Here is a 55,404-nt window from a genome sequence, read left to right on the forward strand (position 1 = left end):
ACGCCGCCGGCGTGGATGGGGCACCTGAATGCGCTGTTCACTCTGATCGCCTTTATTCTGCTGGCCGCGGCCTATGTGCCCGGCAACCGCATCCACGCCAAGCTCGGCCATCCGATGGTGGCCGGCACCAAGATCTGGGCCTTCGGCCATCTGCTGTCCATCGGCTTTCTGCGTGACGTGGTGCTGTTCGGCGCCTTTCTGGTGTGGGCCATCGTTGCCTTCGCGCGGCTGCGCCGCCGTGATCGGGCCCGGGGCGTGAGCCCGGCGCCGGGCACCCTCAAGGGGGACGTGCTGACCGTGGTGGTGGGGGTGGTGGCCTGGGCGCTGTTCGCGTTCTGGCTGCACGGTCCCTTGATCGGGGTGAGGCCGTTCGGCTAAGCGATGAACCGGACCTCCAAGCGCCGCCACGGCGGCAAGATGCCCTGGACCCAGCTTTACCTGCACGGGCTGGGCGTCTCGGTCAGCCACAACGCCCAGGCGTTCGGCTTTTCCATTCTGATCACGGTGAGCTACGGGGTGGTGTCCAGCGTCGCCGACCAGCCCACCCCGTTCCAGTTGATCGGCTTCGCCTTGTCGGCGGTGGCGTCCCTGTCGTTCCTGAACCTGATGGTGGCCTTCCTGAAACGGGACGAGCCCGACGACAGCGAACGCACGCCGGTGCTGCTGGTGGCCACCGCCACGGACTTTATTTCCGTGGGCGCCGGCCTGGCGGCGGCCTTCGGCGTGGCCAAGGCGTTCGAGAACTGGATGTGCTGGCTGGTGGCGCCGTTCGCCGCCGGTCTGATCTATTGCCTGGTGCAGGGGCTGCAGATCGCGGTGGCCCGGCGCGGCGCCGACATTCAGGAATAGCCTGCACGCCGGGGCGCGCTAAATTCGGTAAAAAATCGCCGCCGGGTTACCCGCTTCCTGCTTCGCTTCGCTGATTGATGTTTGATGTTAGCCCCCGGACATCAGGAGCGAGACAACCTTGGTATCGAGACCGCCGGCCCCGCCCCGCGGGCGCCGGCCTGCCCCCTTGCTGTGGCTGTCGTGGCTGCCGATCCTCCTGCTGGTCGGCTGCGCCGGCCTGCCGTCCCTGGAGGGACGCACACCCTCCCGGGCCCTGAGCGCCGAGGAAGCCGCCGATACGCCTCTGGGCGCGCTGACCGGCCCGCTGGTCCGTGCCCATCCGGGCCGGTCCGGCGTGCACCTGCTGGCCGATCCCCATGATGCCTTCGCGGCCCGCCTGCGTCTGGCGGACGCGGCCCGGCAAACCCTGGATGTGCAGTATTACATCTGGCGCCCGGACACCACCGGCAAGCTGCTGTTCGACGCCCTGCGCCGGGCGGCGGATCGCGGCGTGCGCGTGCGGCTGTTGCTGGACGACTACAACACCGCCGGCATGGACCCGGTACTGGCGGCGCTGAACGCCCATGACAATATCGAAGTGCGGCTGTTCAATCCGTTCGTGACGCGCGGGCCACGCTTCTGGGATCTGCTCACCGACCTGCCAAGGGTCAACCGGCGCATGCACAACAAAACCTTTATCGCCGACAACAGCCTGCTGGTGCTGGGCGGGCGCAATGTGGCCGACGAATACTTCGGCGCCACGGAGACCCTGTTTTCCGATCTGGATGTTCTGGTGATGGGCCCGGTGGTGGCGTCGGTGTCCGACGCGTTCGACCGCTACTGGCGCAGCGACTCGGCCTATCCGGCGGAGCGCATTCTGCGTGCCGACCAGAACGGCGAGCCGCCCCCGGAAGCGGAGGGCGATTCGCGGGCGGACTACCTGGAGGAACTGGGCGACCGGGATCCGGTGGTGGCACTGCGCGACGGGAAACTGGCGCTGTGCTGGGCCACCACCCGGCTGGTGGTGGACGACCCGGCCAAGGGCCTGGGCGAGGCGGAGGGCGCGGAGCTGTTTCTGACCCAGCTGGACCGGGCGGTGGGCGACCCGGAGCAACGGCTGGACATCATCGCCTCCTATTTCATTCCCACCCGGCAGGGTGTGGAGGACCTGACCGGTCTGGCCGCCCGGGGCGTTCAGGTGCGGGTGCTGACCAACTCCATGGCCGCCACCGACGTAGCGCTGGTGCATTCCGGCTACGCCAAATGGCGCCGCGACCTGCTGGAAGGCGGCGTGCAGCTCTATGAAATGAAACGGGGCGACGGCCCGCGCGATTCCCCTCATCTGCGCGCCGGCCCCTACGGCAGTGCCCGTTCCACTCTGCATGCCAAGGCGTTCGCGGTGGACGGCGAGCAGTTGGTGGTAGGCTCGTTCAACGCCGATCCACGCTCCGCCAATCTGAATACCGAGCTGGGCCTGGTGATCGACTGCCCCTGGCTGGCGGACAACATCCACGGGGCCTTCCCGGACAAGGTGATGAAGCACGCTTATCGAGTCCGTCTGGACGATAACGGCAAACTGTACTGGCTGAGCGTCAAGGACGGCGAAACGGTGCGTTTCGATCGGGAACCGGACACCACCCTGTGGCAGCGGCTTTCCCTGCCGGTCTTTTCCATCCTGCCCATCGACGGCCTGCTGTAGAACACCGGCCCTGGCCGCCGGCTTCGCCGGTCCGGACCGGCCTCACCCTGAGCGGCGTGAGGCGGTACTGGTGGACGACGGCGGCGAGTGGACGGTGCCGGGCTTTCTTTAAGCGCCGGGCGGGCTCGGCCGACCGTGGCCCCCACCGGACGATCCCTGCTAGCCTGCCCGGCAATGGACCTGCTGATGACGGAAAGGAGACCGCCCATGGACGCCGTGTTGTTCAATGGCTGGGGCCCGCTCGGCCGCACTCTGCTGGTGGGCGTGCTCGCCTACGCGGCGCTGATTTTTATTCTGCGTTTGTCCGGCAAACGGACCCTGGCGAAGATGAACGCCTTCGATCTGGTGGTCACGGTGGCCATCGGTTCCACCCTGGCCACCATCGTGCTCAACAAAAGCGTGGCGTTGGCGGAGGGCACGCTGGCGCTGGCGCTGCTGGTGGCCATGCAATACGGCGTGTCCTGGAGCAGCACCCGCTGGCCGGCGCTGCGTCGCCTGGTCACCGGCGAGCCCCGCTTGCTGCTGCGCCACGGCGTGATGCTTGACGACGCCCTGCGCGACACCCGCATCACCCGCGAGGAGGTACGCGCCGCCTTGCGCGCGGCCGGCGTGGCGCGGGTGGACGCGGCGGCGGCGGTGGTGCTGGAGACCGACGGCTCGTTCAGCGTGATCGCCGACGAGCCGGAGGGCGAAGCCTCCAGCCTGCACGGGCTGCGCTGAAGTTCGCGCGGGCCGAACCGGCACCGCCCGGCGCTGCCCCCCGACCGAAGACCTGCACTGAAGCAGGTATTGGCGGCGCGCTCAGGCCGGGTGACCGGCCCGCCGCTGATTGACCACGCACAGCCCGCCGACAATAGCGGCGGCGCCCAGCCAGAACAGGCCGTTCTGGTTTTCTCCCAGCAGCACCACCGCGAACACCACGCCGAACAGGGGCGCCAGGAAATTCATGGCGGACACCTGGGAGGTGTAGTGGCGGCGCAGCATGGCGAAGAACACCAGGTAACCCAGGAAGGCCACGCCCACGGTCTGGAACGCCAGGGAGGCGATCAGCGCCGGGCTCCAGTGCACGGTCCAGCCGCCGGCCGGCACCAGCGTGGCCAGGCCCAGCAGGGGCACCGAGCCGAACAACTGGTGGAACAGCACCACCGGGGCATCCAGGTCACGCAGGCCGGTGGCGCGGATCACCATCACCGTGGCCGCCCAGCACACCGCGCCGACGAAACACAGCAGGTCGCCGGCCAGGGTGGCCGCGCCGCCGCCGCCGGCGCCGGAAAAGGCGGTGAGTCCCACGCCCAGGAAGGCGAACAGAATGCCCAGTACCTTGAAGCGTCGTACCGGTTCATCGCGAATCAGGTACATGGCGCCCAGGGCGATCATCATCGGCGCGCTGTAATAGATCACCGCGGCGTGGGCGGCGCTGGTCAGCGCCAGGCCCACATAGAGAAAGCCGAAGTCCAGAGCGAACAGCAGGCCCAGGGCCATGGACGGGCCGGCGGGCGCGCGGAACGGATTGCGCCGCTGGTGGAGAAACCACAGAGCCAGCAGCGCGGTGCCGCCCAGCGAGCGCAGGAAGGTCTGGGTCAGCGGCGCCATGTCGTCGACCACCGCCTTGACGGCGGTTTGCTGGGCGCCGAAGGCGGCGAACACCAGCACCAGAATGACAACGGCGCGGGCGGTCAGGGGTTGTAGAGGCATGGTCGTCCCTCCGGAAAACGCCCGATGCTAACAGCCGGTGCCGGCGAAACAAGCCGGACCGGCAAGGACGCCTCCGGCCTCGCCAAGACGCCAGATTTTACGTCTATTTATCCGCCGCCGACGGGGTGCCGGTGCTTTTTCGGCTATGGTGAAACTCTCCGCGCCAAGAGACGCCCAGACCTTGCAAGCGGGCGGCGGCGCCCCCGGGTTCCGCCGCCCCGCCAGCCAACAGGATTGGTCCCATGTCCAAGTTCTCCCGATTCAGAATCACGCGCCGCGATCTGCTGATCGTGGGCGCCGTTGCCTCGGCGGCCCTGGGGCTGCCGAAGCTGGTCGCCGGACGTGCCGGCGGCAAGGCGGAAGCGGTCGCCTCGTCCGGTGGCGAGGCCGGCGTCAGCACCGCCGAAGTGGTGTTCAACGTCAACGGCCAGTCGCGTTCATTGAAGCTGGATACGCGGGTGACGCTGCTGGATGCCCTGCGCGAGCATCTTCACTTGACCGGCTCCAAGAAGGGCTGCGACCACGGCCAGTGCGGCGCGTGCACGGTGATGGTCAACGGGCGCCGCATCAATGCGTGCCTGTCGCTGGCGGTGATGCACGAGGGCGACGAGATCACCACCATCGAAGGGCTCGGCACGCCGGAGAAGCTGGACCCGATGCAGGCGGCGTTCATCGAGCACGACGGCTATCAGTGCGGCTACTGCACGCCGGGGCAGATCTGTTCCGCCAAGGCCACCCTGGAAGAAATCCGCGCCGGTATTCCCAGTCATGTGAGCGGCGACCTGACGGCGCCGATGCCGGTGTCCGACGAGGAAATCCGAGAGCGCATGAGCGGCAACATCTGCCGCTGCGGCGCCTACGCGAACATTCTGGATGCGGTGCGGGACGTGGCCAAGGAGACGACATGAGAGCCTTTACCTACGAACGCGCCGCGTCGCCCCGACAGGCGGCGCAAGCGGCGGCCTCCACGGACCATGCCCGCTTTATCGCCGGCGGCACCAACCTGCTGGATCTGATGAAAATCGAGGTGGAAACACCGACCCATCTGATCGACGTGAACGGGCTGGGTCTGGACACCATCGAGGCCACCGAGGAGGGCGGACTGCGCATCGGCGCCCTGGTGCGCAATACCGACCTGGCCGCCGATCAGCGGGTGCGGCGGGACTACGCGGTGCTCACCCGGGCGCTGGTGGCGGGCGCCTCCGGCCAGCTGCGCAACAAGGCCACCACCGGCGGCAACCTGCTGCAGCGCACCCGCTGCCCGTATTTCTACGACACCAACATGCCCTGCAACAAACGCCGGCCCGGCGCCGGTTGCGCCGCCCTGGACGGCGGCGCCAGCCGCCAGCTGGCGATCATCGGCGCCAGCGAACACTGCATCGCCACCCACCCCAGCGACATGGCGGTGGCCCTGCGGGTGCTGGACGCCCGGGTGGAAACGGTGGACGCCCGGGGCGGGGGCCGCTCGATTCCGCTGGCGGATTTCCACGCTCTGCCCGGCGATACGCCTCATATTGAGACGGTGCTCGAAAAAGGCGAATTCATTACCGCCGTGACCTTGCCCCGGCCGCCGGGCGGCAAGCACTTCTACCACAAGGTGCGCGACCGGGCGTCCTACGCGTTCGCGCTGGTGTCGGTGGCGGCGGTGGTGCAACCGGACGGCAGCGGCCGGGTGGCCCTGGGCGGCGTGGCGCCCAAGCCGTGGCGTGACGAGCAGGCCGAGGCCGCCCTGCCCCGGGGCGCCGGGGCGGTGGTGGCGAAGCTGCTGGACGGCGCCCGCCCCACCCCGGACAACCGGTTCAAGGTCACGCTGGCCGAACGCACCCTGGCCGCCGTGCTGGCGGAAGCGAAGGAGTAGCCCCATGCGATTCGATCAACCCGCCGACCCCAATGTGGCCGACCAGGGCAAGGTGCTCGGCCGCCCGCGCACGCGCATCGACGGCCCGCTGAAGACCACCGGCACCGCGCCCTACGCCTATGAGCGTCACGATGTGGCGCCGGGCCAGCTGGTGGGCTACCCGGTGGTGTCGGCCATCGCCAAGGGCCGCATCACCGCCATGGACACCCGGGCGGCGAAGAACGCCCCGGGAGTGGTGGCCGTCGTCACCACCCTGGACATGGAGCGCCTGCCCAAGGCCAAGATGAACGTGGTCTATCTGTTCGGCGGCCGCGAGATCCAGCACTACCACCAGGCCATCGCCGTGGTGGTGGCGGAGACCTTCGAACAGGCCCGCGCCGCCGCCGCCCTGGTGCGCACCGACTACGACGAAGACCGGGGCGCGTCCTACGACCTGGCGGAGCAGCGCCAGGCCCATCTGGACGACGAGGTGGAACCGGCGTCGCGGGTGGGCGACTTCGAGCGCGCCTTCGCCGATGCGCCGGTTAAGCTGGATGCCACCTATTCCACGCCGGGCCAGTGCCACGCGCAAATGGAGCCGCACGCCTCCATCGCCGAATGGAAGGACGGCACCCTGACCCTGTGGACCGCCAACCAGATGGTGGAATGGAGCCGCCAGGCGCTGGCCAAGGCCTTCGATCTGCCGCCGGAAAAGGTGCGCCTGGATTCGCCCTACATCGGCGGCGGCTTCGGCGTGAAACTGTTCCTGCGCGCCGATGCCATTCTGGCGGCGGTGGCGGCCCGGGAAACCGGCCGGCCGGTGAAGGTGGCGCTGCCGCGCCCGATGATCGCCAACAACGCCACCCACCGTGGCCTGACCATCCAGCGCATCCGCATCGGCACCGACCGGGACGGCCGCATCACCGCCATCGGCCACGACAACACCACCAACACGCCGCCGGGCGGCGGGGGTGAGGAAGCCACCATCCCCACCGAGCACTTTTACGCCGGCGCCAACCGGCTGCTGGTACACCGTCCCCTGGAGATGCACCTGCCGGAAAGCAACGCCATGCGCGCCCCCGGCGACACCGCCGGGCAGATGGCGCTGGAAATCGCCATGGACGAAATGGCGGAGCGCCTGGAGATGGACCCGGTGGCCTTCCGGGTGCTCAACGACACTCAGGTGGACCCGGGCAAACCGGAGCGCCGTTTCTCCGAACGCCACTTCGTGGAATGCCTGCGGCGGGGCGCCGATGAATTCGGCTGGTCCCACCGCAATCGCCGGCCCGGTGACCGCCGCGACGGCGTCTGGCTGATCGGGCACGGCATGGCCGGGGCCTATCGGGGCGCGCCGGCCCAGGCCTCCGGCGCCCGGGTGGCGCTCCGGCCGGACGGTCGCGTGCGCGTGGACACCGACATGACCGACATCGGCACCGGCTCCTACACCATCATCGCGCAGACCGCGGCGGAGATGCTCGGCGTCTCCGTGGACGCGGTGGAGGTGGGGCTGGGGGATTCCGATTCGCCGGTGTCCGCCGGCTCCGGCGGCCAGTGGGGCGCGGCCAGCGCCACCGCCGGCGTGTACGCCGCCTGCGTGGCCCTGCGCGAACGGATCGCGGAACGGCTCGGCGCCGACGCGGCCACCCTTGAACTGGTGGACGGCCAGGTGTGCCACGGCGGCGAGACCCGGCCGCTGGCCGGCCTGGCCGGCGACCGCGACCTGGTGGCCGAGGACAAGATCGAGTTCGGCGACTTCCGCGACAAGGACTATGTGCTGGCCACCTTCGGCGCGCACTTCGTGGAGGTGAGCGTGCACGCCTACACCGGCGAGATCCGCGTGCGCCGCCAGCTGGCGGTGTGCGACGCCGGCCGCATTCTCAACCCGATCACCGCCCGCAGCCAGGTGATCGGCGGCATGACCATGGGCGTGGGCGCGGCCTTGATGGAAGAGCTCAAGGTGGACACCCGCCGGGGCTTTTTCGCCACCCACGACCTGGCCAGCTACGAAGTGCCGGTGCACGCCGACATCCCCGAGCAGACCGTGATCTTCCTGGAAGGCGAGGACCCGTATTCCACACCGCTCAAGGCCAAGGGCGTGGGCGAGCTGGGCATCTGCGGCGTCAGCGCCGCCGTGGCCAACGCCGTCTACAACGCCACCGGCGTGCGCGTGCGGGACTATCCGATCACCCTGGACAAATTTCTCGACCAACTGCCACTGCCGGCTTGAGGCGCGGGCCGGCGTGGCTTGATTCGCGCGCCGGCTTTCGTACCCTTGATGGCTCCCTGATCGCCCTCCGGTCTTCGATGGATCAACCGCCGCTTTTTACCGCTTCCCTGTTCGACGATGACGACACCCTGCCACCGGTGGTGGGCGCCGCTGACCCGGATCCGGCCCTCGCGCCCCTGGCCGGCGCCCTGCCGCCTCGGCTGTGGCTGGGCACCTCGTCCTGGCATTACCCGGGCTGGGCGGGGCGGGTTTGGGACCGCACCTACACGGAAGAGCAGCTGTCCCGCCACGGCCTGCCGGCCTACGCCCGCCACCCGCTGTTTCGCGCCGTGGGGCTGGACCGGGGCTTCTACCGGCCGCTGACCGTGGAGCAGTACGCGGGCTACGCCGCCCAGGTGCCGGCGGAGTTCCGTTTTCTGGTGAAAGCGCCGGGGCAGGTCACCGATGCCCTGCGTCGCGGCCGTGGCGGCCAGGGGCTGCAACCCAACCCGGACTTCCTGGACATCGAACGGGCCTGGCGCGACCTGGCGGTGCCGGCCGGCGAGGGGCTGGGCGACAAGCTGGGTGCGCTGGTGCTGCAGATCAGCCCGCTGCCGGCGGTGTGGCTGAACGATATGGCGCCGGTGATCGCGCGCCTGCACGAGCTGCTGCGCGCCCTGCGGGTGCGCGCGCCGGCGGCCCTGGTGGCGGTGGAGGTGCGCGACCCGCACTGGCTGACGCCGGATTTCGTGGCCGCGCTCAAGGACACCGGCGCCACCTATTGCCTGGGCCTGCACGGCAAGATGCCGCCCATCGCCGAGCAACTGCCGATCCTGCGCGCGCTCTGGCCGGGCCCGCTGGTGTGCCGCTGGAACCTCAATCCCAAGCACGGCGCCTACGGCTACGAAAGCGCCCGAGACCAGTACGCACCCTACGACAAACTGGTGGATCCGGACCCGGACACCCGCGCCGCCCTGGCCCGGGTGATCGCCGGCACCACCGGCGCCGGCTGGCCGGCCTTCGTCACCCTCAGCAACAAGGCGGAGGGCAGCGCGCCGCTGTCCGTGGCCGCTCTGGCGGAAGCGGTGCTGGCCGCCGGCGGGTCGCGCTGATCGCCACCGGCCCACGTCAATCAGGGCGATCGGCTGACATTCCCGTTCTTTGATTTCCCACCACACCACGGGCCATCGCCCGACTCCGCCGCCGTTGCCGCCTGCGTACATTAAGCACCTGGATGGTCCATCCTCGCGGGTGGGGGTTTATTTGTACGCAGAGAGCGTATAGTATGCGAGCGGTATTCGTGGAGTTGACGCCATTCCGGCGCCACCGGGCGGCGTATCTGGACGAGGACACCTATTGGCTGCTGCAGCGGATTCTGATGCTGCACCCGGAGGCGTAACCCGATGGGAGGACCATGATATGAAGCGGGATCTGTTCGCGGAATTGAAGGAAGGTTTTCAGGAACTGGAGGCGCAGCGTCAGGGCAAGCTGACGCTGCGTGGCCAGGAGGCACGGCTGGCGCCGGTGGCGTCCATCGACGCCGACGACCTGCTGGCACTGCGCGAGCGGCTCAATCTGTCCCGGGCGGTGTTCGCCATGTACCTGCGCACCAACCCCCGCACCCTGGAAAACTGGGAGCAGGGGCGCGCCCGGCCCAACGCCCAGGCCGCCACCCTGATCCGCCTGATCGAACGCTACCCGGACACCCTGGAGCGCCTGGCCGGGTTGTAGGACGGCCGGGCGGGCGTGGTTTACTCCAGGCCCATCGCCGCTTCCAGGCCGGTTTCCACGGACAGCCCGGTGTCCTGGCGGATTTCCAGATAGGTGTCATTGGCCCCGGTGTAGGCGGGCCAGTGCAGGTCATCCGGGCTGGGGTCGCCGGTTTTCGCGAAGTTGGTCCACATCGTCATCATCCGGTCGCTGACCGTTTCGTCGTCCTGGTCGTAGCCCATGGACAGGTACAGGTCCACCGGGTCGCCCTGGGAACCGCTGACGCCGTTACCGTTCAGGTCGCCGATCACCGGCCGCTGGCCCTCCGGCGTCAGCACCAGCCCGAGCAGGAAGTTCTGCACCAGCCCGGCGGGGTGATTGAACAGGTAGGGCAGCTCGCAGCCGTGGCAGCTGCGCAGGCCCAGGTCTTCCCAGCCCGGCGGCACCCGGGTGAACTTATAGATGTACTGATTGGACTGGTAGTCCGCCGAGCGTTGTTCCAGCCACACCGGCAGGGCGGCGCGCAGGTGCGGGTAGTCGCCGGCGGTGACGCCGGCCATCAGCGGCACGTCGCCGGGCAGGCCATCGACCACGTTCTGGTGGTAGGTCTTGGTTTGATAGAAGTGGTCCACGTTGGGCCGGTAGGTCTGCCGGGGAATGTCGTGGGCACGGTCGGCGTCGGTAAAGGCGGTCCAGGGCAGGGCGCGGGCCTGTTCCAGGGTCTCCACGCCGACCCGCTCGAACAACGCCTGGCCGATGGCCTCGGATTCCGCCAGGGAGTCGTTGGGGGCGCTGTTCTCTTCCAGCGGCGCGAAGCCGCTCATCACGATGGCCTTGTGGAACAGACCGGCGGCCCGGGGTGAGTTCATCAGCGAGTAGGTTTTACCACCGCCCCCGGACTGGCCGAAGATCGTCACGTTGTCCGGGTCGCCGCCGAAGGCGGCGATGTTGTCGCGTACCCATTCCAGGGCCATCACCAGATCCATCTGGCCGTAGTTGCCGGAGCCGCCGTAGCCGCTTTCCTCGGTGAGTGCCGGATGGGCGATGTAGCCGAACGGGCCCAGGCGGTGGTTGACGGTGACCAGCACCACGCCCCGGGTGGTCAGGCTGTCCGGGTTGTTGTACTGCTCGGAGTTGCCGGACAGGATGGCGAAGGCGCCGCCGTGGAACCAGACCATCACCGGCAGGCCGTCGGCGTTTTTCGGCGCGGTCACGTTCAGGTACAGCGAATCCTCGCTCATGCCGCCCTCATTGACGCTTTCCAGCGCCGGGTCCTGGGCCGATTGGTCCGCCCAGTCGGTGGCTTCACGCACGCCCTCCCAGGGTTGCGGGGGCACCGGCGGTTTCCAGCGCAGCTCGCCCAGGGGCGGCGTGGCATAGGGGATACCGAGAAACTGCCAGGTGTCCGGGTTGGCCTGGAAGCCGCGCAGTTCGCCGCCGGTGGTGGTCACCTGTTGGCGCGGGCCGGTGGCCCGGGTGAAATGCGCCAGCGCCGCTTCGGCGGCGCGCACCCGCCGGGGGCGTGGATCGGTGTCGTTGAACAGTGCCTGCTGATTGAGCTGGTCCAGCAGCGGCTGCAGGTCGGTGCGGAAAGTGGCGGTGTCGCGGCTGAAGTCGATCTCCGCCGCGTGCTCGGAGACCACCCCGGCGATGGCCTCGCTGATCTGGATGCCGTTGTTCAGGTCGCCGTCCCGGTCCAGGGTCTGCAGCAGGATCAGTTTGTTTTGCACCGCCGTGTGGTCGGCGGCCTGGGCGCCGTCGGTGATGCTCAGCGGCGTCAGTACCCCCGCGCCCCGGGCGCCGCCCAGGGCCAGCTCGCCGATAAAGAAGCTTACCGTGTCGCCGTCCCGGTAGCGGAACCGGCCCAGGGCATCGGTGACGGCGGCGTCCCGGTCGCCGGCCCGATAGCCGAGCCCGGCCACCGGGCCGTCCATGAAGGTGCCCTGGCGGCTGGCGCCGCCGGAGGACCGGCTGTCGCTGTCGCCGCCGCAGCCGATCAGCGCCAGCGGCGCCAGAGTCAGGGCCAGGCCCGTTATTCGTGCGATGGATCGCATGTGGTTCTCCTCGATTCTTATTGTTCGTCAGTCGTCCAGTACCGCGCCCAGGCCGCTTTTCACCTCGGCGTCGGCGCTGATTTCCACATAGCTTTCGGTGGCCGCGTCGTAGAGCGGGTAAGTCAGCTCGCCGGCGATGTCCGGGCTGCCGGTTTTGGCGAAGTTGGTCCAGATGGTGAGCATCCGGTCGATCACCTGATCGTCGGTGGCGTCGAAGCCCGCCGACGCCAGAATGTCCGCCGGGTCGCCCTGGGAGCCGCTGACGCCGTTGCCGTTCAGGTCGCCGATCACCAGTGACTGGCCGGTGGCCGGGTCGATCACCAGCCCCAGCAGGTAATGGGTGACCACGCTCTCCTTCATATTGAAGGTGTAGGCCAGTTCCGCCGCGTGGTAGGCCTGCACGCCCCGGGCTTTCCAGCCGGCGGGCTGGTGGGTGAAGTAAGTGGCATAGTGGTTGGCGGAGCACAGCGGCGCCATCCAGGGGAAGACGTTAATGGCGGTGCCGGTGGGGTCCGGCGTGTCGTTGGCGTTGACGCTGAACATAAAGGGCACGTCGTTCTGGTTGCCGGACTCGAACGCCACCCGCTCCGTGTAGGGCAGGTAGTGATTGTCCACATTGGTATAGGGCGTCAGGGTGGCGGCGGCGGCCACCACCTGGCGCCAGTCCGCGGCGCGCATGTCCGCCAGGGACGCAGCGCCCAGGTTGGTCTGCAACTGGCTGCCGATGGCTTCCGCGTCGGCCAGGCTACGGGTGTCGGGGATCAGGGTGCCGCTCTGGCTGATGGCCCGGTGGAACAGGCCGGCGGCCCGGGGCGAGGCCATCAGCGACAGGGTTTTCCGGCCACCGCCGGATTCTCCGAAGATGGTCACGTTGTCCGGGTCGCCGCCAAAGACGGCGATATTGTCCTGGACCCACTCCAGGGCGGCGATCAGATCCATCTGCCCGTAGTTGCCGGAACCGTTGTAGCCGCTCTCCGCGCTCAGGTCCGGGTGGGCGATGTAGCCGAACGGCCCCAGCCGGTGATTGACGGACACCTGCACCACGCCCCGGCTGGCCATTGCCTGCGGATTGTTGAACGGATGGGTGTTGCTGGTCAGGGCGGTGAAGCCGCCGCCATGGAACCAGACCATCACCGGCAGTCCTTCGGCGTCCTTGGGCGCGGTCACGTTCAGGTACAGCGAGTCCTCACTCATGCCGCCTTCGCCGAAGCGTTCCAGGGCGGTGTTCTGCGCCGCCTGGTCGCTCCAGGCCACCGCCTGGCGCACCCCCTGCCAGGGCTCCGGCGCCACCGGCGGCTTCCAGCGCAGCGCGCCCAGGGGCGGCCGGGCATAGGGGATGGCCAGATATTGCCAGGTGTCCGCGTTGCCCTCGAAACCGAGCAGCCGGCCGCCGGTGGTGGCCACCTCATGGCGGGGGCCGGCGGCGCGCTGGAAGGTGTCGCGGGCGTCCGCCGCCGAGGTCAGGGGGCGCGGACGCGGATCGGTGTCGGAGAAGGCGCCGGCCTGTTCCAGGTCCGTGACGACGCTCTGCAAGGCGCTGTTGAAGGCCGCGCTGTCCTGGGCCGGGTCCAGGCTGGCGGCGGCGTTGGAGACACGCTCACGGATGGTGTCGGTAAGCTGAATGCCGTTATTGAGATCGCCGTCCGCGTCGAGGCTGTGCAGCAGGATCAGGGTGTGCACCACCGGTGTATCCAGCGCGACGGCGTTGTCGCCGCCCAGGCCCGTTTCGGTGACCCGGGAGGCGGCGGTGGCCTGGCCCAGGGTCAGGTCGCCGATGGCGAAGGTCAGCCCGCCGTCGCCCTGGTAGACGAAGCGCCCCTGGTCGTCGGTGGTGCGCACCGGCCCGTCGCCCTGGCGATAGTCCAGGCCGGCCACCGGAATGGCGCCGAATACGCCGCTGCGGGAGGCCGGGCCGGCATCGTGGTCCGAGGAGGAGCCGCCGCAGCCGGCCACGGCCAGGGCCAGGGAGGTGAGGGCGATGGCGGCGCCACCCCGGCGTCGTTGAATAGCGTTTCTTTTCATAATGATGAGTCCCTGTTTGTTGTTTTGTTCGGGAATGAGAGCCGGTGCGCGGTGCCGATGAGGCAGGGGCCGGCGTTTCCTCTCTGTGGGACGGTTAGGTTGGCCCAAGCGGTGGCGGAAGAATTGAACGGTTTTGCCTCGCCCTGCCGGACGCCCTCCGCCGCACCGCAAAAACGTACAAGGTTCGCCGTTCCGGACATCGGCTATGATGGGGCGGCGGGGCGCGTCGATGTGACGGAGAAGTGCCATGACGTTGGGAAACGTGGAAGGCGGCGGGTTCGGGCGGCTGTCGCACCGGGTCAAGGACAACGTGTACATGATCGGGCGGCGCGGCTTTATCTATACCGCGCCCTGGATCGCCACCGGCACCACCCGGCCGCCGTCGGCGGCCTTGCTGCTGGCGGTGGGGTCGGGACGTTTCAGTGTGCGGGTCGGCGACGGTGAGATCGAGGCCGGCGCCGTGCTGGTGCCGCCGTTCGTGCCCCGTGCCCTGAGCGCCCGGGACGTGCCGGTGGTGGGCTTCCACGTGACGCCCAGCGCCGGTTGCTATGCGGCGCTCGGCCAGTTGATGGCGGGCCGCGTGCGCCCCCTCGAGCGGTCCTGGTTCAGCGGTTTCGACGACGACCTGGACGCTCTTTTTCACGGTCACTTTCCCGCCGGTGGCGCGCCGGCCCTTTACCAGGCGGTACTGCGCGAACCGTTCGATCATCTGGAAGCGCCGCCCCGGGGAGACCCCCGGGGAGAGCGTATTCGAGCGCTGCTCGAACAGCAGCCGGAGCTGACCCTCTCGCAACTGGCCGATCAGTTGGGCATGTCGTATTTCTGGGCGTCGCGGCTGATGCGCGAGGTGTTCGGCATGTCGTTGCGCGATTACAAAGCCTGGCGCAAGCTGCAGCGCGTGTTTGAACTGCTGCACTCCCGGCGCAGCCTCACCGACATCGCCCACGCCGCCGGCTTCACCGATTCCGCGCACCTGTCACGGACCTACCAGCGCTGGTTCGGCCAGCCGCCGTCCTACAGCCGCAACCGCAACCACGTACGGATTCTGCGTTGCTGGTAACCGGGTGAATCCTTGCCGTGCGTGCCCGGTTGCCCGGGCTTTGACAAAGGCCCCCGAACGTTCAAGCATTGCAGCCAGTGTGAACGCGAAACGGGCAAACCGTATGCTCCAAGGATCCTCGGCCACCCTGGCCCATGTGTCGCCGGCGTTGCTGGCGGATTTCTTTGACCACTTGCCGGAGGCGGTGGTGGTGACCGACGCGGACCGACGTATTCGCTACGTCAATCCGGCGGCGGAGGCGCTGTTCGGCTACCACGGCCCGGAATGGATCGGCGAGGAAACCGCCATGCTCTATGCCAGCAGGGACGATTTCCTGGAGCAGGGCCAGAAGCGCTATAACCGCTTTAGCCGTGTCGGCATGCAGGCGTACCGGATCCGTTACCGGTGCGCCGATGGTACCGTGTTTCTGGCCCATACCTCCGGCGGGGCGATGCGTGACGAACGGGATCAGTTGCGTGGTTTTATCGGCCTGATCCGGCCCACCGAAGCGGCGGAAAAAACCGTCGATACCTTGCAGCGTCTGCACGCCATCACCGCCAGCCCGGCGCTGGACGAAGCGGCGCGGATCGATGCGATTCTGTCGCTGGGCGCGCGCCACTTCGGGCTGGACCTGGCGGTGCAGTCCCGGATCCGGGGCGAGGACTTTCGTGTCGAGCATTGTCTCGATCCCTCCCACGGCATCAATCCGGGGGATTCCTTCGAGCTGTCCGGCACCTACTGCGTGCATACCCTCAAAGCCCACGAGCCCATCGGCTTTCATCACGCCGGCGAAAGCGAAATCCGCGTGCACCCCTGCTATCGGGATTTCGGCCTGGAAGCCTATATCGGCTGTCCCATTCAGGTGGAGGGCGAGGTGTACGGCACCCTGAATTTTTCCTCCCGGAACCCCTGCCGTCCGTTCTCCCGGGACGATCTGATCTTCATGCAGTTGCTGGCGGACAGCGTGGGGCATGAGATCCATCAGCAAATCATGCGCAAGCAGCTCAGTGCCCAGGCGCGCACCGACGTGCTCACCGGTCTGGCCAACCGGCGCGCGGTGATGGAAACCCTGGAATGGCAGGTGGCCCATTCGCAGCGCTCCGGTCTGCCGCTGACCGTGCTGCTGCTGGATCTGGATTATTTCAAACGCATCAACGACACCTGGGGCCACGGCGCCGGTGACGCGGTGCTGCGAGCCTTTGCCCGGCTGCTGATGGACGTCGGCCGGGAGGTGGATGTGTGCGGGCGCCTGGGCGGCGAGGAGTTCATCCTGATGCTGCCGGACACCACCGCCGAAGGGGGCCGGGCGCTGGGCCAGCGGCTGCGCGAACGGCTTGCAGGCACCGCCATGGCGGTGTCCGCCGACCAGCGCATCACCGCCACCCTGAGTGGCGGCCTGGCCGCGCTGACCGGCGACGACACCGTGGAAAGCCTGCTCAAGCGCGCGGATCTGGCGCTGTACACCGCCAAGCAGGGCGGTCGTGACCGCATTTGCGAAGCGCCCTCCTGAGCCATCGGCCGTGCGCCGTTTCCCCGACGGCGCCGGGGCGCCGTGCTAGCATGCACGCCCTTTCACGCTGCAATCGGGTGTCTGATGAGCGCTTCCCGCGAAACCCTGGACCTTGACGGCCCGGCGGGCCGCCTGCGGTTGACCCTGGATCATCCGCCCGGGGCGCCCCATGGGCTGGTGCTGGTGGGTCACCCTCAGCCGGTGCTGGGCGGCTCGCCGCGTCATCCGGTGCCCCACGCCCTGGCCCGCGCCCTGCGCGACGCCGGCTGGCTGACGGTGCGCCCGGCGTTTCGCGGCGTGGACGGCTCCGACGGTGAACACGACGACGGGGAGGGCGAAACCGACGACACCCTGGTGATGATCGACGCCCTGCGTGCCCGCTGGCCCGACCTGCCGCTGGCGCTGGTGGGGTTCTCGTTCGGTGCCTGGGTGTTCGCCCGGGCGGCGGCGCGGCTGGAATCGCCGGTGGCGGCTCTGGCGCTGCTGGGCTTGCCGGTGGGGCAGGTGCCCGACGGCCGCTTCTACGCGCCGGTGACGGTGCCCGCCGATGCCCTGCTGCTGCACGGCGAAGACGACGAACGGGCGCCGCTGGCGGATCTGTTGGCGCACCTGCGCGCCGACCGCCACCCGGTCACCGTGTTTCCGGGGACCGACCACTTTTTCAAGGGTTGCCTGCCAGCGGTGGCGGCGCGGGTGGTGGATCATTTGCGGCTGGCGTCAGGAACGGCCGGTGTTGCACCGGCGGATGCGTGAAGGTGGTACCCTGGAGCTTCACGAACCCGGCGGCACTTTCCCGACCTGACGCCGGAACATCTGAATGAGGAACACTGATGGGAGCCACGCTCGATGAGCGATGAACAATCCCCCTGGCGTTGCGCGCGGGGCCGACCCTACGATCCGTTCCCTGTGCTGGATGCCCTGGCCGCCGGCGACGCCGGGGCGCTGGAGCGCCTGCGCGATCATCTGGTGCACGACGGCGCCGTGGGCACCGCCTCCTACGCGGCGGTACCGCGGCTGGTGGACGCCGGCCAGCTGGCGCTGGTGGCGGCCATCGAACTGGGCCGCGAGGAAGAGGGCGCGCCCTCGCTGCCCACGGCCCTGCGTACGCCCTATCTGCGCGCCGTGGAGCATGCCCTGGAGCGGGTGCCCGGCGACAGCGAGGGCCTGCAGGCCTGGTACTCCCTGCACGCCGCCCGGCGCGGCCATCGCGAGCTGGCGCGGGCGCTGCAATTCATGGATCGACGCGAAATTCTCGCCCGCCACGGCTGAGCCAGACGCCAGGCCGACGGCAAGGAGCCAGCTATGAACGCAACCCGGGTTACCTTCCACGCCCGCTCCGTGGTGCTCGATCATCCGGAAGGCTTCTGCTATTTGCTCGGTTTCGCCGACGACCCGGAAAACCCGGAGCGCTACCTGGTGCTGCAGCGCGACTTCGAGGCCCTGGAAGCGGTGGAAGAGGCACCCGGCTATTACCTGGAATGGTGCGATCCGGAGCACGGCGGTTGGGGTGGCGTGGACACCGTGACCCAGACCGCCGACGCGGTGACGCTCACCTTCGAAGCGGCGGTGGGAGAAATGCTGGGCCTGCGTTGTCTCACCATCACCTTCGACGCCGGCGGCGTGGACGACGCCACCCTGTCGGCACGGCTGGAACGGATGTTCCGCGACTGCGGGGTCCGCCTGTCCCTTCTTTAATTTCGTTCGCAGGGAGCGCACGGTATGGACCAAGCCCCTAAACAGCAGCTCAAGCAAGATTATGATGAACGGTCCTGAACAAACGGCGATCACGCCGGCGGTGCGCGAAGAGATCATGGCGCGCCTGGCCGCCGCCGAGCGCGAACACGGCGTGCGCATTCTGATGGCGGTGGAATCCGGCAGCCGTGCCTGGGGCTTCCCGTCGCCGAACAGCGACTATGACGTGCGGTTCGTCTATGCGCACCCGCGCGACTGGTATCTGTCCCTGGATGTGGAAGACCGCCGGGACGTGATCGAGTACGAAATCACCGACGACATCGACCTGAACGGCTGGGACGTGCGCAAGGCGCTGAAGCTGTTCGCCAAATCCAATCCGTCCTTCGTGGAATGGATTCAGTCGCCCATCGTCTATCGCGACGAGAGCGGCTTCGCCGAGCGCGCGCGGACGCTGCTGCCCCAGGTCTACGCGGTGGACAGCGGCGTGTTTCACTACCTGAGCATGGCCGACAAGAATTATCGTGGCTATCTGAAGGCCCAGCTGGTGCCGCTGAAAAAATACTTCTACGCCCTGCGGCCCCTGCTGGCGATCCGCTGGCTGGAACGCTTCCGCACCCCGGCGCCCATCGAGTTCGACCGGCTCCGTGAACTGGTGGCGGACAATACTCCGGTGAACAAGGACATCGAGCGCCTGCTGGCGCGCAAACAGCGCAGCCAGGAAAAGGAATTCGTGCCGGCGATGCCGGCGCTCAACGACTTTATCGAGCATGAACTGTCCCGGTTCTCCCGTTATCAGGCCAAGGGCGACGCGCCGGCCGGCGGTGAGGCCACGGCGCTCGATGCTTTCTTTCGCGACTGTTTGCCCGGAGAGGCCCCATGACCACACCCAGCTGGCGGCTGGACGATGTTCAGGTGATCGCCAACGAAAACCCTTACACGTTCCATAAGCCGTCGGCCACGGCGGTGCAGAGCCTGATGCCCGGTGACCGGGCCAGGCTGCTGTTCCTGTTTCACTCGGACGACCCGGACGCGCCCACCGGCGAGCGCCTGTGGGTGGAGATCGTGCGCATCGAGGAAGGCGTGTTTCATGGCCGGCTGGATAACCCGCCTCTCCATCTCCAGGATCTGGCGCCGGGTGACGCGGTGCGTTTCGAGGCCCGGCACATCATGGACGTGAGCGTGGACGACCCGGAGCCGTCGCTGGCGAAGCGTTACGCGGCCCACTGCCTGGTGTCCCGGGACGCCTACGTGGAAGGCGGCAACGTGGGTTTCATGTATCGCGAGCAACCGGTGGACGAGAACGACAGCGGCTGGTGCTTCATGAGCGGTGAGGAAAGCGACGCCTACCTGAACGACCCGGCCAACGTGCTCAATCTGCCGCTGGGCGCGATCCTGGCCGAGGACGACAGTTTCGTGGCGTTGCTGTCCTGGCCGCCGGAGGTGGCCTTCGAGCGCACCGAGGACGGCACCTTCCGGGAAGTATCGATGCCCGAGTAGGCGACACCGGCGCGGAGCCCACGGATGGGGCAAAGCGCACGGTTCGGGGCCTTGAAATTCCCGCTCGGGCTATCAGGTGAAGGGGAAGCCATCCCTTAAGCAACCCATCGCGCAAGGAGGTCGAGTATGGTTGCCCCCGTCGAAACCCATCCGTTGCCCGATCGCCAGGCGGCCATGGTCCTCACCGGCCATGGCGGCCTGGACAAGCTGGTCTACCGCGAAGACCTGCCGGTACCACGTCCGGAGCCCGGACAGGTGCTGGTGCGGATCACCGCCACCGCCAAGAACAACACCGACCGCAAGGCCCGCGAAGGGCTCTACCCCACCAAGGACCGGGACGAAGTGGCGTCCTTCCAGATGGGCGGTTCGCCGACCCTGACGTTTCCTCGCATCCAGGGCGCCGACGTGGCCGGCCGCGTGGTGGCGGTGGGCGAGGGCGTCGACGCCGGCCGCCTCGGCGAGCGCGGGCTGCTGGACTTCAACCTGTACCCGGACGCGCGCCGGGATCTGAACCTCACCCCGGACTATTACGGCCACGGCGCCGACGGCGGCTTCGCCGAGTACATCGCGGTGCCCGCCGACCAGTTCCACGCCGTGGGGCGGCCGGATCTGGCCGACGCGGAGCTGGCGGCCCTGGGCATGTGCTCTTACCAGACCGCCTACCACATGCTCACCGCCGCCGGCGTCGGGGCCGGCGAACGGGTGCTGGTGACCGGCGCCAGTGGCGGCGTGGGCACGGCGCTGATTCAGCTGTGCCGGATTCTCGGTGCCATTCCCTATGCCCTGAGCACGCCGGACAAGGCCGAGGATCTGCGCGCCCTGGGCGCCGAGGCGGTGCTGGACCGTTCGCGCATGGACGACTTCACCGAGGCGGTCAAGGCGGTGACCGGCGGCGCGCCGCTGGACGCGGTGATGGATCTGGTGGGCGGCGCCTTCACCGACCGCTTTATCGACGCCATGATTTTCGATATGGCGGCGCGCAACAGCTATCCGAGGCTGAGCATCGCCGGCGCCAGCGGTGGCAACGTCAGTGAGATTCTGTGGACGCGCATCTACCTCTATCAGGTGCAGGTGTTCGGGGTATCCCACGGCACCCGCGAGGAGGCCGAACAGCTGATCGACTGGATCCGTGACGGCGCCCTCAAGCCCGTGCTCCACGGTGCCTTCCGGCTGTCCGACCTGCACCGGGCGGAACGCTATTTCGTGGAACGCGGCAGCCGCTTCCTGGGCAAGATCGTGATCGTGCCCGATGCCCAGTGGGAGACCCATGGCGCGCCGTTCGCACTGCCCGGGCAAGAGGACGCGCCATGAAGGACCAGCTGACGCTGCAACTGCTCGACACCCACGCCGGCGGCGATGTGAGCCGCATCGTCACCGGTGGGGTCGATCCGCTGCCCGGCGACACGGTACGCCAGAAAATGGAATACCTGCGGGACGACGCGGATGGCCTGCGGCGGCTGTTGCTGGAGGAGCCCTATGGCGCGCCGGAAATGTCCGTGGACCTGATCGTGCCGGCGTCGGACCCGCGCGCGGAAATCGGCTACATCATCATGGAGGTGATGGGCTATCCGATCTATTCCGGGTCCAACACCATCTGCACCGCCACCGCTCTGCTGGAGAGCGGACTGATCGCCAAACGCGAGGGGCTGCAGAGTTTCATGCTGGAATCGCCGGCGGGGCTGGTGCACATCGACGCCCGGGTGGAGAACGGCCGGGTGGAGGCCATCACCTGCGGCGGCCTGCCCAGTTACATCGACACCTACCGGGCTTCCATCCATGTGCCGAGCCTGGGCGACGTGACGTACAGCGTGGCCTACAGCGGCGGCTTCTACGCCCTGTTGGACGCCCGCGAGCTGGGCTTTCATCTGACCCGCGACGAGGAGGCCGACCTGGCCCGCTGCGCCGGCGCCATCGTCGAGGCGATCCAGACCCGGCGGGGCTTCTCCCATTACGCCCTGGGCGACGTGGGGCCCTTGCCCTTTCTGCATTTCATGGGGCCGGAGGAGCGGGTGGCCGACGATTATTACCGCTCCCGCTCCGCCACCTACGTGCACCCCGGTGTGATCTGCCGCAGCACCACCGGCACCGGCACCTCGGCGCGGCTGGCGTTGATGCACCATGAAGGGCGCATCCGGCCCGGCGACCGGCTGGAAACCGTATCGCTGCGGGAGTCGGGCTTCGTCGGTGAGTTTCTGGGAGTGGACACCCTGGGCGAGCGCGGCCACGACGTGGTGCGCAACACCATTACCGGCAAGGCGCACATTCTGGCGCGCTCGGAGACGGTGGTGAACTGCGACGATCCGATGGTCTCCTGCGCCGGGCTGCACCACATCCTCTCTTCCCGGTCTTTATAGTGTTTTGCAAACCCCGGGTTTCCGTGGGCGGTGGCGGGCTGCACACTGAGTGTCACATCGCATGCTTCACATCGCGCGTTCCCATACCGCGTAACACGGCTGAACAACGAAAGGAGGCACCATGTACAGCGCTGAGTACGCCACCAACCACCCGACCCGTGACGAAATCCAGGGCATTGTCGAGCCCACCGTGCTCGAGTTCGGCAGCCCGGACTGCCCCTACTGCCAGAAAACCGAGCCGATGGTGAAGGCCGCCTTCCAGGACTTTCCCGGTATCAGCCACGTCAAGCTGGCGGATCACGAGGACAAGATGCTGGGCCGCGCGTTCAACGTGGACAAGTGGCCGACGCTGATCTTTATTCAGGAAGGTCGGGAAGTGAGCCGCCTGGTGCGGCCGGAGAATGAGGACGCGATCCGCGACCGCATGGAAGACATCGACGCCAATCCGGCGCGCAGTGCACAAAGCGGCGGCTCCTGAGGGAGCCGCCGAAAAGTGGACCGATAGAAGTGGATTCGCCCGGGCGAATCAGAACTTGAAGCGGCTGCCGACGCCGTAGGTGTTGCCGTCGCCGGTGTCTTCCAGGTCGTCGTGCATGTAGGCCACGTACACGTCCAGCACTTCGTTGAACGGGTAGTCGTAGCCCACGGTCCAGGTGTCGCGCTCGGTGTCGCGGCTGCCGCTGTAGTCGGTGTTGGCGTAGGAGGCGAGGGCGAAACCCTTGCCCACCGGTACCGACACGCCGGCCTGGCCGGTGTCGGTGTCGATATCGCCACCGGCGGTGCCGGTTTCCAGCTGCTGCCAGGACGCGAACACCTTCACCACGCCGAAGTCGTAGCTGGCGCCGGCCATCAGACCATCCTGTTCCAGGGCGCCCAGCGCGCCCGCATCCCCCACGCCGCCGTTGGTGTCGATGGCGCCTTCCTCGATGCTGTGACCGGCGGCGGTCAGCATCAGTCCGCCGGCGCGGTAGGTCAGGCTGCCGCCCACCCGGTTGGCGCCGCTGTCGCCTTCCTGCTCGCCGAACGCGTACATCAGATTGGCGGTCACGCCGCCCATGGACGGTGAGGTGTAGGACAGCGCGTTGGCCCAGGCGGAGTCACCGGCGATGGGGCCGTTGTTACCCCCCAGGAAGGAGTGCTGAATCAGCGGCGAGAAGCCGAAGGCGCCGCCGAACGGGTTGGAAATCAGCGTCGGCACGAACATGGGCGCGGTGCTGCGGCCCGCTTTCAAGGTACCGAAATCCCCCACCACGCCGATATAGGCATTCCGGGCGAAGAACTCGTCACCGCCGTAGCGGCGGTCCTCACCGGTGTCCGGGCGCAGGAAGCTTTCCACCACGGCCACGCCTTTCATGCCATTGGGCAGGTCGGTGCTGACCTTGGCGCCCAGGAAGGAAGTGGTAAAGCCGCCGGCATCCAGCTTGGCGGTGCTGCCGTCGCTGCCCGGCAGTTCCTTGCTGCCGGCCCAGACATCGAGCACGCCATAGAAAGTGGCGTCGGTGTCGGCATGGGCCAGGCCGCTGAGCGCGGTCAGGGACGTGGCGGTCGCCAGCAGGGCGGTGTGCAGAGTGCGTTTCATGAGTGGTTCCTCTTATTCGAATGAGTCATGCGGGCCGGATCAGGCGGTCCGGGTCACCGCTTTTCTTCTTGCATACAAGAATCGTCATTATCGGGCTTGGCACGTCTCCCGTTGTCCAAATCAGCCCGTTTTGGTGCACTCCCTGCGAACAAAAGCCTCTCGTGGCCGCTTTCCACTGAGTGTTTTGCGGTCTTTATGGCGCATTCTATGGGGATGTTGGCTCGCTCAGAGCCTTATAGAAGGCTGAAAGGCTTAGTGTTTTTGTGATAACTCACTGTTTTTTTTTGGGTTTTTCTCTCTTTTGTTTTTATGGGGTTGGGGAAAGCTAATCATGTATACATGACTGAATCAAGGTATGCATTGAAACCGTCTTGCCCTCCGGGAACATCGGCGGAAAGAGGCGGACCTTGAGTGAAAGGATGGGATCGGAACAGGGGGAGGTCCCGGCGCCTTTTTAAGGGAAAGTATGTTGCTCTTTTTGTCCGGAAATACAGGACAAAAAATATGATTTATTATTGAGCAGTATCATGGGGCGAACAGGCTTTTTTTAAAAACTCATAAATAACAATGATTTAGCTCTATTTTTCCACATTTGACATCCCGAATTGCTCGCGAGCATGTTAGAGGCATACTTTGCGTGATTCGTCATGTGGGACATAAGAATGAGTAAAGACAACGCTTCCTCACTGGATCGGGTGCTCGACATTCTGCTGCTGTTCGCGGGGCACGGGCATGTGGTGACCCGCACCGAGATCGAACGCCGTTTCGGACTGTCACGCAGCTCCGCCTACCGTTATCTGCACACGCTGCGCCGCCGTGGCCTGATCACCGGCATGGCGCGCAGTGGCGAGTACGTGCTCAGCCCCGGGTTCGCCCGGCTGGTGGCGCTCACCGAGGAGCACGGCCGGGACATGGCCGCCCTGGTGCGTCCCATTCTGCGGGAATTGGCCGGTATGACCGGGGAAACCGCGCTGGTCACCCACCGGGTGGGGGAGCGGGTGCTCTGCGTCGGTTTCCAGGAAGGCCCGCGGGTGGTGCGGGTGGGTCTGGCGCCGGCCCTGGACACACCACTGTACGTGGGCTCGTCGGCCAAGGTGCATCTGGCCCATATGCCGGAGTACGACATTCAGCGTGTGCTGGAACACTGCGCCACCCTGAGCCCGGAGCAGTGGTCCGGCGACGCCGGGCGCCTGGAGCAGGAACTGCGGGACATCCGCGAGCGCGGCTACGCCACCAGCGCCGGCGAGCTGGAAACCGGGGTGTTCAGCACCTCGGTGCCGGTGTTCTGCCACGACGGCTCCCTGCTGGCGGCGGTCACCGTGGCCGCCGTGGGCGACCGGGCGGAGAACCCGGAGCACGGTCTGCTCGACCATCTGCGCATCGCCGCCGCCCGCATCACCCGCGAATGGCCGCGCTCGCAGCACGGCGTACGGCAGGCGGGCTGATCCGATGACCACCACCTTGTTCAGCGGCGGTCACGTACTGACCCAGGACGCCGAAGGCCGGGAATACCGCGACGGCTGCGTGCTGGTCCGCGACGACCGCATCGCCTTCGTCGGCGCCGCCGCGGACCGGCCGATGGAGCCCGTGGACCGGGTCATCGACGTCACCGGCAAGCTGGTGATGCCAGGGCTGATCAATGGCCACTCCCATCTGTGCATGGTGTTCGGCCGCACCCTGGGGCCGGAGAAGCGGCTGCTGGAGTGGCTCGACGTACAGATGCCGCTGATGGCGGCGTTCGACCAGGAAGCCATGTACGTGGCGCAGATGCTGGGTTGCCTGGAGAACCTGAAGAACGGCAATACTTCGGTGGTGGAGAATCTGTTTTCCACACACCCGGAAGGCTATCCGCCGGAAGACGCCGCCTTTCAGGCGATGCGCGATGCCGGCATCCGCGGCACCGTGGCGCGGGCTTTCGAAGGGCGCCATTTCCATCCCGACTTCATGGAAACCCTGGATCAGCAGGCGCGCCGGGTCACCGACCTGGCGCACCGCTGGCAGGGCGCCGAGGACGACCGTCTGCGGCTGGCCATCGGACCGCTGCTGCCCTGGTGCATGACCGAGGAGATGTACCGGGAAACCCGCGCCCTGGCGAACGATCTGTCCCTGTGCCTGCACATGCACGTGGCGGAATCACCGGAATTCAATCAGCTGATCGCCCGGCATTTCGGTCGCGATATCCGCCAGGTGGAACTGCTTGAGGAAACCGGTTGCCTGGGGCCGGACGTGCAGGTGGCGGCGGTGTCGGATGTGTCCGCCCACGAAATCGAGCTGCTGGCGCGCAGCGACACCCGCGTGCTGCTGGACCCGCCCACGCGGCTGTTCTGGGGCACCGGCTTTCCCGCTCTGAAACCGTTCCTGGACGCGGGGCTCACCTGCGGCCTGGCCACCAACGGGCCGGCCGCCAACTGCGGCCAGGACCTGTTCGAAAGCATGAAATACGCCTGCGCCACCGCCAAGACCGCGGCCAACGATCCGCTGGCGCTGAGCCGCCACCGGGTGCTGCGCATGGCCACCAGCGAGGGCGCCCGCGCCATCGGCCGCGACGGCCAGACCGGCCGCCTGGAAGCCGGTTTGAAAGCGGACCTGATCACCGTCGATCTGCGGCAACCGCACCTGACGCCCAACCTGGATACCGCCGCGGCGCTGGTGTTCAGCGCCAAGGGCACGGACGTGCGCGATGTGATGGTGGACGGCCGGTTGCTGATCGAGAACCGCGAGCCGCTGTTTATCGACGAGGGCGCGTTGCTGCGTCAGGCCGAACAGATCGCCCGGCGCTGCCTGCGCGCCGCCGGACTCTCTCACTTATGTCCATAAAAAATCCCTATCAATAAGGAGAATTCAGTGTTCGTTAAGGTGGGATCCATCATTGCCGCGGTACTGGCGTGGCTCGGGCTGTCCTTTCTGTTTCCGGAAACGATTTTGCCCGGGCCCTTTCAGACGACAATGGTGCTGGCGGAAAACTTCGCCAACGGGGAAATTTTCCAACACCTGTTCGCCACGCTCGGGCGCGTCCTGGGGGGCCTGGCGCTGGCCATGGCCATCGGCATCCCGGTGGGCGTGATCATGGGCGTGAACCGCTTCGCCGAGAAAACCCTGGATATCTGGGTGATGGTGGCGCTGACGGTACCCAGCCTCTGTTATGCCATCTTCGCGTTCATCTGGATCGGCCTCAACGAAACCGCCGCCATCGTCGCCATCGGCCTCACCTCGGCGCCCTCCATCGCCATCAACCTGTGGGAAGGGGTCAAGAACATCGACACCCGCCTGTTCAAGATGGCCAAGGTTTTCAATGCGTCGCGCTGGGTGATCATCCGTCGCGTGCTGTTCCCTCAGGTGCTGCCTTACATCATGGCGTCGCTGCGCTTCGGCCTGGGCATCGTCTGGAAAATCACCGTACTGGTGGAGCTGCTCGGGCGGCCGGACGGTGTCGGTTTCGAACTCTTCTACTGGTACCAGCTCGCCGACATGCAGCAAGTGCTGGCGTGGACCCTGCTGTTCACCATCGTGATGCTCTTTATCGAGCTGGTCATCCTGCAAAACATGGAGCGCAAATTGTTCTCCTGGCGTCCCAAGGTGAAGATCTAATGGATAAAGGAATCAGCATCAAAGGCCTGGTCAAGGAATACCCGGGCCACCGTCAAGGCGAACGCGGGCATCGCGTGCTCAACGGCCTGGACCTGTCCATCGCCGACAACGAATTCGTCTGCATTCTCGGCCCGTCCGGCTGTGGCAAGTCCACTCTGCTGAACACGCTGTCCGGTCTCGACAACGACTACAGCGGCGAGGTGAGTTTCGGCGGCCGTCCGGTGGGCCGCAACGGCAAGCCGCCGGTGAAGATGGGCTACCTGTTCCAGGACCCGCGCCTGCTGCCCTGGCTGACCGCCGAGCGCAACGTGGACTTCGTGCTGGAAAACTCCGACGTGCCCAAGGCCCGCTGGGCGGAGATCAAGAACCACTATTTCGCGCTCACCGGCCTGGAAGCCTTCCGGCATCACTACCCCCATGAACTCTCCGGCGGCATGGCCCAACGCCTGTCCCTGGTGCGCGCCCTGGCCATCGAGCCGGACGTGCTGTTCATGGACGAGCCGTTCAGCGGCCTTGATGAACTCACCGCCCGGCGCATGCGGGTGGACCTGCTGGACATCTGGAGCCGCACCGGCAAGACCATTCTGTTCATCACCCACAACAGCTATGAGGCCACCTTCCTGGCCGACCGGGTGGTGGTGCTTTCCCAGGGCAACATCCGCGAGGAGATCCGCGTGGAGGTGCCCCGTCCGCGGGATTACGACGACCCCGCCCTGTTCGATATCAGCAAACAGGTGTCCGCCAACTTTATCGCCGCCGCCGAAGAAGCGGAGCGTGCGCGCCTGGAACAACAGGCCGGCTGACGCCGGCCCTACTACAACGAGTACTTCGGGAGCATACCGATGAAACACGAAAAATCGCAGATCAAGGCAGTACTGGGGATTCCTCTGTTGATCGTCGCCTTGGGGTCGCTGGCGTTCGGCGCTCGCGCCGACGACACGCCGATTCGTCTCGCCGACATGGCGCAATCGCTCAACGGCATCGCCTCCCAGGTGATGATCGACCAGGAGCTGGACCATAAATACGGCGTGGACGTGAGCTACAAGGGCTACCCCACGCTGGACGGTCTGTTCAACGCCATCCGCGGCAAGCAGGTGGACCTGGGCTTCGGCGGCTGGACCGGCTTCGCCCAGTTCCGCGCCCAGGGCTATCCGGTGGTGAACATCTTCCCGGTGGGCCGGGGCGCCACCCTGGACGTGCTGGTGCCCACCGACTCCGAGCTGCAAAGCCTGGACGACCTGAAAGGCAAGCGCGTGGCCTCCTACGCCGGCGCCGCCGGCACCGCCACCGTGCTGCTGCGCGTCATGCTCAATGATTTCTACGGCTTCGATCCGGCCGCCACCGGCGATCTGCAATACGTGGGCCCGGGCATCATCCCGGCGCTGCTCGACAGTGGCGACGTGGACGCCGGCCTGCTGTTCGATCCGCTGGCCACCAAGGCCATGGCCTCCGGCAAGTACCGCAGCATCGGCAACCTGGGTGACCTCTATAAAGAGAAAACCGGCGACGATTTCCTGTGGATTTCCCTGGCCACCAACGACGACTTCGCCCGGGCCAACCCCGAGGCACTGGCCGGCTTTCTCAAGGGCTGGGTGGACGCGGTGGAGTACGTGAAAAGCCACCCGGCCGTGTTCGAGGCCTACGGCAAAAAGCTGGGTCTGGACCAGGCCGGCATCGACCAGCTGGCGGAACGCGTGATCCGTGACTACGCCACCACCTGGAACGACGACTACATCAACGGCCTGAAGGCTTTCGCGGAGCGTGCCAGCCGGGTGATGGACAAGGGGTTCCTGGACGAGCTGCCCGAAGAGGCGTTCTCCACCCGATACGCCCCTTGAGCTGATGCGGTCCGGCGGGGTGCTTGATACAGGGAGCCCCGCCGGTCCTCCCTCTGAAACCAAGAAGGAAATACCTGAAATGTCTTTCGATGATCTTCCCGACCAGCCGCCGATCTACCCGCGCGAAGCCGAGGACTACGCGCGGGAGGCGTTGGACCGGTCCCACCAGGCGGCGGCACGGGTCAGGAATCATATGGACATCCGCTACGGCGATGATTACTGGCAGAAGGTCGACATCTATCTGCCGGACGACGCGGCGCTCGCCGATTTGCCGGTGCTGCTGTTCGCCCATGGCGGCGCCTGGACCCACGGCTATAAGGAGTGGCTGGGGCTGATGGCTCCGGTGATCGTCGAAACCCCGGCGATCTTTGTGTCGGTGTCCTATCGCCTGGCGCCGGAATGTCGCTACCCGGGGCCGCTGGAAGACTGCATCGCGGCGCTGGCCTGGGTGCACGACCACATCGCCGACTACGGGGGCGACCCGGACCGGCTTTACGTGGGCGGACACTCCGCCGGTGGTCACCTGTTCGCGCTGGCGGCGCTCAAGCCGCACCTGCTGGCCCGGGCCGGTCTGCCGGCCAACCTGATCAAGGGCTGCCTGCCGATCTGTTCCCAGCTCAATCTGGCGTTCGACGATCCGGCGCCGGGCAGTGGCGAGGCGCGCATCTACGAGATGTTCCTGGCCGATCGAAAGGACGACCGGGACGCCAGCCCGCTGCACAACATCGGCCCCAATCCGCCGCCGTTCTTTATTGCCCATGGCGGAGAGGACTTCCCGCGCATTATCGAAAGCAACCGGCTGATGATCGCCGCCTTGAAGGAGACCGGCGCGGCGGTGCGCTCCCATGTGGAGCCGGGCGCCACCCATTTCGGACTGGCCCTGCAGATGGAGAACCCGCAGTCGCCGGTGGTGCGTACCCTGCGCGACTGGCTGTCGAACGGACCGTCCGGTTTCGACGGGCCCCTGCACTGAAGCCGGCCACGGGGCCGCGAAACGGAGAGCAATGATGGCACGTTCCGACACGGTGAAACGCTACCTGGGCGCCATGGAAGCCGGTGACCTGGAAACGGTTCTCGGCTGCTTCGAGGACGACGGCACGGTGGTCTCGCCGGTGTACGGCCAGGTCCCGGTACGGCCTTTCTACGAAAAGCTGTTCGCCGACACGGTGCGCGCCGGGGTCCGTCTGGAGCAGCTGTATTTCAGTGAGGACGGCGCCGGCATCGCCGCGCACATCGACTATTTCTGGGAACGCCAGGACGGGTCCCGAATGCACGTGGACATGGTGGATCTGTTTCGATTCCGCGCGGAATCGGAACGCATTGAGCGCCTGTCGATCGTGTTCAAGCCGTCCTGAAAGGCGGCTCGCAGGAAGCGCTTTTTTGTCGCTACCGACGACCCCGCGCCAACAGAAAGCCGGGGCCGATAACCAGGAGAAACTGTCATGAGTCAAGGCAAGATCGTAGGCGGCTTCGTCGCGCCGCATCCGCCCCATCTGGTGTACGGCGAGAATCCGCCGCAAAACGAAGCCCGTTCCGAAGGCGGTTGGGAGCCGCTGCGCTGGGCCTATGAGCGGGCCCGCAAAAGTCTGGAGGAGATGAAGCCGGATGTGCTGCTGGTGCATTCGCCGCACTGGCAAACCCTGGTGGGCCACCATTTTCTCGGGGTGCCGCACCTGGAAGGCAAATCGGTGGATCCGATCTTCTCCAACCTGTTCCGCTACAAGTTCTCCCTGGACGTGGACGTGGAACTGGCGGAAGCCTGCTGCCAGGAAGCGGCGGCCATGGGCCTGACCACCAAGATGATGCGCAATCCCAAGTTTCGCGTGGACTACGGCACCATCACCACGCTGCACATGATCCGCCCCCAGTGGGACATTCCCATCGTCGGCATCTCCGCCAACAACTCGCCCTACTACCTGAGCGTGGACGAAGGCGTGGAGCAGATGGACACCCTGGGCGTGGCCACCCGCAAGGCCATCGAGAAGAGCGGCAAGCGGGCCGTGCTGCTGGCCTCCAACACCTTTTCCCACTGGCATTTCCACGAAGAGCCCGATGTCCCCGAGGACATGTCCCGGGAACACCCGCAGAGCTACGAAGGCTACAAGTGGGATATGAAGATGATCGAGCTGATGCGCCAGGGCAACCTCAAGGAAGTCATGCGTCTGTTCCCGGAGTGGGTGGAGGAAGCGTTCGCCGAAGTGAAATCCGGCGCCTTCCCCTGGATGTTGTCGGCCATGGGGTACCCGGAGATTCCCGCCGAACTGCACGGCTACGGCACCGTGATCGGTACCGGCAACGCGGTGATGGAGTGGAATCTGGAAAAGGCGGAAGCCCGCGACGCGGCGGTGGCCTGAGCCGGCCGCCCACAGACGAGGAGAACAAAGATGACCGTTGTATCCGCTTTTCTGGTGCCCGGCAGCCCGCTGCCGTACCTGCGTCAGGACAACCCGCCCTGGCAGCCGCTGGCCGCCGGTTATGAAAAAGTCCGTGACGCCCTGCAGGCCTCCAAGCCGGACGCGCTGCTGATCTATTCCACCCAATGGTTCGCGGTGCTCGACCAGCTGTGGCAGGCGCGTCCGCATCTGACCGGCGAGCACGTGGACGAAAACTGGTACGAGTACGGCGACCTGACCATCGACCTGCGTTCCGACACCGATCTGGTGGACGCCTGCATCGCCGGCTGCGCCGACATCGGCATCCGCGCCAAGGGCGTCAATTACGACCACTTCCCGGTGGACACCGGCACCATCGTCGCCAACAACTTCGTCAACCCCGGCGGCAAGATTCCGCTGGTGATCGCCGCCAACAATCTCTACCACGGCCCCGGCGAGACCGAAAAGCTGGCGGCCATGGCGGTGGAGCAGGCCGACAAACAGGGCAAGCGCCTGGCGGTGCTGGCCATCGGTGGCCTGTCGGCGGCCTATTTCGACGAGGAGATCGACATCGCCGACGACCGCATCCGCCATGACGCGGACGACGCCGCCAACCGCCAACTGCTCGACGCCCTGGCCAACGGCGACCGGCGCTCCGCCAGTGAGGCCCTGGGCCGTTTCAATGAAGGCACCAAGGCGGACATGGGCATGAAACACCTGTCCTGGCTGTTCGGCGCCACCGGCGACTTCAAGGGCGCGCGGGTGCACGCCTATGGCCCCACCTACGGCGCCGGCGCCGCGGTGGTGGAATTCAATTTGTAACCTTTCGATCGCGCTCACGATCCGCGCGGCCCGCGGGCCGCGCCTTTTTTTCGACGCGATCCTCGCCTTCTTCAGGAGTGCGCAATTGGTTTCCGAGTACCGTAACTACATCAATGGCCGGTTCGTCGAGTCCGCGAAGACCTTCGAGGATCTGAACCCGGCCAACGGCGAGCCGGTGGCACGGGTCCACGAGGCCGACGCCGAACTGGTCGACCAGGCGGTGCGCGCCGGTCGCGCCGCGCTGCCCGCCTGGCGGCGCACCAGCGCCGAACAGCGCGCCCAGTACCTGGAGCGCATCGCCGCCGTGATCGAACGGCGCGCCGACGATTTTCTGGCCGCGGAAGTGGCCGACACCGGCAAGCCGGTGTCCGTGGCGTCGCGGGTGGACATTCCCCGGGGCGCCGCCAACTTCCGCGCCTTCGCCGCCATGATCCGCATGAGCGGCGGCGAGGTGTACGAAACGCCCACCCCGGAAGGGCGGGCGCTGAACTATTCCCTGCGCCAGCCGCTCGGCGTGGTGGGCATCATCTCCCCCTGGAACCTGCCGCTGCTGCTGTTTACCTGGAAGGTGGCGCCGGCCCTGGCCTGCGGCAACGTGGTGGTGGCCAAGCCCTCCGAGGAAACCCCGGGCACCGCCACGTTGCTGGCGGAGGTGATGGACGAGGTGGGCCTGCCCGCCGGCGTGTTCAATCTGGTGCACGGCTTCGGGCCGGGCTCCGCCGGCGCCGCCATCGTCGATCACCCGGATGTGGACGGCATCACCTTCACCGGTGAGTCGAAGACCGGCGCCACCATCATGCGCAACGTGGCCGACAAGGTGCGGCCGGTGTCGTTCGAGCTGGGTGGCAAGAACGCCGCCCTGGTGTTCGCCGACGCCGACTTCGACAAGGCGGTGGCCGGCGTGGCCCGTTCCAGTTTTCTCAATACCGGCCAGGTGTGTCTGTGCACCGAACGCGTCTACGTGGAGCGGCCCATTTTCGAGCGCTTCGTGGCGGCGCTGGCGGAGCAGGCCCGGGCCCTGCGCCCCGGCGACCCGCTGGACCCGGAGACCACCCTGGGGCCGCTGATTTCCCGTCAGCACCGCGACAAGGTGCTGTCCTATTACGCGCTGGCCCGGGAGGAGGGCGCCACCGTGGTCACCGGCGGCGGCGTGCCGACGCTGGGCGGCAAGCTCGACAACGGCTGCTATGTGGAGCCGACCATCTGGACCGGCCTGGATCAGTCCGCCCGCTGTCTGCAGGAAGAAGTGTTCGGCCCGGTCTGCCACGTGATGCCCTTCGACACCGAGGAGCAGGCCGTGGAACTGGCCAACGACAGCCGGTACGGCCTGGCCAGCGCTCTCTGGACCAGCAACCTGGATCGCGGCCACCGGCTGGCGGCGGAGATCGACGCCGGGCTGGTGTGGCTGAACACCTGGTTCCTGCGGGATCTGCGCACCCCCTTCGGCGGCATGAAGCTGTCCGGGCTGGGGCGCGAGGGCGGCCGCCATTCGCTGGATTTCTATTCCGAACTGAAGAACGTCTGCGTGCAGATGTCGCAATGAAGCCGGGAGGCGTTGCCATGCAAACGACGATTACCGAAACCCTGGCCCGCGCCGCTCAGCGGCTGCGGGCCGCCCACGAGACCGGACAACCCTGCTCGCCGGTGCGCGACCTGATCGACGCCGACGACCTGGACAGTGCCTACCGGGTTCAGGACATCAACAGCCGCTACTGGGAGAGCCGCGGCCGCCGGGTGGTGGGCGGCAAGATCGGTCTTACCGCCCGGGTGGTGCAGCAACAGCTGGGCGTGGACCAGCCCGACTACGGCCTGCTGTTCGCCGATATGGCGGTGGCCGACGGCGGCCTGATTCCCTGGGGCCAGGTGCTGCAGCCCAAGGTGGAAGCGGAGGTGGCGCTGGTGCTGGCCCGGGACCTGAGCCACGACCAGATCACCCTGGCGGACCTGATCGGCGCCACCGACTACGTGCTGCCGGCCCTGGAAGTGGTGGGCAGCCGCATCGCCGACTGGGACATCACCATCGCCGACACGGTGGCCGACAACGCCTCCTGCGGCGCCTATGTGCTGGGCACCACGCCGCGTTCCCTGCGCGAGGTGGACCTGAGCCTGTGCGGCATGAACCTTACCCGCCGGGGCGAGCCGGTGTCGGTGGGCGCCGGTGCCGCCTGCCTGGGCAACCCGCTCAATGCGGCGCTGTGGCTGGCCAATACCCTGGCCCGGGCGCGCCGCCCCCTGCGCGCCGGCGACCTGATTCTTACCGGCGCCCTGGGGCCGATGGTGGCGGCCCGCCCCGGCGACCGCTTCCGCGCCTGTATCGAGGGCCTGGGGTCGGTGTCGGTGGGCTTCGCGAAGGAGAACGACGATGACTGACAAAATCAAAGTGGCGATCATCGGTTCCGGTAACATCGGCACCGATCTGATGATCAAGGTGCTGCGCCACGGCGAGCAGCTGGAAATGGCCGCGCTGGTGGGCATCGACCCGGCGTCCGACGGCCTGGCCCGCGCCGAGCGTCTCGGCGTGACCGCCTGCGCCACCGGCGTGGAGGGCCTGATCGAGCTGCCGGTGTTCGAGCGGATCGGTCTGGTGTTCGACGCCACCTCCGCCGCCGCCCATCACCACAACGAGAAAGTCCTGCGCGCCGCGCGCCCCGACCTGCGGGTGATCGATCTGACACCGGCGGCGATCGGCCCCTACTGCGTGCCGGTGGCCAACCTGGACGAGCACCTGGACGCGCTCAACGTGAACATGGTGACCTGCGGTGGCCAGGCCACCATTCCCATCGTCCATGCGGTGTCGGGCCTGGCCAAGGTGCACTACGCGGAAATCGTCGCCTCGATCTCCAGCAAGTCCGCCGGCCCCGGCACCCGCGCCAACATCGATGAGTTCACCGAAACCACGTCCCTGGCCCTGGAGAAAGTGGGCGGCGCCGAGAAGGGCAAGGCGATCATCGTGCTCAACCCGGCGGAGCCGCCGCTGTTGATGCGCGATACCGTCTATGTGTTCTGCGAGCCCTCCGATCCGGAGCCGATCCGTGCCGCCATCGAGGCCATGGTCGAGAAGGTCAACGCCTACGTCCCCGGTTACCGGCTCAAGCAGGACGTGCAGTTCGAGCATTACGGCGAGGACGAGCCGCTGTACATGCCCGGGGAAGGCGCCCGCGCGGGCATGAAGATTTCCGTGTTCCTGGAAGTGGAAGGCGCGGCCCATTACCTGCCGGCCTTCGCCGGCAACCTGGACATCATGACCTCGGCGGCGCTGGCCACCGGCGAACGGATGGCGTCCCGGTTGACCGGCGCGCCGGCCCAGGCTTGAGGGGGAAACGACAATGACAGCGAAACTCTATATTTCCGACGTCACCCTGCGTGACGGCTCCCACGCCATTCGCCACCAATACAGCGTGGACGACGTGAGGCGCATCGCCGCCGCCCTCGACCGGGCCAGGGTGGACTCCATCGAGGTGGCCCACGGCGACGGTCTGCGGGGCTCCTCGTTCAACTACGGCTTCGGCGCCCACACCGACCTGGAATGGATCGAGGCGGTGGCGGATACGGTCCGCCACGCCAAGGTGGCGACCCTGCTGCTGCCGGGCATCGGTACTGTCCGGGACCTGCGCGACGCCCACGCCGCCGGCGCCTCCGTGGTGCGCGTGGCCACCCATTGCACCGAGGCGGATGTCTCCAAACAGCACATCGAGCTGGCCCGGGAACTGGGCATGGACACGGTGGGCTTCCTGATGATGAGCCACATGACCACGCCGGCGGAACTGGCCCGCCAGGCCAAGCTGATGGAGGACTACGGCGCCACCACGGTGTATGTGGTGGACTCCGGCGGCGCGCTCACCATGAACGACGTGCGCGACCGCTTCCGTGCCTTCAAGGACGTGCTCAAGCCGGAGACCGGCACCGGCATGCACGCCCACCACAATCTCAGCCTGGGCGTGGCCAACTCCATCGTCGCCGTGGAGGAGGGCTGTGACCGCATCGACGCCAGTCTGGCGGGCATGGGCGCCGGCGCCGGCAACGCGCCCCTGGAAGTGTTCATCGCCGCCGCCGACCGCCTGGGCTGGGACCACGGCTGCGATCTGTACACCCTGATGGACGCCGCCGACGACATCGTGCGGCCGCTGCAGGACCGGCCGGTACGGGTGGACCGGGAAACCCTGGCGCTTGGCTACGCCGGCGTGTACTCCAGCTTCCTGCGCCACGCCGAGAACGCCGCTGCCCGTTATGGCCTGAAGACCGTGGACATCCTGGTCGAACTGGGCCGCCGCCGCATGGTCGGTGGCCAGGAAGACATGATCGTCGACGTGGCCCTGGACATGCTCAAACATCGCCAACCGGAGACCGACCATGTCTGAAACGGATATCCAGACCCTGGCCGAGCGGGTCGACGACGCCGCCCGCCAGGCCCGCGCCATCGACCAGTTCGCCACCGGCAGCCTGACCGTGGAGGACGCCTACGCGGTGCAGGCCGCCTCGGTGGCGCGCCGCGTCCAGCGCGGCGAGGCGCCCATCGGCATCAAGCTGGGCTTCACCAGCCGCGCCAAGATGGTACAGATGGGCGTGGAAGACCTGATCTGGGGGCGGCTCACCGACGCCATGCTGGTGGAGGAGGGCGGCGAAATCGACCTGGCCGCCTATGTGCACCCGCGGGTGGAACCGGAGCTGGCCTTTCTGATCGACAAACCCCTGGCCGGGCGGGTGACCCTGCCCCAGGCCCAGGCGGCCATCGGCGCGGTGGCGCCGGCCATGGAGATCATCGATTCCCGCTACCGGGACTTCAAATTCGACCTGCCCAGCGTGATCGCCGACAACGCCTCGTCCTCCGGGCTGGTGATCGGCGCCTGGCGCCGCGCCGACCTGGACATCGCCAACCTGGGCATGGTCATGAGCCTGGACGGCGAGGTACGTCAGGTCGGTTCCTCCGCCGCCATTCTTGGCCACCCGCTGCGCGCCCTGGTGGCCGCCGCCCGGCTGGTGGCGGAGGCGGGCATGAGCCTGCAGCCCGGCGACGTGGTGCTGGCCGGCGCCGCCACCGCCGCCGAGGCGCTGCGACCCGGCCAGCACGTGGATCTGCGGGTGCAGTACCTGGGCGGCGCCGAGTTCCATGTGGCCGGCCCGGGAGGCGCGTCATGAGTGAGCAGCCCCGGGACGCTTCCGCGTCCCAGAGCAAGACCCTGGCCCACAAGGCCAAACCCCGGGGCCGCTTCCCCCATGTGAAGCGGGCCGGCGACTTCCTGTTCGTCTCCGGCACCAGCTCGCGCCGCCCGGACAACAGCTTCGTGGGCGCGGAGGTGGACGAAATGGGCGTTACCCGCCTGGACATCGAGGCCCAGACCCGGGCGGTGATCGACAACATCGCCGACATCCTGAACAGCGTCGACGCCGGCCTGGAGGACCTGGTGGAGGTGAGCTGCTTCCTGGTCAATATGAACGACTTCGGCGGTTTCAACCGGGTCTGGGGCGAGTATTTCGACGGCGACGGCCCCACCCGCACCACCGTGGCGGTCCACCAATTGCCCCATCCTTTGTTGCTGGTGGAAATGAAGGCGGTGGCCTACAAGCCGCTGCCCCGCTGACGCTCTCCTCTCCTTCCCCTCTTCGCGGAGCGCCGTCGCGCTCCGCCCGCCTTCGTTTTCCGGACCCCTCTTCACACATTTGCGCCCCGCGGGTATGGAAACCGCGAGCCAGGGAGTTTTAAATGGTGGGACGGTCGGTGCGCCGGCGTCCGGGTTGTCCTGACCGCCCGGCCGGTCCCGACGGCTTGAGTTTTCAGCCCGACCCACTTTCCGGAACACAACAATGAACAACAACGACAACGCCTCCTCGCTGGACCGGATCCTGGACATCATGCTGATGTTCGCCGGCCACGGCCGGGTGGTGACGCGCAGGGAGATCGAACGGCGCTTCGGTCTGTCGCGCAGCTCCGCCTACCGTTACCTGCACAGCCTGCGCCGGCGCGGCCTGATCACCGCCATGGCGCGCAGCGGCGAGTTCGTGCTCAGCCCCGGCTTCGTGCGCCTGGTGTCGCTCACCGAGGAATACGGCCGCGACATGTCCGAAATCGCCGCGCCGATCCTGCGCGAACTGGCCGGCATCACCGGCGAGAGTGCCATGATTACCCACCGCGCCGGCGACCGGGTGCTGTGCGTGCGCTTCCAGGACGGGCCGAGAGCGGTAAGAGTGGGGCTCGGCCCCGCCGCCAACACGCCCCTGTACCGGGGGGCCTCGGCCAAGGTGCATCTGGCCCATATGAGCGACGCCGACATTCGCGACGTACTGGATTACTGCCGCACGCTGCCGGAGGACGAGTTTCCCCGTACGGCGGAGGACCTGGAGCGCGAACTCGCGGAAATCCGTGAGCGTGGCTACGCCACCAGCGCCGGCGAGCTGGAAACCAGCGTGGTCAGCGTGGCGGTGCCCATTATCGGCTCCGACCACAATCTGCTGGGCGTGGTGGCGGTGGCCTCCGTGGGGGAGCGCGCCCGGCACCCGGAGGACGGTCTGCTCGACCATCTGCGCATCGCCGCCGCCCGCATTGTCCGGGAGTGGGATCGCGCCAAGCCCCGGGATTTGTTCTAGATCGACCCTCAGGGGGATGAATGACCACCACATTGTTTGAAGGGGGCCGGGTCCTGACGCTGGATGCGGACGGCAACGACTACCAGGACGGCTGCGTGCTGGTGCGTGACGACCGGATCGACTACGTGGGGCCCCGCGACGGTCTGCCAGCGGGGCCCGTGGATCGGACCCTGGATGTCGGCGGCAAGCTGGTGATGCCCGGGCTGGTCAACGGCCACACCCATCTGAGCATGGTGTTCGGCCGGACTCTGGGCCCGGAAAAGCGACTGATGCAGTGGCTCGATCAGCAGTTGCCGATCATCGAAGCGTTCGACGAAGAAGCCATGTACGTGGCGCAGCTGTTGGGCTGTCTGGAAAACCTCAAGAACGGCAACACCACCCTGGTGGAAAATCTGGTGGCGCCACACCCGCCCGGCTACACGCCGGAGCACGCGGTGCTGCAGGCGATGCGCGACGCCGGGGTGCGCGCCACCCTGGCGCCCGGGTTTCTCGGGCGCAATTTCCGGCCCAGCTACACGGAAAGCCTGGACCTGCAGGCGCGACGCATCACCGACCTGGCCCACGACTGGCACGGTGCCGACAACGACCGGCTGCGTCTGGCCACCGGTCCGCTGCTGCCCTGGTGCATGGACGAGGCCATGTTCCGTCAGACCCGGGCCCTGGCGGACGACCTGGGCATCACCCTGCACATGCACGGCGCCGAGACCAAGGAGTTCCACGCCCTGATTGCCCGGCATTTCGGGCGCGACATCCGCCAGGTGGAACTGCTCGCCGAAACCGGCTGCCTGGGCCCCGACGTGCAACTGGCCGCGGTGTACGACATCTCGCCCGACGAGGTCAGGTTGCTCGCCGAGAGCGACACCCGCGTGTTGCTGGACCCGCCCACCCGGCTGTTCTGGGGCACCGGCTTCCCGCCGATTCATCCGTTCCTGGAGGCCGGTGTCACCTGTGGATTGGCCACCAACGGGCCCGCCGCCAACTGCGGCCAGGACCTGTTCGAGAGCATGAAATACGCCTGCGCCACGGCCAAGACCGCCAAAGGGGACCCGGACGCCCTGGACGCGGCCCGCGCGCTGCGCATGGCCACCTCCGAGGGGGCCCTGGCCATTGGCCGCGAGGGGCAGGTGGGTAGCCTGGCGCCGGGCTTGAAGGCGGACATCATCACCCTCGACCTGCACCAGCCGCACCTGGCGCCGACCCTGGATGTCAGGGCCGCGCTGGTGTACAGCGCCGGTGGCACCGATGTGCGCGACGTGATGGTGGATGGCCGCCTGCTGATCGAAAACCGGCGCGCTCTGTTCCTGGATGAGTCGGCCCTGCTGGAGCAGGCCGGACGGCTGGCCCGCCGCTGTGCCCGGGAGGCGGGGATCGCGCTGCCCGGTTGAGGCCGGCCGGCGGCGCCAACGATAACAAGGAAAAACGCTGTGCTGTTAAAACTGGGATCGATGCTGGCCGTGGTGGCGGCCTGGTTCGGGTTGTCCTTGCTGCTGCCGGATACGGTGCTGCCGGGCCCCTGGGAAACCTTGAAGGTACTCACCGAAAACGTGGTCGACGGTCAGGTGCACGAACATCTGCTGGCCACCCTCGGCCGGGTGCTGGGCGGTCTGGCGCTGGCCATGGCCGTGGGGGTGCCGGTGGGCATCGTCATGGGGCTCAACCGGTTCGCCGAGAAAACCCTGGACGTGTGGGTGATGGTGGCACTGACCGTGCCCAGCCTGTGCTATGCGATCCTGGCCTTTATCTGGATCGGCCTCAACGAAACCGCCGCCATCGTCGCCATCGGGCTCACCTCGGCCCCCTCCATCGCCATCAATCTGTGGGAAGGGGTCAAGAACATCGACACCCGCCTGTTCAAGATGGCGCGGGTGTTCAACGCTTCGCGCTGGGTGGTCGTGCGCCGGGTGCTGTTCCCCCAGGTGCTGCCCTACATCATGGCTTCCCTGCGTTTCGGCCTGGGCATCGTGTGGAAGATCACGGTGCTGGTGGAGCTGCTGGGGCGGCCGGACGGCGTCGGCTTCCAGCTTTTCTACTGGTATCAGCTGGCGGACATGGGGCAGGTGCTGGCCTGGACCCTGCTGTTCACGCTGGTGATGCTGTTTATCGAACTGGTGATCCTGCAACGGCTTGAGCGCCGGCTGTTCGCCTGGCGTCCGGAGGTGAGGCTGTGAGCCGAGAAGCGACCGACAACGGCATTCGGGTGGAAGGGCTGATCAAGGAGTTTCCCGGGCAGCGGGTGCTCGACGGCCTGGATCTGACCGTGGCGGACGGCGAATTCGTCTGCCTGCTGGGCCCGTCGGGCTGCGGCAAATCCACCCTGCTCAATATTCTCTCCGGCCTGGACGGCGACTACCGGGGCAGCGTGCGCTTCGGCGGCCAGCCCATGGCCCCCGGTGGCAAGCCGCCGGTGACCATCGGCTATCTGTTCCAGGAGCCGCGCCTGCTGCCCTGGCTCACCGCCGAACGCAATGTGGACTTCGCCCTGGAAAACTCCCGGGTGCCCCGGGCACGCTGGGCGGCGATCAAGGACCGTTACTTCGCGCTGACCGGCCTGCAGGCGTTCCGTCACTATTACCCCCATCAACTGTCCGGCGGCATGGCCCAGCGGCTGTCGCTGGTGCGGGCCCTGGCCATCGAGCCGGACGTGCTGTTCATGGATGAACCGTTCAGTGGGCTGGACGAACTCACCGCCCGGCGGTTGCGGGTGGATCTGCTCGATATCTGGCGCGAAACCGGCAAGACCATTCTGTTCATCACCCACAACAGCTACGAAGCCACCTTTCTGGGCGACCGGGTGGTGGTGCTGTCGCGGGGCGGCATCCGCGATCAGATCACCGTGCAGGTGCCGCGCCCCCGGGACTACGACGACGCCGCCCTGTTTCAGGTCGGCAAGACCGTTTCCGCCACCTTTATCGAGGCCGCCGAGGCGGCGGAGCGGGATCGCCACTAACAACAACAACGAGAAAGGAGCACACCATGAGCACGACAACGAAGCGGGGATACGGAATACGGGGGGCGCTGGTCGGCTTGCTGATCGGCGCGCTGGCGATCACCGCCCGGGCCGAGGTACCGGAAGTCCGCATGGGCGATATGCCACAGTCGCTGATCACCGTGGTCTACCAGGTGATCGTCGACCAGGGCCTGGATAAAAAGCACGGCATCCGGGTGGACCGCCAGGCCTATCCGACCATCGAGGGCCTGTTCAATGCGGTGCGCGGCAAGCAGGTGGACGTGGGGTTCGGCGGCTGGACCGCCTTCGCCCAGTTCCGGGCCCAGGGCTATCCGGTGCTGAACGTGTATCCGGTGGGGCGCGGCGCCACCCTGGATGTGCTGGTGCCGGTGGACTCCGAGCTGCGCAACCTGGAAGACCTGAAGGGCAAGCGCATCGTGTCCTTCGCCGGCGCGGCGGGCACCGGCACGGTGCTGTTGAGAGTGCTGCTCAACGATTTCTACGGCTTCGACCCCGCCGGGACCGGTGATCTGCAATACGCCGGTCCCGGCGTCATCCCCGGTCTGCTGGAAAGCGGCGATGTGGCCGCCGGTCTGCTGTTCGACCCGATGGCCGCCAAGGCCATTGCCTCCGGAAAATTCCGCAGCATCGGCAATCTGGGCGAACTCTACAAAGCCCGCACCGGCGACGACTTCCTGTGGATCGCCATGATCACCAATGACGAATTCGCGGACCGTCACGCCGACGCCATGGCCGGTTTCTTGCAGGCCTGGACGGAGGCGCTGGCCTATGTGCGCGCGCATCCGGAGGTGTTCGAAGCGTTCGGCGAACAGATGGGGCTGGACGCGGCGGGCGTGGAACTGCTGGCGAAGCGGGCCCTGCTCGACTACGACACCTCGCCCTGGAACCGCCGCTATATCGACGGCCTGATGGGATTCGCGGAGCGGGCCCGGCGGGTCATGGGCAAGGGCTATCTGGAGACGGTCCCCGAGGAGGCCTTCAGCACCCGGTTCGTGCCGGCTCAATAACGGCCCGCCGCCGCCGAAACACTATTCAATGGGTTTAATGACATAACGACAAAGCTGGGAGGAGAGTTCCATGAACGTTCAAGGTTTGATGAAAAAATCTCTGCTGGGGGCGCCGCTGCTGGTGGTGACACTGTGCGCGCTGGCGCTGAGCGCGCGGGCCGCGGACACCGAGATTCGTATCGGTGACATGGCGCAGTCGCTCAACGGCATCGCCTCGCACGTGATGATCGACCAGGAGTTCGACCATAAGTACGGCGTGGACCTGAAGTACCAGGGCTACCCGACGCTGGACGGCCTGTTCAACGCCATCCGTGGCAAGCAGGTGGACGTGGGCTTCGGCGGCTGGACCGGCTTCGCCCAGTTCCGGGCTCAGGGTTTCCCGGTGTTCAACATCTTCCCGGTGGGTCGTGGCACCAGCCTGGACGTGCTGGTGCCCGCCGATTCCGATATCCAGACCCTGGAAGACCTGAAAGGCAAGCGGGTGGCCTCCTACGCCGGCGCCGCCGGCACCGCCACGGTGCTGCTGCGGGTGGTGCTCAACGACTTCTATGAGTTCGATCCGGCCAAGGACGGCAATCTGCAATACGTGGGCCCGGGCATCATCCCCACGCTGCTGGACAGCGGTGATATCGAGGCCGGGCTGCTGTTCGATCCGCTCGCCACCAAGGCCATCGCCTCCGGCAAATACCGCAGCATCGGCAACCTGGGGGACATCTATAAGGAGAAGACCGGCGACGATTTCCTGTGGATTTCCCTGGCCACCAACGACGAGTTCGCCGAGGCCCACCCGGAAGCCCTGGCCGGCTTCCTGAAGGGCTGGGTGGAAGCGGTGGACTACGTGAAGAGCCATCCGAAGGTGTTCCAGGCCTACGGCGAAAAACTGGGCCTCGACCAGGCCGGCATCGACATGCTCGCCGAGCGGGTCACCCGGGATTACGCCACCACCTGGAACGACAAGTACATCGACGGCCTCAAGGCGTTCGCGGAGCGCGCCAACCGGGTGATGGACAAGGGCTATCTGGACGAGCTGCCGGACGACGCCTTCTCCACCCGCTTCGTGCCCTGATCGTCCCGCCTTGGCCGTAGCCGCCAGGCGGTGAGCAGGGCGGTGGCGGCGATGATCGCCGCGCCCACCGCCGCGTTGGTGTGCAGGGCCGCGTTGAAGGCCGTCCGGGCGGCGGCCATCAACGGCTCGGCCAGGGCCGGCGGCAAGGCGGCGCTGGCGCCCACGGCCCCGCCCAGGGTGTCGCCGGCGGCCAGCGCCTGGTCCGGGCTCAGCCCCTCGGGCAGGCGGGTCAGCATGTGGTGGCGGTAGACCGCCGCCCCCAGGCTGCCGATCACCGCCACCCCCAGGGCCATGCCCAGTTCGGTGGCGGTCTCCGAGGTGGCCGAAGCGGCGCCGGCCTTCTCCGGCGGCGCCGCGCCCACCACCATATCGGTGCCGAGAATCATCATCGGCATCACCCCCAGCCCCATCACCGTCATGCCGGTGATCAGCAGCCACAGATCGTCCAGACTGTTGACGCCGACCATGGCCAGAAAGCCGAACACCGCCAGCCCCAGGCCGCCGCTGACCAGTTGCCAGCGGGGCAGATAGCGGGTCAGACGCGGGATCAGTAACGACAGAGCGGTTTGCAGCACCGCCGGTGGCAGCATGGTCAGGCCGGCGTGCAACGGCGACAGGCCGAGCACCCCCTGCAGGTATTGAAAGACCATCAGCCAGGCCCCGGAGAGCGCCAGGATGGACAGCATCATGGCGCCCACGGAGGTGCTGAAATCCCGGTTGGCGAACAGGCCCAGATCGAACATGGGCGTGGCCAGCCGCCGCTGGCGGCGCACGAACAGGGCGCCGATCAGCAGGCCGGCGAGAATCGCCGCCAGCGGCAACAGGCCCGGGCCGTCGCGGGCCAGATCCTTGAGGCCGAAGATCAGCGCCAGCACCGTGGCCACCGACAGCAGGGCGCTGGTCCAGTCCTGACCGCCGGCGTCCCGGTCGCGAAATTCCGGCAGCAGCCAGGGCCCGGTGAGCAGCAGCAGGGCCATCACCGGCACGCCGAGCAGGAACACCGACCCCCACCAGAAAAACTCCAGCAGGGCACCGCCCACCAGCGGGCCGATGGCGCTGCCGACGATAAAGCCGGTCATCCAGACGGTGATCGCCAGGGTCCGTTCGCTGTCCACCTGGAACATGTTGCGCAACAACGACAGGGTGGAGGGCATCAGGGTGGCGCCGGCCACGCCCAGCAGGGCCCGGGCCAGGATCAGGGTTTCCGCGCTGGGCGCGAACGCCGCCATCACCGAGGCCAGGCCGAAGGCGGTGGCGCCGCCCAGCAGCAGCCGGCGGCGGCCGATGCGATCACCCAGGGTGCCCATGGTGACCAGGAAGCCGGCGATCATGAAACCGTAGATGTCCAGGATCCACAGCAACTGGGAACTGCTGGGCCGCAGATCCGCGCTGAGGTGGGGCGCCGCCAGATGCAGCACCGTCATATCCAGTGCCAGCAGCACGGTGGGCAGCATCAGGACCGCCAGGCCCAGCCATTCACGGCGGCCGGCGGGGGCGGGCTGAGGGCGGGTCATCAAAAAAGCTCCTGCTGAAGGGTGATCACGATAAAAACACGGGCGTGGGGCCACTGTGACCACGGGGCGAAGCATTCTACGCCAAATCGCGGTCAATCCTGTGACGCGATAACGACAAGATGGACATCCCCGACAGGGAAAGGAGGGCAGCATGGTTTCACGGCGTGATTTTCTCAATGGCGCTCTGTGGGGCGGCGCCGGTCTGGCGCTGGCACTGCGGGGCACGGCCCGGGCGGCCGTCGGCGGGTCCGGCGCCCTGCGTACCCGGGCGATTCCCGCCACCGGCGAAACCTTGCCGGTGATCGGCGCGGGCACCTCCGGCAGCTTCGTGGCGGAGATCGGCTCCGACAAGTACCGCCGGCTCAAGGAAGCGATGACGATCTTTTTCGACAGCGGCGCCACCGTGTTCGACACCAGCCCCAACTACGGCGGCGCGGACCGGGTGCTGGGCGCCTTGCTGGAAGAAGGCGGCTGGCGGGACCGGTGCTTCCTGGCCACCAAGATCGCCGCCGACAGCCGCGCCGCCGCCGAACGACAGTGGGCACAATCGTTGGAAGCGCTGCGCACCGACCATGTGGAGCTGCTGCAGGTGCACAACCTGCGCGACTGGAAAACCCAGCTGCCCTTTGCCCGGGAATTGAAGGAGCAGGGCAAGACGAAATACGTGGGCGTCACCCACTACCTGGAACGGGGCCTGGACGAGATGGCCGCGATTCTGCGCCGCGAGCCGCTGGATTTCATCCAGATCAACTATTCGGTGAACGCGCCGGAGGCCGCCAAGGAGGTGCTGCCGCTGGCCCGGGACAAGGGCGTGGCGGTGCTGATCAACCGGGCCTTCGACGATGGTTCCCTGTTCTCCACGGTAAAAGGCCGCCCGTTGCCGGGCTGGGCCGCCGAGGTGGGCGCGGAGAGCTGGGCGCAGCTGTTCCTCAAGTTCGCCCTCAGCCACCCGGCGGTGACCGCGGTGATTCCCGCCACCAGCAAACCGAAGCACCAGCGCGACAACCTCAATGCCGGCCGTGGCGACCTGCTCAGCGAGGCCCGGCAGCGTGAACTGATGGCCATGGACTGGTAACGGTGGCGGGCGAGGACGGCGACGCGCATCCGCTGCCGCGCCTGGCGGCGCGGTTGTTCAACCTGCGGCTGGAGGAAGCGCCGGCGGTGCTGGCCGGGCTGGCGCTGTTCTTTCTGCTGTTCACCGGCTATTTCATGCTGCGCCCGGTGCGCGAGACCATGGGCGTGGCCGGCGGCGTGGACAATCTGCAGTGGCTGTTCACCGGCACCTTTCTGGCCACCCTGGCGGTGCTGCCCCTGTTCGGCTGGCTGGCCTCCCGGGTGGCGCGGCGGCGCATCCTGCCCGCCGCCTACGGGTTCTTCGTGGTCAATCTGCTGCTGTTCGCGGCCCTGTTCGCCGGCTCCACCGACAACGTCTGGGTGGCGCGCACCTTCTACATCTGGCTGTCGGTGTTCAACCTGGTGGTGGTGTCCCTGGCCTGGAGCGTGCTGGCGGACGTGTTCAGCATCGCCCAGGGCAAGCGGCTGTTCGGCATGATGGCCGGCGGCGCCAGCCTGGGCGGCCTGGTGGGGCCGGGGCTGGGTACCCTGCTGGTGGCGCCGGCGGGCCACGCCGGCCTGGTGCTGCTGGCCGCTCTGCTGCTGGCCGGCAGCGCGTTCGCCGGCCTGTGGCTGTACCGCTGGCGCGACCGGCATCCGCTGAACGACGAGGCGGAACCGGCCCGGGCGGAACGGGGCCGCGCGCTGGGCGGCAACCCCTTCGATGGCGCCCTGGAAGTGCTGCGCACGCCGTTTCTGATGGGCATCGCCCTGTTCGTGGTGCTGCTCGCCAGCGTCAGTACCTTTCTTTATTTCGAGCAGGCGCGGCTGGTGGCGGAGACCTTTCCGGACCCCACCCGCCAGACCCAGGTGTTCGGCCTGATCGATACGGTGGTGCAGTTTCTCGCCATTCTGACGCAGCTGTTTCTGACCGGTCGCATCGCCCAGCGGCTGGGCATCGGCGTGTTGCTGACCGCGGTGCCGCTGCTGATCGCCGCCGGTTTCGTGTGGCTGGCGCTGTCGCCGGTGTTTTCCGTGTTCGTGGTCATCATGGTGGCGCGCCGCGCCGGCGAATACGCGCTGGTGCGACCCGGCCGCGAGATGCTTTATACCTCGGTGCCGCCGGAGCAGAAGTACAAGGCCAAGAACTTTATCGACACCGTGGTGTATCGCGGCGGCGACGCCCTCAGCGGCTGGCTGAAGCGCGGCCTCGACCTGCTCGGCGAGCTGCCCGGCCTGGCCATGCTGATCGGTGCCGGCATCGCCCTGGCCTGGGCCGGCACCGGCTTGCTGCTGGGGCGGGCGGAGCGCCGCCGCGAAGGTCTTGAAGAGCGCGCCGGCTGAATCGGGCCCGGTTTACAGAAACACGCCGCCGGCCACCTCGATGCGCTGGCCGTTGACCCAGCCGTTGCCCGGTGACAACAGCGCGGCGATGGCGCCGCCGATGTCGTCCGGCAGGCCGACGCGGCCGAGGGCGGTGGCACCGGCCACCTGGGCGTTGGCTTCCTGGTTGTCACGGATCACGCCGCCGCCGAAATCGGTTTCGATGGCGCCCGGGGCCAGGGTATTGACGACAATGCCGCGCTCTCCCAACTCCTTGGCCAGATAACGGGTCAGCACCTCGACGCCGCCCTTCATGGTGGCGTAGGCGGCGAAGCCCGGCATGCAGAAGCGTGCCAGCCCGCTGGAGATATTGACGATGCGCCCGCCGTCGGCGATCAGCGGCAGCAACCGCTGGGTCAGGAAGAACGGCCCCTTCAGATGAATCCGCATCAGGGTGTCGAACTGCGCTTCGCTGGTGTCCGCGAACGACGTATTGATGCCGATGCCGGCGTTGTTGATCAGGTGATCGAACCGGTCGGTGTGCCAGGTCTCGTCCAGAGCGGCGCGCACCTGCTCCACAAAGGCGGGGAAGGAGGCGCTGTCGCCCACGTCCAGCGGCAGCGCCACGGCGCGGCGTCCCTTCGCCTGGATCGCCTCCACCACCCGGGCGGCGGCCTCCCGGTTGCTTTGGTAGGTCAGAATCAGGTCGCTGCCCTGGTCGGCCAGATGCAGGGCCGCGCTGCGGCCCAGGCCACGGCTGGCGCCGGTGATCAATGCGATGGTCATGGGTTATCTCCTGTGGGCGTTAAGAGGATGGCCTCCACTTTATTGGTTGAGATTGTCCCAATAAATCGCTTAAATCCGGAATCTCTGTTCATAAATGGCGAACAATCAGCGAGGCCGGCCATGGACCGTTTTCAGGATCTGCGCGTGTTCACCCGGGTGGCGGAGCTGGCCAGCTTTACCGCCGCCGCCGATCAGCTGGGCTTGCCCAAGGCCAGTGTGTCCACCGCCGTGAAGCGGCTGGAGGAGAGCCTGGGCGTGCTGCTTCTGCAGCGCACCACCCGGCGGGTGCGTCCGACCCCGGAAGGGCGGGCCTTTTACGAGCGCGGCAAGGACCTGCTGGCGGACCTGGATGAAATGACCTCCATGTTCCAGGTGGGCGGCGAAACCCTCACCGGCCGGCTGCGGGTGGACATGCCCAGCAGCACCGCCCGCAAGTTCGTGATTCCGCGCTTGCCGGAATTCCTGGCCGCCCACCCCTTGCTGGAAGTGGAACTGAGCGCCACCGACCGGCGCGTGGACCCGGTGCGCGAAGGCTTTGATTGCGTGATGCGGGTGGGCGAAACCGGCGATGTGAGCCTGTTCGCCCGTGGTCTGGGCGCCTTCGCCATCATCAACGCGGCCAGCCCGGACTACCTGGCCCGCCATGGCACCCCGCGTACCCTGGCGGATCTGGCCGGCCACCGGTTGATCCATTATGTGCCTGTCCTGGGCGGCCGCTCCCCCGGCTTCGAGTATCCCCACGGCGATGGCTTCGCGGCGCTGCCCATGGGCGGCGCGCTCACCGTCAACAGCGCGGAAAGCTACGACGCCGCCTGCCTGGCCGGGCTGGGCATCGTGCAGGCGCCGGAGGCCGGCCTGCGGGCGCACCTGGAGGCGGGGCGCCTGGTGGAGGTTCTGCCGGACCTGCGGCCGGAACCGATGCCGGTGACCCTGCTGTACCCGCAACGGCGCCACCTGCCGCGCCGCACGGCGGTGTTCATGGACTGGATCCAGGGCATCATGACGCCCTACCTGGAGCCCCGTTGAGCCCGGCGCCGCACAAATGTTCCAGACCGGCCCGGCCCCCGGGTGTAGACTTCCGGATTCCGAGCCGGAGACTCGTCCATGTCCGTGTCATCCAACAGTGAAAACTGGGTCCGTTTCGCCCGCGACCGGGACACCGGCATCGAAACCATTCGTGCCCATTTCGAGGGCCACGCCTACGACCCCCATTGGCACGACACCTACGCGGTGGGCGTCACCGAGCAGGGAGTACAGCGTTTTCATGTGGGCCGGGTGCGCCACGAAAGCGTGCCCGGGCGGGCCATGCTGCTGGAGCCGGGGCAGGTCCACGACGGCCTGGGGCCGGCGCCCGGCGGCTTCACCTATCGGTTGCTGTACCTGGACCCGCACTGGCTGCGCGCCGAGCTGGCGCGGCTGTTTGAACAGGTGCCCGCCCATTTCGAGCTGAGTTTCGCCGCCACCCTGTGCGACGACCGCCGTGTCACCCGCGCCATCGGCGAGGCATTCGAAGCATTGCAGGACGGCGAGATGCGCATGCTGCGCCAGACCGCCGTGGACCGGCTGCTGGCGCGGCTCACCGACCACGCCCGCTGGCGCACGGCGCCGGAGCGGTTGCCGATGGCGGCGCCCGCCGCCCATCGCGCCCGCGAGTATCTGCACGCGCACCTGGCCGAGGACATCGGCCTGGACCATCTGGCCGCCGCCGCCGGCGTCGACCGGTTCCGCTTGTCGCGCGCGTTCAAGGCCGCCTTCGGGGTGCCGCCCCACGCCTATCTGGTGCAGCTGCGGCTGGTGCGCGCCCGCCGTCTGCTGGCCGCCGGCGGCAGCCCCGCCGAGGTGGCCGCGGCGGTGGGTTTCGCCGACCAGAGCCATCTGGGGCGCTGGTTCCGGCGCGCCTACGCCATGACCCCGGCCTATTACCGACGCCGCACAAAGCTTCCAGACTGACGCGCGGGTTGGCGTCAGACTGACGATTCCTTTCGCCACTCCGACCGTCATGGAATCGCTGCTGCCCTTCGTCGTCTTCGCCCTCGTCGCCTCGATCACCCCCGGCCCCACCAATGTGCTGGTGCTGGCCTGTGCCTCCCGCCACGGGCTGGCGGCGGCGCTGCCCATGGTGGTCGGCGCCGCCGGCGGCGCCGCCTCGGTATTGCTGCTGGTGGGCACCGGGCTGGCCCGGCCCCTGGCGGCGCATCCGACGGTTCGCCTGCTGATGGCGGCGGTGGGGCTGGCCTGGCTGACGGTGCTGGCGGTGCAGCTGTGGCGGGCGGCGCCGGCGGTGCGTCGGGACCACGGCGGGGATCGGCGCGGACGTCTGGGAGTGATCGCCACCGCCGGCCTGCAATGGGTGAATCCCAAGGCCTGGATGATGGCGCTGGCCGCCACCGGCGTGTTCGCCGGCAAGGGATGGTCGATCACGGTGCTGGCGGGGGTGTTTCTGCTGGTGGCGCTGCCCGGGGTACTGGCCTGGGCGGGGTTGGGGGCGGGCGCGGCGCGCTGGATCGAGAATCCGCGCTGGATGCGGCGCTTCAATCGGGGGATGGCGTTGCTGTTGCTGCTGTCCGCCTGGGCGGCGGCGTTCTGGTAGGGAGCGGGCCTCGCCGGTTGGCCAGGCCCGCGTCGGGGAGGCGGCTCAGAACTTGAAGCGCGCGCCCACGCCGTAGGTGGAACCGGTGCCCACGTCGTCGATGTCGTCGTGCAGGTACATGGCGTACAGGTCGAGCTGGCTGCTCACCACGTAGTCGTAGCCCGCCGACCAGGTGTTGCGCTCATAGTCCACGGCGCCACTGAAGTCGGAGTTGGCGTAGGACGCCAGCGCGTTGCCCGGGCCCACGGGAACCGCCACGCCGGCCTGCCAGGTGTCGGTGTCCACGTCACCGGCGGTGGTGTCGGTCTCCAGGGTCATGTACTGACCGTACAGCGTGGCCACGCCAAAGTTGTAGGACAGGCCGGCCATGGCCGCGTCCTGGTCGGTGGCGCCCGGAATATTGCCGCGCTCGCCGGCGCCGCCGCCGTTGTTCAGGGTGCCCTCGCGCACGCGCGTGGCCGCCACGGTGGCCACCAGGCCGCCCTGGCGATAGATCAGGTTACCGCCGACCTTGTTTTCGCCGCTTTCGCCTTCTTCCTCGCCAAAGGCGTACACCAGATTGGCCTTGAGGCCGCCGAAGCTCGGGGTGGTGTAGTTAAGGCTGTCGTTCCAGGTGGTGTCGCCCATCACCGCGCCGCCGTTGCCACCGTTATAGGTGTGCAGAATCATCGGCGAGAAGGCGAAGGAATCCTTCACCGAGTTGGTGATCACCATGGGAATGAAGAACGGCGACTTGGTGCGGCCGGCTTTCAGCTCGCCCCAGGTCTGGCTGGACGCGCCGATGTAGGCGTTGCGGCCGAAGAACTCGTCGCCGTTGTAGCGACCGTCCTCGCCGGTGTCCGGACGCAGAAACATCTCGGCCACGCCGAAGACGGTCACGTCGTCGTTCACCTTGTAATCGACGCGGGCACCCAGGAAGGAGGTGGACATGCCACCGCCGGCCAGTTGCGCGGTGTTGTCCTGGTCCGCCGGCTTTTCGATGCTGCCGGCCCACAGGTCCAGCAGGCCGTAGAACTTGGCCTGGGGCTGGGCGGCGCCGGCGGCGCCGGACAGCATCAGGCCACCGGCCAGAATGGCGAGGGTATTGTTGTTCAGTTTCATGGCTGATTCCCTTTTTTCAAGCACAAACCGCCCCGCGACGCCGTGGAGAGCGTCTTTTTCAGATCGTTGCTGGAAACGGATTCGGGCGGATTCGTTATCGGATTATTGTGTGGATGACTCCTGATTATTTTCATCAGAGGCACGCCAAAAGCGCGCTCCCTTGCAGGTTACTTTGTCGTCATGGGCCATCACGGGCAATCGAAAAAAAATGAAAAAGTCCACGATATAGACGATAAGAGTTCATGAAATTGAACGACGAAAAAAGCCTGAAAAATGAGGTATATGGAAAGATCGGAGTGAATTTTCGCGGGCACAAAAAAAGGCCCGGTTAAAAATGCCGGGCCGAGGTTTGGGAGAGATTGAAACAGCGCGTCAGTCGTCGTAGCCGAACAGTTTCGCCGGGTTGTCGACAAGAATTTTCTGCCGCTCGCCGGCGTCCGGCGCGTAGCGGTAAAGCAGCTCCAGCAGTTCGGCGTCGTTGGGCGGCGGCGATTTGGACAGCGGGTGCGGCCAGTCACTGGCCCACACCACCCGATCCGGCGCCGCGTCGATGTAGGCACGGGCAATCGGCAGCACATCGTTCCAGGGATGGCCCTGGGTGGAGATCTTCTCGCCCAGGGACAGCATCACCCAGAAGTTGCCCTTCTTGAGCAGTTCGATGGTTTTCCGCACGTTTGGATCGTCCACGCCCAGGTTGGCGTCGGCGCGGCCCAGGTGGTCGATCAGCACCGGGATGTCCAGGTTTTCGTACAGCTCCACGCTGCCCATGATGCCGTCTTTCTCGGGCTGGATTTTCACGTACCAGCCGAGTTCCTTGAGCCGGTCGGCGGCGCGCTGGAATTCCCGGGGCGACAGGCCCACGCCCAGTTCCTTGCGGAAGGTGAAGCGGGCGCCGCGTACACCGGCGTCGTGCAGTTCCTCGATGTAGCCGTCGTCGCGTTCCTTGAGCGCGATGGCGTTGGCGCAGCCCCGATAGTCCGGGCCGGCTTTTTTCAGAGCGTCCACCACCACGCTGTGGTCGGCGCCGTAGGTGGTGGCCTGAACGATCACGCCGCGCTCGATACCCAGCGCGCGGTGCATTTTCAGCGCCGCGTCGATGGTGGCGGACGGCATCTTGAACGGCGCTTCCGGACGGGGCGGATACACCGCCGGGTCGCCGAACACATGAAACTGAGCGTCGCAGGTACGGGCCGGCGGCGCTTCCACCGGTGCCCGCGGGTCCGGGTTGAAAGGGTAATACTCAGGCATGGTGGCTCCTGCCATGGAACTTCAGAGGGCCGCGCGGGCGGCCCGTATAAGGATCACTCAGTCCCGGGCGCCGGCGATCACCGCCAGCACGTCACACTGAATCAGGAATTTGGATTCCACCGGGTTCTGAATGGCGTGCCGGGCCGGACGGGACTCCGGATCCGGAAACATGCTCAGCCATTGCTCGTTGAGAACGTCGCGCTGGGAGCGGTCCTGCATCCACACCGTCATCTTCAGAATGTCGTCGGTGCCGCCGCCGGCGGCCTCGACGATATTGCGCACGTGCTGAAACATGAATGCGCACTGCGCTTTCAGGTCGGCCCCCAGTTCCCCGGTGGCCGGGTCGGTGCCGTTGATCACGCCGGTGGCCATCAGGTCCCCGATCCGGCTGGCCGCCGGGATCGGGTTCTGGTGGGAGAAGCCGGCGCTGTGAACGCTCTGGCGTCGTGACATTGTCAGGGTCCTTGTGATGAAGCGGCTTAACGGTGGATGTTGGCGCCGCGGATCAGGGTGCCCCAGCGGTCGTATTCCTTCTGCAGGAAGGACTGGAAGTCCGGCACGCTCATGGCGCGGGCTTCGGCGCCGGCGGTCTCGAACTTCTCCACCACCGCGGGATCCGCGAGGATCTTTTCCAGGGCCTGGTTCAGTTGGTTGACGATCTTGTCCGGGGTGCCGGCGGGGGCGAACAGGCCGGTGAAGGTCTCGGACACCGCGTCTTCGTAGCCCAGCTCTTTCAGGGTGGGGACGTCGGGCAGGGCGGCCAGGCGCTCCGGGGAGGTCACCGCCAGGGCGGTCAGCTTGCCGCTGGTCACGTACTGCTTGGCCACGGTGAGCTGGTCGAAGTTGAAGTCCACGCGGCCGCCCAGCAGGTCGGTGGTGGCCGGGGCATTGCCCTTGTAGTGCACGGTCAGCCACTCGGTCTTCAGCAGGCGCTGCATCATTTCGCTGATCAGGTGGTTCTGGGTGCCGGCGCCGGGGGAGGCCATGGCCAGCTCACCGGGGTGTTCCTGGGCGTACTTGAACAGCTGCTCGGCGCTTTCCATGCCCAGCTCCGGGTTGGTCTGCAGCACCAGCGGCACGAACGAGATCGAGCCGATCGGCGCGAAATCGTCTTTCCAGTAGTAGTTGTCCTTGCGGAACAGCATGGGGCTGAACAGCACCGGGCCGTTGGGGGCCACGAACAGGGTGTAGCCGTCCGCGTCGGACTTGACCACATAGGAGGCGGCGATCATGCCGCCGGCGCCGGGGCGGTTCTCCACCACGAACGGCTGGCCGAATTCCTTTTCCAAACCGTCGGCCACGATGCGCGCGGCCAGGTCCACGTTGCCGCCGGGCGGGTAGGGCACCACCAGGTGAACGGGTTTGGTGGGCCAGTCCGCGGCCTGGGCACCCACGCCCAGGCAAAGCAGCATCAACAGGGTGGTCAAACGTTGGAATAAACGCATGGTTTTTATTCTCCTTCCTGTGCCTGGCGTCCGAAGACGACGCCGGCTTCAAGTGGTTGTGCGGGTGAAGGGGTACTTTCCTGAATCCGGCGCCGGGGCGGCAACCGTTAAATCCCGGGAAGGTCCACATAATGGACGCCGGCGTTCATCACCCGATGGACGTGCCACGCAGGATACTCGGAAATGCGCGTATACCGGGTCATGGCGAAGTCCGGTTATGATTAAAACGTCCATATGGTGGACACTATGGTCCGCGTCGTGTTGATTCCCCACAGGCTCCCTCTTAGCTTTCCTGCTACCCCATCGAGCGGCCGGTCGACTGCCAGGAGAATAAATATGCAAATCGACACTGATTCCCTGTCGCCGCAGGAATGCTACC

56 protein-coding genes (2 of these 56 only partly in view) are annotated in these 55,404 nt (G+C 67.1%); 46 read left to right on the forward strand and 10 right to left on the reverse strand.

Features of this window, described 5'->3' with window-relative positions:
• The 4 genes from IM760_RS03760 to IM760_RS03775 form a co-directional block, all read left to right on the forward strand.
• Window positions 1-378 carry the 3' portion of an NnrU family protein gene (locus IM760_RS03760; RefSeq protein ID WP_204427188.1) on the forward strand. 198 nt of this gene lie to the left of the window's left edge, so 378 of the gene's 576 nt are visible here — the last part of the coding sequence; its start codon lies beyond the left edge, outside the window; it ends in the stop codon at window positions 376-378.
• 3 nt (window positions 379-381) lie between these two features.
• Window positions 382-849: a hypothetical protein gene (locus IM760_RS03765; protein ID WP_204427189.1), complete on the forward strand. Its 468-nt coding sequence runs from the start codon at window positions 382-384 to the stop codon at window positions 847-849.
• Window positions 850-1,015: 166 nt separating this feature from the next.
• Window positions 1,016-2,527 carry a phospholipase D family protein gene (locus tag IM760_RS18980; RefSeq protein WP_204427190.1) on the forward strand — a complete coding sequence of 504 codons (1,512 nt, stop codon included), beginning with the start codon at window positions 1,016-1,018 and terminating at the stop codon, window positions 2,525-2,527.
• A gap of 207 nt (window positions 2,528-2,734) precedes the next feature.
• Window positions 2,735-3,247, forward strand: coding sequence for a DUF421 domain-containing protein (locus IM760_RS03775; RefSeq protein ID WP_204427191.1), 513 nt, complete (start codon window positions 2,735-2,737; stop codon window positions 3,245-3,247).
• 81 nt (window positions 3,248-3,328) lie between these two features.
• On the opposite strand, the gene IM760_RS03780 is transcribed toward IM760_RS03775, so the two are convergent.
• A complete protein-coding gene (locus IM760_RS03780; RefSeq protein ID WP_204427192.1) occupies window positions 3,329-4,222 on the reverse strand; it encodes a DMT family transporter in 894 nt (297 codons plus the stop codon).
• Window positions 4,223-4,464: 242 nt separating this feature from the next.
• Here IM760_RS03780 and paoA point away from each other — a divergent pair, with 242 nt between their 5' ends.
• The 5 genes from paoA (at window position 4,465) to IM760_RS03805 (ending at window position 9,996) form a co-directional block, all read left to right on the forward strand.
• Window positions 4,465-5,130 carry an aldehyde dehydrogenase iron-sulfur subunit PaoA gene (gene paoA, locus IM760_RS03785; protein WP_204427193.1) on the forward strand — a complete coding sequence of 222 codons (666 nt, stop codon included), beginning with the start codon at window positions 4,465-4,467 and terminating at the stop codon, window positions 5,128-5,130.
• Window positions 5,127-6,080 (forward strand): FAD binding domain-containing protein, encoded by a 954-nt coding sequence (locus IM760_RS03790; protein WP_204427194.1) that lies wholly within the window; start codon window positions 5,127-5,129, stop codon window positions 6,078-6,080. The genes paoA and IM760_RS03790 overlap by 4 nt, the downstream gene beginning before the upstream one ends.
• 4 nt (window positions 6,081-6,084) lie before the next feature.
• The gene (gene paoC / locus IM760_RS03795) at window positions 6,085-8,286 is read left to right on the forward strand and encodes an aldehyde oxidoreductase molybdenum-binding subunit PaoC (protein WP_204427195.1); all 2,202 of its coding nucleotides are present in this window, start codon (window positions 6,085-6,087) and stop codon (window positions 8,284-8,286) included.
• A gap of 77 nt (window positions 8,287-8,363) precedes the next feature.
• A complete protein-coding gene (locus tag IM760_RS03800; RefSeq protein WP_204427196.1) occupies window positions 8,364-9,377 on the forward strand; it encodes a DUF72 domain-containing protein in 1,014 nt (337 codons plus the stop codon).
• A 307-nt stretch (window positions 9,378-9,684) separates the two neighbouring features.
• Window positions 9,685-9,996 (forward strand): helix-turn-helix domain-containing protein, encoded by a 312-nt coding sequence (locus tag IM760_RS03805; protein ID WP_138770993.1) that lies wholly within the window; start codon window positions 9,685-9,687, stop codon window positions 9,994-9,996.
• Between the two features lie 20 nt (window positions 9,997-10,016).
• Here IM760_RS03805 and IM760_RS03810 read toward each other — a convergent pair whose 3' ends face one another.
• Together IM760_RS03810 and IM760_RS03815 are read right to left on the reverse strand one after the other, a co-directional pair.
• Window positions 10,017-12,029 (reverse strand): carboxylesterase/lipase family protein, encoded by a 2,013-nt coding sequence (locus IM760_RS03810; protein WP_204427197.1) that lies wholly within the window; start codon window positions 12,027-12,029, stop codon window positions 10,017-10,019.
• A gap of 27 nt (window positions 12,030-12,056) precedes the next feature.
• Window positions 12,057-14,051, reverse strand: coding sequence for a carboxylesterase/lipase family protein (locus IM760_RS03815; protein ID WP_204427198.1), 1,995 nt, complete (start codon window positions 14,049-14,051; stop codon window positions 12,057-12,059).
• Window positions 14,052-14,298: 247 nt separating this feature from the next.
• On the opposite strand from IM760_RS03815, the gene IM760_RS03820 reads away from it, so the two are divergent.
• The 10 genes from IM760_RS03820 (at window position 14,299) to IM760_RS03865 (ending at window position 22,621) form a co-directional block, all read left to right on the forward strand.
• Entirely contained in the window at window positions 14,299-15,111 is an 813-nt protein-coding gene (locus tag IM760_RS03820; RefSeq protein ID WP_204427199.1) for a helix-turn-helix domain-containing protein, read from the forward strand.
• A 103-nt stretch (window positions 15,112-15,214) separates the two neighbouring features.
• On the forward strand, window positions 15,215-16,600 hold the full coding sequence (locus IM760_RS03825) for a diguanylate cyclase (RefSeq protein ID WP_204427200.1): 1,386 nt from the start codon (window positions 15,215-15,217) through the stop codon (window positions 16,598-16,600).
• A gap of 84 nt (window positions 16,601-16,684) precedes the next feature.
• Complete coding sequence (locus tag IM760_RS03830) at window positions 16,685-17,353, forward strand: alpha/beta hydrolase (protein ID WP_204427201.1); 669 nt, start codon at window positions 16,685-16,687, stop codon at window positions 17,351-17,353.
• Window positions 17,354-17,446: 93 nt separating this feature from the next.
• Entirely contained in the window at window positions 17,447-17,869 is a 423-nt protein-coding gene (locus IM760_RS03835) for a hypothetical protein (RefSeq protein WP_204427202.1), read from the forward strand.
• Window positions 17,870-17,902: 33 nt separating this feature from the next.
• A complete protein-coding gene (locus IM760_RS03840; RefSeq protein WP_204427203.1) occupies window positions 17,903-18,295 on the forward strand; it encodes an Imm10 family immunity protein in 393 nt (130 codons plus the stop codon).
• A gap of 61 nt (window positions 18,296-18,356) precedes the next feature.
• Window positions 18,357-19,172 carry a nucleotidyltransferase domain-containing protein gene (locus IM760_RS03845; RefSeq protein WP_239549590.1) on the forward strand — a complete coding sequence of 272 codons (816 nt, stop codon included), beginning with the start codon at window positions 18,357-18,359 and terminating at the stop codon, window positions 19,170-19,172.
• The gene (locus IM760_RS03850) at window positions 19,169-19,789 is read left to right on the forward strand and encodes an immunity protein Imm33 domain-containing protein (RefSeq protein WP_204427204.1); all 621 of its coding nucleotides are present in this window, start codon (window positions 19,169-19,171) and stop codon (window positions 19,787-19,789) included. The genes IM760_RS03845 and IM760_RS03850 overlap by 4 nt, the downstream gene beginning before the upstream one ends.
• Before the next feature lie 126 nt (window positions 19,790-19,915).
• Complete coding sequence (locus IM760_RS03855; protein ID WP_204427205.1) at window positions 19,916-21,100, forward strand: zinc-binding dehydrogenase; 1,185 nt, start codon at window positions 19,916-19,918, stop codon at window positions 21,098-21,100.
• A complete protein-coding gene (locus IM760_RS03860; RefSeq protein WP_204427206.1) occupies window positions 21,097-22,143 on the forward strand; it encodes a proline racemase family protein in 1,047 nt (348 codons plus the stop codon). The genes IM760_RS03855 and IM760_RS03860 overlap by 4 nt, the downstream gene beginning before the upstream one ends.
• A gap of 121 nt (window positions 22,144-22,264) precedes the next feature.
• On the forward strand, window positions 22,265-22,621 hold the full coding sequence (locus tag IM760_RS03865; RefSeq protein ID WP_204427207.1) for a thioredoxin family protein: 357 nt from the start codon (window positions 22,265-22,267) through the stop codon (window positions 22,619-22,621).
• 48 nt (window positions 22,622-22,669) lie between these two features.
• Here the strand turns inward: IM760_RS03865 and IM760_RS03870 are convergent, their stop codons facing one another.
• Window positions 22,670-23,722 carry a porin gene (locus IM760_RS03870; RefSeq protein ID WP_204427208.1) on the reverse strand — a complete coding sequence of 351 codons (1,053 nt, stop codon included), beginning with the start codon at window positions 23,720-23,722 and terminating at the stop codon, window positions 22,670-22,672.
• A 662-nt stretch (window positions 23,723-24,384) separates the two neighbouring features.
• On the opposite strand from IM760_RS03870, the gene IM760_RS03875 reads away from it, so the two are divergent.
• The 21 genes from IM760_RS03875 (at window position 24,385) to IM760_RS03975 (ending at window position 43,965) form a co-directional block, all read left to right on the forward strand.
• Window positions 24,385-25,167 (forward strand): IclR family transcriptional regulator, encoded by a 783-nt coding sequence (locus IM760_RS03875; protein WP_204427209.1) that lies wholly within the window; start codon window positions 24,385-24,387, stop codon window positions 25,165-25,167.
• Between the two features lie 4 nt (window positions 25,168-25,171).
• Window positions 25,172-26,539, forward strand: a complete 1,368-nt coding sequence (locus IM760_RS03880; protein WP_204427210.1) for an amidohydrolase family protein — start codon at window positions 25,172-25,174, stop codon at window positions 26,537-26,539.
• A 27-nt stretch (window positions 26,540-26,566) separates the two neighbouring features.
• Window positions 26,567-27,310, forward strand: a complete 744-nt coding sequence (locus IM760_RS03885; protein ID WP_204427211.1) for an ABC transporter permease — start codon at window positions 26,567-26,569, stop codon at window positions 27,308-27,310.
• Window positions 27,310-28,113, forward strand: coding sequence for an ABC transporter ATP-binding protein (locus IM760_RS03890; RefSeq protein WP_204427212.1), 804 nt, complete (start codon window positions 27,310-27,312; stop codon window positions 28,111-28,113). The genes IM760_RS03885 and IM760_RS03890 overlap by 1 nt, the downstream gene beginning before the upstream one ends.
• Before the next feature lie 39 nt (window positions 28,114-28,152).
• Window positions 28,153-29,148, forward strand: a complete 996-nt coding sequence (locus tag IM760_RS03895) for an ABC transporter substrate-binding protein (RefSeq protein WP_204427213.1) — start codon at window positions 28,153-28,155, stop codon at window positions 29,146-29,148.
• 79 nt (window positions 29,149-29,227) lie between these two features.
• On the forward strand, window positions 29,228-30,121 hold the full coding sequence (locus tag IM760_RS03900) for an alpha/beta hydrolase (protein ID WP_204427214.1): 894 nt from the start codon (window positions 29,228-29,230) through the stop codon (window positions 30,119-30,121).
• Window positions 30,122-30,155: 34 nt separating this feature from the next.
• Window positions 30,156-30,503, forward strand: coding sequence for a nuclear transport factor 2 family protein (locus IM760_RS03905; RefSeq protein ID WP_204427215.1), 348 nt, complete (start codon window positions 30,156-30,158; stop codon window positions 30,501-30,503).
• Between the two features lie 87 nt (window positions 30,504-30,590).
• On the forward strand, window positions 30,591-31,502 hold the full coding sequence (locus IM760_RS03910) for a DODA-type extradiol aromatic ring-opening family dioxygenase (protein WP_204427216.1): 912 nt from the start codon (window positions 30,591-30,593) through the stop codon (window positions 31,500-31,502).
• 30 nt (window positions 31,503-31,532) lie between these two features.
• Window positions 31,533-32,342: a DODA-type extradiol aromatic ring-opening family dioxygenase gene (locus IM760_RS03915; RefSeq protein ID WP_204427217.1), complete on the forward strand. Its 810-nt coding sequence runs from the start codon at window positions 31,533-31,535 to the stop codon at window positions 32,340-32,342.
• A gap of 85 nt (window positions 32,343-32,427) precedes the next feature.
• Window positions 32,428-33,885 (forward strand): 2-hydroxymuconic semialdehyde dehydrogenase, encoded by a 1,458-nt coding sequence (locus IM760_RS03920; protein ID WP_228234064.1) that lies wholly within the window; start codon window positions 32,428-32,430, stop codon window positions 33,883-33,885.
• Between the two features lie 17 nt (window positions 33,886-33,902).
• Window positions 33,903-34,712 carry a 2-keto-4-pentenoate hydratase gene (gene mhpD / locus IM760_RS03925; RefSeq protein WP_204427219.1) on the forward strand — a complete coding sequence of 270 codons (810 nt, stop codon included), beginning with the start codon at window positions 33,903-33,905 and terminating at the stop codon, window positions 34,710-34,712.
• On the forward strand, window positions 34,705-35,655 hold the full coding sequence (locus tag IM760_RS03930) for an acetaldehyde dehydrogenase (acetylating) (protein WP_204427220.1): 951 nt from the start codon (window positions 34,705-34,707) through the stop codon (window positions 35,653-35,655). The genes mhpD and IM760_RS03930 overlap by 8 nt, the downstream gene beginning before the upstream one ends.
• Window positions 35,656-35,668: 13 nt before the next feature.
• On the forward strand, window positions 35,669-36,700 hold the full coding sequence (gene dmpG, locus IM760_RS03935) for a 4-hydroxy-2-oxovalerate aldolase (RefSeq protein ID WP_204427221.1): 1,032 nt from the start codon (window positions 35,669-35,671) through the stop codon (window positions 36,698-36,700).
• The gene (locus tag IM760_RS03940) at window positions 36,693-37,478 is read left to right on the forward strand and encodes a 2-keto-4-pentenoate hydratase (protein WP_204427222.1); all 786 of its coding nucleotides are present in this window, start codon (window positions 36,693-36,695) and stop codon (window positions 37,476-37,478) included. Before dmpG ends, IM760_RS03940 begins: the two co-directional genes overlap by 8 nt.
• Window positions 37,475-37,921 (forward strand): RidA family protein, encoded by a 447-nt coding sequence (locus IM760_RS03945; RefSeq protein ID WP_204427223.1) that lies wholly within the window; start codon window positions 37,475-37,477, stop codon window positions 37,919-37,921. The genes IM760_RS03940 and IM760_RS03945 overlap by 4 nt, the downstream gene beginning before the upstream one ends.
• A 223-nt stretch (window positions 37,922-38,144) precedes the next feature.
• On the forward strand, window positions 38,145-38,924 hold the full coding sequence (locus IM760_RS03950; protein ID WP_204427224.1) for an IclR family transcriptional regulator: 780 nt from the start codon (window positions 38,145-38,147) through the stop codon (window positions 38,922-38,924).
• 20 nt (window positions 38,925-38,944) lie between these two features.
• Window positions 38,945-40,309 carry an amidohydrolase family protein gene (locus IM760_RS03955; protein ID WP_204427225.1) on the forward strand — a complete coding sequence of 455 codons (1,365 nt, stop codon included), beginning with the start codon at window positions 38,945-38,947 and terminating at the stop codon, window positions 40,307-40,309.
• A 39-nt stretch (window positions 40,310-40,348) separates the two neighbouring features.
• Window positions 40,349-41,092 carry an ABC transporter permease subunit gene (locus tag IM760_RS03960; RefSeq protein ID WP_204427226.1) on the forward strand — a complete coding sequence of 248 codons (744 nt, stop codon included), beginning with the start codon at window positions 40,349-40,351 and terminating at the stop codon, window positions 41,090-41,092.
• The gene (locus IM760_RS03965; protein WP_204427227.1) at window positions 41,089-41,871 is read left to right on the forward strand and encodes an ABC transporter ATP-binding protein; all 783 of its coding nucleotides are present in this window, start codon (window positions 41,089-41,091) and stop codon (window positions 41,869-41,871) included. The genes IM760_RS03960 and IM760_RS03965 overlap by 4 nt, the downstream gene beginning before the upstream one ends.
• A 26-nt stretch (window positions 41,872-41,897) precedes the next feature.
• Window positions 41,898-42,899 carry an ABC transporter substrate-binding protein gene (locus IM760_RS03970; protein ID WP_204427228.1) on the forward strand — a complete coding sequence of 334 codons (1,002 nt, stop codon included), beginning with the start codon at window positions 41,898-41,900 and terminating at the stop codon, window positions 42,897-42,899.
• A gap of 70 nt (window positions 42,900-42,969) precedes the next feature.
• Window positions 42,970-43,965: an ABC transporter substrate-binding protein gene (locus IM760_RS03975; RefSeq protein ID WP_204427229.1), complete on the forward strand. Its 996-nt coding sequence runs from the start codon at window positions 42,970-42,972 to the stop codon at window positions 43,963-43,965.
• On the opposite strand, the gene IM760_RS03980 is transcribed toward IM760_RS03975, so the two are convergent.
• Window positions 43,914-45,479, reverse strand: a complete 1,566-nt coding sequence (locus tag IM760_RS03980; RefSeq protein ID WP_204427230.1) for an MFS transporter — start codon at window positions 45,477-45,479, stop codon at window positions 43,914-43,916. The genes IM760_RS03975 and IM760_RS03980 overlap by 52 nt on opposite strands.
• Window positions 45,480-45,630: 151 nt before the next feature.
• Between IM760_RS03980 and IM760_RS03985 the strand changes: the two genes are divergently transcribed.
• On the forward strand, window positions 45,631-46,554 hold the full coding sequence (locus IM760_RS03985) for an aldo/keto reductase (protein ID WP_204427231.1): 924 nt from the start codon (window positions 45,631-45,633) through the stop codon (window positions 46,552-46,554).
• A gap of 2 nt (window positions 46,555-46,556) precedes the next feature.
• Complete coding sequence (locus IM760_RS03990; protein WP_204427232.1) at window positions 46,557-47,876, forward strand: MFS transporter; 1,320 nt, start codon at window positions 46,557-46,559, stop codon at window positions 47,874-47,876.
• A 12-nt stretch (window positions 47,877-47,888) separates the two neighbouring features.
• On the opposite strand, the gene IM760_RS03995 is transcribed toward IM760_RS03990, so the two are convergent.
• On the reverse strand, window positions 47,889-48,641 hold the full coding sequence (locus tag IM760_RS03995; protein ID WP_204427233.1) for an SDR family NAD(P)-dependent oxidoreductase: 753 nt from the start codon (window positions 48,639-48,641) through the stop codon (window positions 47,889-47,891).
• A 120-nt stretch (window positions 48,642-48,761) separates the two neighbouring features.
• Here IM760_RS03995 and IM760_RS04000 point away from each other — a divergent pair, with 120 nt between their 5' ends.
• The 3 genes from IM760_RS04000 to IM760_RS04010 all read left to right on the forward strand — a co-directional run bounded on the left by IM760_RS04000 (window position 48,762) and on the right by IM760_RS04010 (window position 51,231).
• Window positions 48,762-49,667 carry a LysR family transcriptional regulator gene (locus IM760_RS04000; protein ID WP_204427234.1) on the forward strand — a complete coding sequence of 302 codons (906 nt, stop codon included), beginning with the start codon at window positions 48,762-48,764 and terminating at the stop codon, window positions 49,665-49,667.
• A 78-nt stretch (window positions 49,668-49,745) separates the two neighbouring features.
• Window positions 49,746-50,591 (forward strand): AraC family transcriptional regulator, encoded by an 846-nt coding sequence (locus tag IM760_RS04005; RefSeq protein ID WP_204427235.1) that lies wholly within the window; start codon window positions 49,746-49,748, stop codon window positions 50,589-50,591.
• A 49-nt stretch (window positions 50,592-50,640) separates the two neighbouring features.
• Window positions 50,641-51,231 carry a LysE family translocator gene (locus IM760_RS04010; RefSeq protein ID WP_204427236.1) on the forward strand — a complete coding sequence of 197 codons (591 nt, stop codon included), beginning with the start codon at window positions 50,641-50,643 and terminating at the stop codon, window positions 51,229-51,231.
• A gap of 45 nt (window positions 51,232-51,276) precedes the next feature.
• On the opposite strand, the gene IM760_RS04015 is transcribed toward IM760_RS04010, so the two are convergent.
• The 4 genes from IM760_RS04015 to IM760_RS04030 form a co-directional block, all read right to left on the reverse strand.
• A complete protein-coding gene (locus IM760_RS04015) occupies window positions 51,277-52,332 on the reverse strand; it encodes a porin (protein ID WP_204427237.1) in 1,056 nt (351 codons plus the stop codon).
• A 372-nt stretch (window positions 52,333-52,704) separates the two neighbouring features.
• Complete coding sequence (locus IM760_RS04020) at window positions 52,705-53,580, reverse strand: amidohydrolase family protein (RefSeq protein WP_204427238.1); 876 nt, start codon at window positions 53,578-53,580, stop codon at window positions 52,705-52,707.
• 57 nt (window positions 53,581-53,637) lie between these two features.
• Entirely contained in the window at window positions 53,638-54,033 is a 396-nt protein-coding gene (locus tag IM760_RS04025) for a RidA family protein (RefSeq protein ID WP_204427239.1), read from the reverse strand.
• A gap of 26 nt (window positions 54,034-54,059) precedes the next feature.
• Window positions 54,060-55,025 carry a Bug family tripartite tricarboxylate transporter substrate binding protein gene (locus IM760_RS04030; RefSeq protein ID WP_204427240.1) on the reverse strand — a complete coding sequence of 322 codons (966 nt, stop codon included), beginning with the start codon at window positions 55,023-55,025 and terminating at the stop codon, window positions 54,060-54,062.
• A 336-nt stretch (window positions 55,026-55,361) separates the two neighbouring features.
• Here IM760_RS04030 and IM760_RS04035 point away from each other — a divergent pair, with 336 nt between their 5' ends.
• Window positions 55,362-55,404 carry the 5' end (the start) of a flavin reductase family protein gene (locus tag IM760_RS04035; protein WP_204427241.1) on the forward strand. The gene runs 587 nt beyond the window's last position, so 43 of the gene's 630 nt are visible here — the first part of the coding sequence; its start codon is at window positions 55,362-55,364; its stop codon lies beyond the right edge, outside the window.

Origin of the sequence: Alloalcanivorax marinus (assembly GCF_016906305.1) — a bacterium.
In the GTDB taxonomy this organism is placed as follows: domain Bacteria; phylum Pseudomonadota; class Gammaproteobacteria; order Pseudomonadales; family Alcanivoracaceae; genus Alloalcanivorax; species Alloalcanivorax marinus.

Excerpts from the sequence above, each read along its gene's own strand:
- IM760_RS03765 (WP_204427189.1), top strand. The coding sequence starts at position 382 with ATGAACCGGACCTCCAAGCGCCGCCACGGCGGCAAGATGCCCTGGACC.
- IM760_RS03775 (WP_204427191.1), top strand. The coding sequence starts at position 2,735 with ATGGACGCCGTGTTGTTCAATGGCTGGGGCCCGCTCGGCCGCACTCTG.
- IM760_RS03780 (WP_204427192.1), bottom strand. The coding sequence starts at position 4,222 with ATGCCTCTACAACCCCTGACCGCCCGCGCCGTTGTCATTCTGGTGCTG.
- paoA (WP_204427193.1), top strand. The coding sequence starts at position 4,465 with ATGTCCAAGTTCTCCCGATTCAGAATCACGCGCCGCGATCTGCTGATC.
- IM760_RS03790 (WP_204427194.1), top strand. The coding sequence starts at position 5,127 with ATGAGAGCCTTTACCTACGAACGCGCCGCGTCGCCCCGACAGGCGGCG.
- paoC (WP_204427195.1), top strand. The coding sequence starts at position 6,085 with ATGCGATTCGATCAACCCGCCGACCCCAATGTGGCCGACCAGGGCAAG.
- IM760_RS03800 (WP_204427196.1), top strand. The coding sequence starts at position 8,364 with ATGGATCAACCGCCGCTTTTTACCGCTTCCCTGTTCGACGATGACGAC.
- IM760_RS03805 (WP_138770993.1), top strand. The coding sequence starts at position 9,685 with ATGAAGCGGGATCTGTTCGCGGAATTGAAGGAAGGTTTTCAGGAACTG.
- IM760_RS03810 (WP_204427197.1), bottom strand. The coding sequence starts at position 12,029 with ATGCGATCCATCGCACGAATAACGGGCCTGGCCCTGACTCTGGCGCCG.
- IM760_RS03815 (WP_204427198.1), bottom strand. The coding sequence starts at position 14,051 with ATGAAAAGAAACGCTATTCAACGACGCCGGGGTGGCGCCGCCATCGCC.
- IM760_RS03820 (WP_204427199.1), top strand. The coding sequence starts at position 14,299 with ATGACGTTGGGAAACGTGGAAGGCGGCGGGTTCGGGCGGCTGTCGCAC.
- IM760_RS03825 (WP_204427200.1), top strand. The coding sequence starts at position 15,215 with ATGCTCCAAGGATCCTCGGCCACCCTGGCCCATGTGTCGCCGGCGTTG.
- IM760_RS03830 (WP_204427201.1), top strand. The coding sequence starts at position 16,685 with ATGAGCGCTTCCCGCGAAACCCTGGACCTTGACGGCCCGGCGGGCCGC.
- IM760_RS03835 (WP_204427202.1), top strand. The coding sequence starts at position 17,447 with ATGAGCGATGAACAATCCCCCTGGCGTTGCGCGCGGGGCCGACCCTAC.
- IM760_RS03840 (WP_204427203.1), top strand. The coding sequence starts at position 17,903 with ATGAACGCAACCCGGGTTACCTTCCACGCCCGCTCCGTGGTGCTCGAT.
- IM760_RS03845 (WP_239549590.1), top strand. The coding sequence starts at position 18,357 with ATGATGAACGGTCCTGAACAAACGGCGATCACGCCGGCGGTGCGCGAA.
- IM760_RS03850 (WP_204427204.1), top strand. The coding sequence starts at position 19,169 with ATGACCACACCCAGCTGGCGGCTGGACGATGTTCAGGTGATCGCCAAC.
- IM760_RS03855 (WP_204427205.1), top strand. The coding sequence starts at position 19,916 with ATGGTTGCCCCCGTCGAAACCCATCCGTTGCCCGATCGCCAGGCGGCC.
- IM760_RS03860 (WP_204427206.1), top strand. The coding sequence starts at position 21,097 with ATGAAGGACCAGCTGACGCTGCAACTGCTCGACACCCACGCCGGCGGC.
- IM760_RS03865 (WP_204427207.1), top strand. The coding sequence starts at position 22,265 with ATGTACAGCGCTGAGTACGCCACCAACCACCCGACCCGTGACGAAATC.
- IM760_RS03870 (WP_204427208.1), bottom strand. The coding sequence starts at position 23,722 with ATGAAACGCACTCTGCACACCGCCCTGCTGGCGACCGCCACGTCCCTG.
- IM760_RS03875 (WP_204427209.1), top strand. The coding sequence starts at position 24,385 with ATGAGTAAAGACAACGCTTCCTCACTGGATCGGGTGCTCGACATTCTG.
- IM760_RS03880 (WP_204427210.1), top strand. The coding sequence starts at position 25,172 with ATGACCACCACCTTGTTCAGCGGCGGTCACGTACTGACCCAGGACGCC.
- IM760_RS03890 (WP_204427212.1), top strand. The coding sequence starts at position 27,310 with ATGGATAAAGGAATCAGCATCAAAGGCCTGGTCAAGGAATACCCGGGC.
- IM760_RS03895 (WP_204427213.1), top strand. The coding sequence starts at position 28,153 with ATGAAACACGAAAAATCGCAGATCAAGGCAGTACTGGGGATTCCTCTG.
- IM760_RS03900 (WP_204427214.1), top strand. The coding sequence starts at position 29,228 with ATGTCTTTCGATGATCTTCCCGACCAGCCGCCGATCTACCCGCGCGAA.
- IM760_RS03905 (WP_204427215.1), top strand. The coding sequence starts at position 30,156 with ATGGCACGTTCCGACACGGTGAAACGCTACCTGGGCGCCATGGAAGCC.
- IM760_RS03910 (WP_204427216.1), top strand. The coding sequence starts at position 30,591 with ATGAGTCAAGGCAAGATCGTAGGCGGCTTCGTCGCGCCGCATCCGCCC.
- IM760_RS03915 (WP_204427217.1), top strand. The coding sequence starts at position 31,533 with ATGACCGTTGTATCCGCTTTTCTGGTGCCCGGCAGCCCGCTGCCGTAC.
- mhpD (WP_204427219.1), top strand. The coding sequence starts at position 33,903 with ATGCAAACGACGATTACCGAAACCCTGGCCCGCGCCGCTCAGCGGCTG.
- IM760_RS03930 (WP_204427220.1), top strand. The coding sequence starts at position 34,705 with ATGACTGACAAAATCAAAGTGGCGATCATCGGTTCCGGTAACATCGGC.
- dmpG (WP_204427221.1), top strand. The coding sequence starts at position 35,669 with ATGACAGCGAAACTCTATATTTCCGACGTCACCCTGCGTGACGGCTCC.
- IM760_RS03940 (WP_204427222.1), top strand. The coding sequence starts at position 36,693 with ATGTCTGAAACGGATATCCAGACCCTGGCCGAGCGGGTCGACGACGCC.
- IM760_RS03945 (WP_204427223.1), top strand. The coding sequence starts at position 37,475 with ATGAGTGAGCAGCCCCGGGACGCTTCCGCGTCCCAGAGCAAGACCCTG.
- IM760_RS03950 (WP_204427224.1), top strand. The coding sequence starts at position 38,145 with ATGAACAACAACGACAACGCCTCCTCGCTGGACCGGATCCTGGACATC.
- IM760_RS03955 (WP_204427225.1), top strand. The coding sequence starts at position 38,945 with ATGACCACCACATTGTTTGAAGGGGGCCGGGTCCTGACGCTGGATGCG.
- IM760_RS03970 (WP_204427228.1), top strand. The coding sequence starts at position 41,898 with ATGAGCACGACAACGAAGCGGGGATACGGAATACGGGGGGCGCTGGTC.
- IM760_RS03975 (WP_204427229.1), top strand. The coding sequence starts at position 42,970 with ATGAACGTTCAAGGTTTGATGAAAAAATCTCTGCTGGGGGCGCCGCTG.
- IM760_RS03980 (WP_204427230.1), bottom strand. The coding sequence starts at position 45,479 with ATGACCCGCCCTCAGCCCGCCCCCGCCGGCCGCCGTGAATGGCTGGGC.
- IM760_RS03985 (WP_204427231.1), top strand. The coding sequence starts at position 45,631 with ATGGTTTCACGGCGTGATTTTCTCAATGGCGCTCTGTGGGGCGGCGCC.
- IM760_RS03995 (WP_204427233.1), bottom strand. The coding sequence starts at position 48,641 with ATGACCATCGCATTGATCACCGGCGCCAGCCGTGGCCTGGGCCGCAGC.
- IM760_RS04000 (WP_204427234.1), top strand. The coding sequence starts at position 48,762 with ATGGACCGTTTTCAGGATCTGCGCGTGTTCACCCGGGTGGCGGAGCTG.
- IM760_RS04005 (WP_204427235.1), top strand. The coding sequence starts at position 49,746 with ATGTCCGTGTCATCCAACAGTGAAAACTGGGTCCGTTTCGCCCGCGAC.
- IM760_RS04010 (WP_204427236.1), top strand. The coding sequence starts at position 50,641 with ATGGAATCGCTGCTGCCCTTCGTCGTCTTCGCCCTCGTCGCCTCGATC.
- IM760_RS04015 (WP_204427237.1), bottom strand. The coding sequence starts at position 52,332 with ATGAAACTGAACAACAATACCCTCGCCATTCTGGCCGGTGGCCTGATG.
- IM760_RS04020 (WP_204427238.1), bottom strand. The coding sequence starts at position 53,580 with ATGCCTGAGTATTACCCTTTCAACCCGGACCCGCGGGCACCGGTGGAA.
- IM760_RS04025 (WP_204427239.1), bottom strand. The coding sequence starts at position 54,033 with ATGTCACGACGCCAGAGCGTTCACAGCGCCGGCTTCTCCCACCAGAAC.
- IM760_RS04030 (WP_204427240.1), bottom strand. The coding sequence starts at position 55,025 with ATGCGTTTATTCCAACGTTTGACCACCCTGTTGATGCTGCTTTGCCTG.